The organism is Pseudomonas sp. B3G-3, assembly GCF_028640915.1.
Lineage (GTDB): Bacteria > Pseudomonadota > Gammaproteobacteria > Pseudomonadales > Pseudomonadaceae > Aquipseudomonas > Aquipseudomonas chlororaphis_I.
Genome location: NZ_JAQZAB010000118.1, coordinates 54,942 through 110,529, shown reverse-complemented (window position 1 = coordinate 110,529; position 55,588 = coordinate 54,942). Strand labels below are relative to the sequence as shown.

The window sequence follows — 55,588 nt, the reverse complement described above, 5'->3', positions numbered from 1 at the left end:
CCCCCTTCCCAAGGCCGTTGCGAAGCCTAGAATAGCGGCCTTGCTGCCCCCCTCATCAACCTCCTCCCCTTTGAATACGCCCATGTCCGAAGCCAGTCCGTGTCTGAATTGCGGTGCCTGCTGTTCACACTTTCGTGTGTCTTTTTTCTGGGGTGAATGCGCCTCTTCCGGCGGTACGGTCCCCGACGATCTGGTGGCGTCCATCAGCCCCAGCCGGGTCGCCATGCTCGGCACCGATTGCAAGCCGACCCGCTGCACCGCGCTGACCGGCGAGGTCGGCAAGGAAGTCAGCTGTTCGATCTACCACCAGCGCTCCAGCACCTGCCGCGAATTCGAGGCGTCCTGGGAAAATGGCCAACAGAACGTCGATTGCGACGCCGCGCGCGCGGCATTCGGGCTCGCGCCCCTGGAGCCGGCGCTGTACTTCGAACAGAGTGCTTAGCTCGATTGGCTATGAGCTGAATTCCAAAATCATTTAAGTCAATTTGCCACCATCGTTCCCGGCCTCGACTCGGCTTCCTATACTCAGTCCCATTGGCCAGCCACCCAGGGCTGGCCCTGGATGACTCAAGAAACGGGGCATGCGATGGAATGGCTTGGTCTGCATTTTTTTACCGAGCTCCCCGAAGGCGGGCAGGTATTACTCACCTGCAACCACAACCCCGTGCTGGTGATCCTCGCCTATCTGGTGGCCTGCGCCGGCAGCTTCGCCACCCTGGACATGGCCGAACGGGTGCGCCACGTCGACCTGGCAGCGGCCCAGCAACGCTGGCGCTGGGTCGGCGCCTTCTGCCTGGCCGGCGGCATCTGGGCCATGCACTTCATCGGCATGCTGGCATTGCAGATCCCCATCGAAACCCATTACGACCTGCCGATGACCCTGCTGTCGCTGCTGATCGCGGTGATTGCATCCTGGCTGGCGATGAAGACCCTCAGCCATCCCCAGTTGCAGCTATGGCGCTACCTGCTGGCGTCGATCTGGATCGGCCTGGGCATCTGCACCATGCACTATGTCGGCATGGCGGCCATGCGCTCGCCAGCCACGGCCTACTACCAGCCCGACCTGTTCGGCCTGTCGATTGCCATCGCCATCAGCGCGAGCCTGGTCGCCCTGCTCTTGTCCCGCTACCTGAGCAACGGCAGCGGCGTGCTCCACCAGTTGCTCAAATACGCGGCCAGCCTGCTGCTGGGGGGCGGCATAGTCGCCATGCATTTCACCGGCATGTGGGCGTTGAAACTGGTGCTGCCGGCGACGGGCACACCCTCCATCGCGGTGGACGACAACCCCTTGCAACTGGGCCTGACCATCGCCGTCATCGCCCTGTTGATCATTGGCAGCAGCATCAGCGCGGCCCTGGCGGACAAGAAACTCCAGCACAAGGAACAGGACCTGCGCCGGGTCAACACCCTGCTGAGCCAACTGGACCAGGCCCGGGTGGCGCTGCAACAGGTGGCGCACTACGACGCCCTGACCAACCTGATCAATCGTCGCGGCTTCAACCAGCTGTTCGCCGAAAAGCTCATTGAAAAGACCGTGCAGGGTGGCATGCTCGCGGTGATGTTCCTCGACATCGATCACTTCAAGCGGATCAACGACAGCCTCGGCCACGATGCCGGCGACGAACTGTTGAAGGTGATTGCCGGCCATATCAAAAGCTCCACCCGCAGCCATCAAGACGTAGTGGCGCGTTTCGGCGGAGACGAGTTCTGCATCCTCATGAGCTTGAGCGACCGCGACGAAGCCCAGCACATGGCACAACGCATCATGAGCAGGATGAAGGAACCCATCGAGCTGGCAGGAAGGCGCATGGTGATGACCACCAGCATCGGCATCAGCGTCTTTCCCGACGACGGCAAGACCAGCGAAGAGCTGCTCAAGCATGCCGACCTGGCGCTCTATCAATCCAAGGGCAGCGGTCGCAACAGCCTGCATTTCTTCAGCACCAACCTGAAGACCAAGGCGAGCCTGGAACTGCAACTGGAGGAAGAACTGCGCAATGCCCTGCGCAACGAAGCCGGCTTGACCCTGTATTACCAGCCCATCTACGACCTGGGCAGCCGCAAGGTCAGCAAGCTTGAAGCGCTGGTGCGCTGGCGGCATCCGTTGCACGGGCTGCTGGCCCCGGATCGCTTCATCGGGATCGCCGAAGCCAACGGGCTGATTGCCGAACTGGACAACTGGGTCTTGCGCAAGGCCTGCGAGGACCTCGCCGCCCTGTCCCGCCACGGCTTTGCCGAGCTGAAAATCGCGGTGAACTGCTCGGCCCTGAACCTGGCCCGGGAGGAGTTGGCCGAAGAGATCGCCAACGCCCTGGGCAGCGCCGGTGTCGCGCCCCAGCGCCTGGAACTGGAAGTCACGGAAAACGCCCTGATGGGCAACATCGACAGCACCGTGGCCCTGTTGCGGCAGATCCGCAATCTCGGGGTGTCGCTGTCGATCGATGACTTCGGCACCGGTTACTCGTCCCTCGCCTACCTCAAGCGCCTGCCGCTCAACACCCTGAAGATCGACCGTTCGTTCATCCAGGACGTGCCCCAGTCGACCCAGGACAAAGAGATCGTCCAGGCGATCATCGTCATGGCCCATACCCTGCACTTGCAGGTGGTGACCGAAGGCGTCGAGAGCGTGCAGCAGTACGAGTTCCTCGCCCAATACGGCTGCGACTTCATCCAGGGTTACCTGCTCAGCCGCGCAATACCCCTGGAAGAGTTGCCCGGGGTGATCGACGAGATCGAGCAGCGCATGCGGCCTGCCGTCGCCGCGGTCAGCCCTCTGGCGCCGGTTCGCGATACAGGCGGACCAGGGTCGCGGGATCCTGCTCCAGATAGCCCTGGCCGCCATGCAGGCGCATCAGTTGTGCAGCCAATCCGCTGATCGGCGTGGCCGAGCCCTGTTCACGGGAGAACTTCACCGCACCGTCCAGATCCTTGAGCAGGGTGCGTACATGCCATTTGATCGGTTCGAAGCGGCTCTCGGCCATCTGCGGGGCGAGGATCTGCAGCGGCCTGGAATCGGCGAAACCACCGGCCAGCGCCTCGGCCAGCAATGACGCATCGACCCCGGAACGCTCGGCCAGCGCCACCACTTCGGCGATCACCAGCGCATTGCAGGCGACGATCATCTGGTTGCAGGCCTTGGTCACCTGGCCGGCGCCGACACCGCCCATATGAGTCACCCGTTGCCCCAGGTTGAGCAGGACCGGGCGTACCCTTTCGATATCCGCCGCCTCGCCACCGACCATGATCGCCAGGCTGCCAGCCTCGGCACCGGGCGTGCCGCCGGACACCGGGGCATCGACCCAGCCCATGCCGGTCGTGCTCGCCAGCTGCGTGGCCATTTCCCGGGTGGCGGTCGGCTCCAGGCTGGAGAGGTCCACCAGCAACTGGCCAGCCCGGGCTCCCTGGGCAATGCCCTCGGCACCGAATACCACCTCGCGCACCACCTCGGTGTTGGCCAGGCACAGCAGCACCAGGTCCGCCGCCTCGCACAACCGGGCCGGGGTCTCGGCCAGTCGCGCGCCAGCCTCCAGCAGCGGCGCGCATTTTTCCCGGTTGCGATTCCACACCACCAGGGGATAACCCGCCGCCAGCAGACGGCGACACATGGGCAAGCCCATCAGGCCAATACCGGCAAACCCGAGGGTGGGTAACGTTGCCATCATCTTGCCTCCTTTTGATTAAAGATCACCGAAAACTGGCCGATTTATCTGAACTTAGGAAAGGATTCCCCCTAGCGGCCATCAGACTTATCCCTATCGCTGGGGCCAATATCGCACTGTAAAGTCGCGAGATCCCACTTGATGGCTCTTTGATATCTTGTCACCGAGCCGACCAGTCCAAGCACACGGCGCACAATGACTTCTAAAAACAATTCTGCCAACGCAGTATCCGAACTGACGCTGACCCCGGGCAGCCAGAGCTTTTCAGAGTCGAAGCCATTGTCCAGCTCGCGCCCACAGGCGCCCCAGCAATACCTCTACTTCACCGAAACCAACACCGACCGCATCCTCGACAACCTCGACGGCCTGCGCGACTCGGTATTCCCGCGCCCGCCGCACCTGGAAGACGAGCTCGAAGCGCGCCGCGAGCAGGAGTTCCCCTCGGTCTGCCTGATCGGCCTGGGCCGCTGCGGGTCGAACATCGCCCTGGATGTGGCGGAGCTGGTGTACAACGCCCGCAAGTTCTACCTCAACGAATTCAACAACGACGACAAGGCCTATGCCGACAAGGGCTACAGCCCCGCCCAGTGGATCCGCCACAACCTGCGCCTGGGCCAGAACAAGGCAAGCAAACCGGTGTTCCTGGTCGAGCCGCTGGTGATGCTGGGCGACCTGGACAAGGACATCGCCGGGCGCATCCGCTTCTCGCGCAAGGGCGAAAAAAGCGGCTTCATCCGCGACTACAGCAAGATGAAGATCATGGACCTCTCGGAAGTCCACGCCGGTGGCGCCGGTAACGCGCCGATCCTCGGCCAGTACCTGGCCAAGATCATCCTCAACAAGGACACCCAGCGTTTCTCCAGCCCCGACTGGAAAATGATCCACTCGTACCTGATCGACTCCTGCGGCATCAAGGCCAACCAGTCGCGCCTGTACTTCTCGATCTTCAGCGCCGGCGGCGGTACCGGTTCGGGCATGGCCTCAGAGTTCGGCCTGGCCCAACAGTACTCGTACATGAACAAGACGTTCGACACCAAGCCGATCGACGAGCACGACAGCAAGAGCGGCCACTCCTTCGTCTTCGAGCCGATCTTCACCAGCGGTATCTGCGTACTGCCGAATATCTCCGATCACCGCAGCGAAATGTCCGAAGCCTTGCACATCAACGCCGGACGCCTGCTGTGCAAATACCTGTCGGAAGAATGGGACTTCTCCTACAACTTCGATAACGAAGACAGCAGCGAAGCCAGCGTCATGGGGCGTATCCGCCCATGGAACGCGATGATGCTGATTTCCAACGACATCATGCGTTATGCCGAAGAGAGCGATGACGGCAACATCCAGAACATCGACGTCAACGCCATGGAGAAGCACGCCAACCAGTACATCTCCCAGCAGATTTTCAACATCCTCACCGCCCAGGCGGTGACCACCGACTACGACCAGAACTACTTCCGCCGCGCCGGCATCGACATCGGCGAGACCATCCGCCTGGATGCCAACGACCTGTTCATGAGCCTGGCCGGCCCGGTGGCGATCGCCTATGCCGAGTCCGTGGTCCCGGAAACCCCGGTGCCGACCGGCGACAAGTTCAAGGTGTTCGAGAAAGAGCCGCAGCGCCTGAACATCGACGACCTGTTCTTCCGCTCCATCGACCTGCCGCACTTCAACAAGGTGACCCAGGCCATCGAGGGCATCAGCCTGCTGCCGATCGAGTCCAAGCGTTATCGCGCGGCGCTGGAGCAATACAAGGCTTCCGGTTATGACGCGGCCGCGCTGCACGACCTGCACTTCTTCAAGAACTGCTCGTCGGTGGTGTCGATCGTCTCCCTGCCGAAGGACTACAAGCTGTCGTACATGGACCTGAACCGGCTCAAGACCCACCTCAACAGCCTGTTCCCCAACACCACCCTCAAGCGTTACGCGCTGGTGATCGGCGCCTCGGCCAACCTCTCGCTGACCACCCTGATCGCCAAGAGCCCGTGCCTGTCGGACGACTTCCTGACCCTGATCGTGGCCTTTATCAAGCGTTGCTTCGCCCGCAACCCGTACCGCTTCGACGAGACCCTGGACAACTCGATCCTCGATTTCATCGTCAGCGAACAGTTCGATGAAAGCCGCATCGACGAGCTGCTCAACGAGTTCGAGAACCCGGCGAAGATCCTCGATACCAACTGGTACGCGATCAAGCCGATGTACGAGAAGAAGTACCGCGAGCTGATCAACGACAAGGACAAGTTCGTCTCGATCAACGACATCCGCCTGTCCCGCGATTGCGTGAAGAAAGCCATCAAGTACCTGCGCGAGATCTATCGTCACCGCATCGGCAAGACCAAGGTCATCTCGCTGAACAACCACACGGGCAGGACAGCGTACTAACAGCTGCCCGTTCTCTTCTGTAGGAGCAGCCGGTCGACGCTCGATTGCTCGCGATCAGCGCCATCAAGCTCAAGCGATGTCGACTGGTAGGACGCCATCGCGAGCAAGCTTCGCTCCTACAGGGGAAATGGCGTTTTACAGGGAAGTGGCGTTAATACCCGGAAACAATCAGGCCGCCCTTAGGCGGCCTTGAAAACTGTTCCCATTCCGCTTACGTCACCGTCAGCCTGAAACGGGTGGGGCCTTTCTCCACGGGCAACTTGCCATCACCGTGATCGCGGTTACTCGGCTACACACTTCCAGCCGGAAAAACCAGGCACCCTTTTGGTGCTCAACCTTCGGCCGGCGCCCTTTCCTGGACCAGAATCCACGGCGAAACCACCACTGCCCACAGCAGTGGATCACGCTCCACCAGATCCAGCGCCCGCGTCGCAGACACCTTGCCCACCTTCTCGGCGGCCAGCCAGGCAGAGACTTTCTCGGCCTGGTTCTCGGCCATGGCCTCGGCTGCCTCGATCAAATCCAGGCCGGCGTCGACCCACAATAGGGCACCCTTGGCGAAGAACGGCTCCAGCTCCTTCCAGGTAATAGATGCGGTTTCACCAAGCAGCTTGGCATAGAGGGTGCTAGGTTCTTGAGTCATGGGCCTGTCCCGAAAAGAAATCGGCGCAATGATAACGTCGGTGCTCTGGCAGACAAACCCGGTTGCAATTGCGTCAACGATAGAGAAGTGCAGGAGAGCCAAGGATTGCTCGCTGAATACGGTCAAAACCCCGCCGCGATTCTGTCTTTTTCTTTCAATAAAGCGACACCCCCTGATTTTGCCCCCTGGCGCCAGCTTCCCAGGCTAACAATCGGCGCTCTACACTGTACCGGTACAGTTGCCGGGGGCATTTTCCGGGGATATCCAAGAGATATCTGACCCGGTTCTGCTGCTACGGCGCCAGGACTATAAAAATTACAACAGTAAGAGTGGAGCACTATGAATAAGGCTACTAAGCAGATTTCCAAACTGTTTGCCGCTATGGTTCTGGCCGGAGTCGCCAGCCATTCGTTCGCAGCTGACACCATCAAGATCGGCATCGCCGGCCCCAAGACCGGCCCTGTAGCCCAGTACGGCGACATGCAGTTCAGTGGCGCGAAAATGGCCATCGAACAAATCAACGCCAAGGGCGGCGTCGATGGCAAGCAGCTCCAGGCCGTCGAATACGATGATGCCTGCGATCCGAAACAAGCCGTCGCCGTAGCCAACAAAGTCGTCAACGACGGCGTCAAGTTCGTGATCGGTCACCTGTGCTCCAGCTCCACTCAACCGGCTTCGGACATTTACGAAGACGAAGGCGTGGTCATGATCACCCCCGCCGCCACCAGCCCGGACATCACCACCCGTGGCTACAAGATGGTGTTCCGCACCATCGGCCTGGACAGCGCCCAGGGCCCTGCCGCCGGCAACTACATCGCCGACCACGTGAAACCGAAAATCGTTGCCGTACTGCACGACAAGCAGCAATACGGTGAAGGCATCGCCACCGCCGTTAAACAGACCCTCGAGAAGAAAGGCACCAAGGTTGCCGTGTTCGAAGGCATCAACGCCGGCGACAAAGACTTCTCCTCGATGATCGCCAAGCTCAAGCAAGCCAACGTCGACTTCGTCTACTACGGCGGCTACCACCCGGAGCTGGGCCTGATCCTGCGCCAGGCCCAGGAAAAAGGCCTGAAGGCCAAGTTCATGGGCCCGGAAGGCGTGGGTAACGACTCCATTTCGCAGATCGCCAAGGATGCTTCCGAAGGCCTGCTGGTGACCCTGCCGAAATCCTTCGACCAGGATCCGGCCAACGTGGCCCTGGCGGATGCGTTCAAGGCCAAGAAAGAAGACCCGAGCGGTCCGTTCGTGTTCCCTTCCTACTCCGCGGTTGAAGTCATTGCCGGCGGTATCACCGCCGCCAAGAGCGAAGACCCGACCAAAGTGGCCGAAGCCATCCACGCCGGTACCTTCAAGACCCCGACTGGCGACCTGAGCTTCGACGCCAAGGGCGACCTGAAAGACTTCAAGTTCGTGGTCTACCAGTGGCACTTCGGCAAACCTAAAACCGAAGTCTCGCCTCAATAAGGCCCTGTCTGACTGACTGCCAATAAAGCCCACGGCGTGCCGTGGGCTTTGTTTTACGAACGTATTGGGCCTGTTTTCCGTGATCCGGAAGCCCGCCCACCTGAAAATCTCAAAACCGTCATCAGCGGTTCGCTGGCAAAACCTGACCCGAAGTGGATGCAGATCCACGGGGCGCAGGCGGGAAAATGACTCCACCAGTGAAATGCGTATCAGGTTTTTAGGAGCGCTGTAATGCCTGACCTCTATCACTTTTTCCAACAGCTGGTTAACGGTCTCACCGTTGGCAGCACGTATGCCCTGATCGCCATCGGCTATACGATGGTTTACGGCATCATTGGAATGATCAACTTCGCCCACGGCGAGGTGTACATGATCGGTTCCTATGTGGCGTTCATCGCCATCGCGGGCCTGACCATGATGGGACTCGACAGTGTCCCGCTGTTGATGACCGCGGCCTTCATCGCGACCATCGTCGTTACCAGTGCCTACGGCTACAGCATCGAACGGATCGCCTACCGCCCCCTGCGCGGCAGCAACCGTCTGATCCCGCTGATCTCGGCCATCGGCATGTCGATCTTCCTGCAGAACACGGTTCTGCTGGCGCAGGACTCCAAGGACAAATCCATCCCCAACCTGATCCCGGGCAACTTCTCCATCGGGCCAGGTGGCGCACATGAAGTGCTGATCTCCTACATGCAAATCGTGGTGTTCGTGGTGACCCTGATCGCCATGCTCGGCCTGACCCTGTTCATCTCCCGTTCCCGCCTGGGCCGCGCCTGCCGTGCCTGCGCCGAGGACATCAAGATGGCCAACCTGCTGGGTATCAACACCAACAACATCATCGCCCTGACCTTCGTGATCGGTGCCGCGCTGGCGGCGATCGCGGCCGTGCTGCTTAGCATGCAATACGGCGTGATCAACCCCAACGCCGGCTTCCTGGTCGGTCTCAAGGCCTTCACCGCCGCGGTACTGGGCGGCATCGGCAGCATTCCGGGCGCCATGCTGGGCGGCCTGGTACTTGGGGTGGCGGAAGCCTTCGGTGCCGATATCTTCGGCGACCAGTACAAGGACGTCGTGGCGTTCGGCCTGCTGGTTCTGGTGTTGTTGTTCCGGCCAACCGGCCTGCTGGGCCGTCCGGAGGTTGAGAAAGTATGACTAGGAATCTTCGACAGGCGTTCTTCAGCGCCTTGCTGGTGTGGGCTGTCGCCTACCCAATACTCGGTTTGAAACTGACCATCGTCGGCATCAACCTGGAAGTCCATGGCACCAGCCCCACCACGCTGACCATCATCGCCCTGTGTTCGGTACTGATGTTCCTGCGGGTGCTGTTCGACCATCAGATCAGCGCGGCCTGGAAGTCCTCGCCCAACATGCCGGTGATCCCGGCCAAGGCCAGTAACTTCCTGACCCTGCCGACCACCCAGCGCTGGATCATCATTGCGCTGATCATCGGTGCGTTTATCTGGCCGTTCTTCGGCTCGCGCGGCGCGGTGGACATCGCCACCCTGGTGCTGATCTACGTGATGCTCGGCCTGGGCCTGAACATCGTGGTCGGCCTGGCCGGCCTGCTGGACCTGGGGTACGTCGGCTTCTACGCCGTGGGCGCCTACAGCTACGCGCTGCTGTCGCACTACTACGGGTTGAGCTTCTGGATCTGCCTGCCTATCGCCGGCCTGATGGCGGCCACCTTCGGCTTCCTGCTGGGCTTCCCGGTATTGCGCCTGCGCGGTGACTACCTGGCGATCGTGACCCTGGGCTTCGGTGAAATCATCCGCCTGTTCCTGCGCAACCTGACCGACCTCACCGGTGGTCCGAACGGTATCAGCAACATCGATAAACCGACGTTCTTCGGCCTGTCCTTCGAACGCCGGGCCGCCGAGGGCCTGCAGACCTTCCACGAGTACTTCGGCATCGAATACAACTCGATCAACAAGGTGATCTTCCTTTACCTGGTCGCGCTGTTGCTGGCGCTGTTTGCCCTGTTCGTCATCAACCGCTTGCTGCGCATGCCCCTGGGGCGTGCCTGGGAAGCCCTGCGTGAAGACGAAATCGCCTGCCGCGCACTGGGCCTGAACCCGACCGTGATCAAGCTGTCGGCCTTCACCCTGGGTGCCTGCTTCGCCGGTTTCGCCGGCAGCTTCTTCGCCGCGCGCCAGGGCCTGGTGACGCCGGAGTCCTTCACCTTCATCGAGTCCGCGACCATCCTCGCCATCGTGGTATTGGGCGGCATGGGCTCGCAATTGGGCGTGGTCCTCGCGGCCACCGTGATGATCCTGCTGCCTGAACTGATGCGTGAATTCAGCGAATACCGCATGTTGATGTTCGGCGCCATGATGGTGCTGATGATGATCTGGCGTCCTCAAGGACTGCTGCCCATGCAACGTCCCGTCCTGCAACTGAAAGCGGAGCCGCGCAAATGAGCCGTGAGATCCTCAAAGTAACGGGCTTGAGCATGCGCTTTGGCGGCCTGCTGGCGGTCAACGGCGTAGCTCTTACCGTCAAAGAAAAACAAGTGGTGTCGATGATCGGCCCGAACGGCGCCGGCAAGACCACGGTGTTCAACTGCCTGACCGGTTTCTACCAGCCCACCGCCGGCAGCATCCTGCTGGACGGCGAGCCGATCCAGGGGCTGCCCGGCCACAAGATCGCCCTCAAGGGTGTGGTACGCACCTTCCAGAACGTGCGGCTGTTCAAGGACATGACCGCGGTCGAGAACCTGTTGATCGCCCAGCACCGTCACCTGAACACCAACTTCCTGGCCGGCCTGTTCAAGACCCCGGGGTTCCGCAAGAGCGAGCGCGAGGCCATGGAATACGCCGAGTACTGGCTGGAAAAGGTCAACCTCAAGGAGTTCGCCAACCGTCCCGCCGGCACCCTGGCCTACGGTCAGCAACGCCGCCTGGAAATCGCCCGCTGCATGATGACCCGTCCGCGGATCCTCATGCTCGACGAACCGGCCGCCGGCCTCAACCCGCGGGAAACCGAGGACCTCAAGGCGCTGATCGGCGTGCTGCGCGAAGAGCACAACGCCACGGTGCTGCTGATCGAACACGACATGAAGCTGGTCATGAGCATTTCCGACCACATCGTCGTGATCAACCAGGGCACGCCCCTGGCCGACGGCACGCCGGAACAGATCCGCGACAATCCCGAAGTGATCAAAGCCTACCTGGGGGAAGCGTAAATGCTGCAGTTCGAAAACGTTTCCACCTTCTACGGCAAGATCCAGGCGCTGCACAGCGTCAACGTCGAGATCCGCCAGGGCGAGATCGTCACCTTGATCGGCGCCAACGGCGCCGGCAAATCCACCCTGCTGATGACCCTCTGCGGTTCGCCGCAGGCCCAGAGCGGCAGCATCCGTTACCTAGGTGAAGAGCTGGTGGGGCAGACCTCCGCGCAGATCATGCGCAAGAGCATTGCCGTGGTGCCGGAAGGTCGTCGGGTATTCGCCCGCCTGACCGTGGAGGAGAACCTCGCCATGGGCGGGTTCTTCACCGACAAGGGCGATTACCAGGAGCAGATGGACAAGGTCCTGGGCCTGTTCCCGCGCCTCAAGGAACGCTTCAACCAGCGCGGCGGCACCATGTCCGGCGGCGAACAGCAGATGCTCGCCATCGGCCGCGCGCTGATGAGCAAGCCCAAGCTGTTGCTGCTCGACGAACCGTCCCTGGGCCTGGCGCCGATCATCATCCAGCAGATCTTCGACATCATCGAACAGCTGCGCCGTGACGGCGTGACAGTGTTCCTGGTGGAGCAGAACGCCAACCAGGCGCTGAAGATCGCCGACCGTGCCTATGTCCTGGAAAACGGCCGGGTGGTGATGCAAGGCACCGGCGAAGCCCTGCTGACCGACCCCAAGGTGCGCGAAGCCTATCTGGGCGGCTGAGCACCTGCTGCAACAAAGAACGGCCCTTCGGGGCCGTTTTTTTTCGCCTGGAAATCGCCCCTCCTGTAGCCGCTGCCGCAGGCTGCGATCGGGGCAACGCCCCGCAGAGGCTGGCCACTCGGAAGGCCAGGTACACCGCGCGGCCAGTGATTGCGCCGGCTTCGCCGTCGATCGCAGCCTGCGGCAGCGGCTACAACTGGATTTTTTTCACCTGGGCTGTAACAAACCCCATCGACCTTTCTCTAGAGGGGTAAGCAGGCACACATGCCTGCCTTCCCAAATACCTTTTCTGGAGAAACACCATGACCGCTACCACTCGCACCCTGTCCGCCGCCGCCCTGGCCCTGGCCCTCGGTTCTGCCTTGAGCATGGCCGCGCTGCCGACCACCGCCCAGGCCGCCGACGACATGGAGAAATGCTTTGGCGTCGCCATGAAAGGCAAGAACGATTGCGCCGCAGGCGCGGGCACCACCTGTGCCGGCACCGCCAAAGTCGACCACCAGGCCAACGCCTGGAAACTGGTTCCTAAAGGCACCTGCGAGAAAACCGCCAGCAGCACCTCGCCTACCGGTTTCGGCCAGCTCCAGGCCTACAAAGCCAAGTCGTAATCCACCGTCTGCCTGAGTGTCGATGATGAACATGGCCGTACCACTCCCCCTCCATCCCGCCACTCAGGCGACCGCCTCCAGCCTGCCGCAACGCGCCGGGCTGGGGCTCAAGACCGAGCATTTTCGCCAGGTCCTGAGGGAACAGCCCGATATCGGTTTCTTTGAAGTCCATGCGGAAAACTACATGGTCGCCGGTGGGCCGTTCCATCACTACCTGGGGCTGATCCGCGAGCAGTATCCGCTGTCGCTGCACGGCGTCGGCCTGTCGATCGGCGCCGAAGGTCCGCTGGACCAACAGCACCTCAAACGCCTGGCCGTGCTGATCGAGCGTTATCAACCCCAGTCCTTTTCCGAACACCTGGCCTGGTCCAGCCATGGCCCGGTGTTTCTCAATGACCTGCTGCCCCTGGCCTATGACCGCCCGACCCTGGACCGCGTCTGCGAACACATCGACCAGTTACATAACACATTGCGCCGCCCCATGCTGCTGGAGAACCCGGCGACCTATCTGGAGTTTCGTCAGTCGAGCATGGACGAGGCCGAATTCATCCGCGAGGTGATAGGCCGCACCGGCTGCGGCCTGTTGCTGGACGTGAACAATGTCTACGTGTCGTGCATCAACCACCGGCGCGACCCGTTGGCCTATATCGATGCCCTGCCGTTGCACGCGGTGGGTGAGATCCACCTCGCCGGCTTTGCCGAAGACACTGACAGCCTGGGCGACCGCTTGTTGATCGACGATCACGGCGCGCCGATCGATAACGCCGTGTGGGCGCTGTACCTGCGGCTGCTGGAACGGATCGGGCCGACCGCGACCCTGATCGAGCGCGACAATCAGGTGCCGGCGTTTTCCGTGCTGCATGCCGAGGTGCGCCAGGCGGATGAGCTGCTGCAATGCGCCAGGAGGCTGCCGTGAACACGCAAGCCAGCTTCGCCAGCGCCCTGCTCGACCCCGACCAGCCCTGGCCCGCGGGCCTGTACTGCGGCAACGGCGCCGACCCGGCCAGCCGCTTCGCGGTGTACCGCAACAATGTGCAGAGTTCGCTGATCAACGCCCTGGCCGATGCCTATCCGGTGGTGGCGCAACTGGTGGGCGATGAGTTCTTCCGGGCCATGGCCGCGCTCTACGTCAGGCGCTTTCCGCCCACCAGCGCCGTGCTCAGCGACTATGGCCATGACTTCGCCGACTTCATCGGCGGTTTCCCTCCCGCCACCAGCCTGCCTTACCTGGCGGATGTCGCGCGCCTGGAACGCCTGCGGGTCACCGCCTATCACGCCGCCGACGCCTGCCCGGTACAACCGCAGCAGATCGCCGCAGCCATGGCCGAGCCTGCAAGCCTGGGGCAATTGCGCCTGGAGCTGCACCCTTCGCTCGGCCTGCTGGAATCAGCGCACCCGGTGGTCGCCTTATGGGCCGCCCACCAGGGCGATGGCGACTGGCAGGCGATCGACTTGCAGCAAGGACAAAACGCCCTGGTACTGCGTCACGACCTGGAGGTCGAAGTGTTCGCCATCGACGCCGGAGTCGCCTGCTTCATCCACAGCCTGCGCCACTCACAGCCGCTGCAGGTCGCTGTGGCCAATGCCTTGGCGGCCGATCCGGCCTTCGAGCCGAGCCAGGCCCTGGCGCTGTTGATCGGCCGCGGCGCCATCACTCGCCTGCCCCCCCATTCCGAGGTTTGAACATGCACACCCACTGCACCAAACACCACCCGCTCAGCCACGGGGTGAACCGACTCATCCAGTTGCTGGAGCGTATTCCCTACAGCCTGATCGCCTTTATCGCGCGCTTCTCGATTGCCGCGGTGTTCTGGAAATCCGGCCAGACCAAGGTCGAGGGCCTGGCCATCGATCTGTTCTCCGGGACGTTCGAGCTCGGCATGCCACGCCTGGCCGATTCGACCATTCCCTTGTTCCAGAGCGAGTACCGGGTACCGCTGCTCTCCCCCGAACTGGCCGCGCACCTGGCGGCATTCGCCGAGCATCTGTTCCCGCTGCTGCTCCTGGTCGGTTTCGCCACGCGCTTCTCGGCCCTGGCGCTGCTGGGCATGACCTTGACCATCCAGCTGTTCGTCTACCCCGATGCCTACCCGACCCACGGCACCTGGGCGGCGGTCCTGCTGTACCTGATGGCCCGCGGCCCCGGCAAGCTCTCCATCGACCACCTGATCGCCCGCCGCTACCAACGACCTTGACCCTCTGTCCCTGTAGGAGCGCAGCTTGCTCGCGATGAACGATAACGCGGTTTTTCAGACAGTCCGTGGCGCGGCCATCGCGAGCAAGCTGCGCTCCTACAGATTTGATCGCCCACCGCTGTAGCTGCGGCAGCGGCTACAAGGTCCATCGCAGCATCAAGTCAGAGGCGATCCAGCGCTTCGCCGCTGCGCTTGAACCAGCCGATCAGGTAATCGGCCAGGACCTGGGTGCGCCTGGGCAGCCCGCCCTGATACGGGTGCACCAGGTACATCGGCATGCTGCGGGTCTGGTAGTCGCGCAGCAGCCCGCGCAAACGCCCATCGGCCAGTTCCGCCTGCAACAGGTAGGACGGCAGTCGGGCGATCCCGGCGCCCACCAGCGCGGCCTTTTTCAGCAGGTTGTAGTGATTGCTGGCGAAGGGCCCCGACACCCGCACCCGCAACAGCTCGTGCTGCTGGTGATAGAGCCACTCCTCACGACCGCTGTAATGACTGTTGAGCAGGCAGCGATGCTCGGCCAGGTCCCTGGGCGTCTGCGGCTCGCCATATTGCTCCAGGTAGGCCGGGCTGGCGCAGGTCATCTCGTGCCAGGCCAGCAGCGGCCTGGCCACCAGCCGCTGGTCGTTGGCCACCTCCGAGCGGATCGCCAGGTCGAAGCCGTCCCGGGTCAGGTCGCGGTAGTTGTTGTTCAGCTCCAGCTCGATCTGCACCTCGGGATACTGCCGGGAAAACTCCAGCAACAGGCCCTCGAAAAAGGTCTCCCCCAGGGACACCGGCACCGTCAGCCGCACCGGCCCGGCCATGTCGTCCTTGAGCCGCGCCAGCGCCTGGCGCGCCCGCTCGACCTGGACCAGCAGCGCCTGGGCCTGGGGCAACAAGGCGGCGCCCGCCGCGGTCAGGCTCAAGCGGCGCGTGGTGCGCTGCAACAGCACGACCGAGAACTGCGCCTCCAGGGCGCTGATGCGCTTGGACAATTGCCCCTTGCTGCAACCCAATTGCTGGGCGGCCAGGGTGAAACTGCCGGCCTCGATCAGCACGGCGAACGCCGCCAGGTCATCCATCTCGCTCACGGATTGTTTCCATTTGAAAACCAAAGGTTGCCTATTAGTGCGCTAATCAACGGGAAAAACCAGCACTAGACTGCAACCTCGTTCAACCCACGCGAGGAACAGCCCCATGAAAATTCTTCTGATCGGCGCCAACGGCACCATAGGTTCAGCGGTCGACAAAGAGCTGTCGCAACGTCATGAAATCATCCGCATTGGCCGTACCAGCGGTGATTTCCAAGTGGATATCAGCAACAGCGCCTCGATCCGCGCGCTCTTCGAGCAAACCGGCACATTCGACGCGCTGATCTGCGCCGCCGGCAATGTCACCTTCGCGCCACTGGGCGAGATGAGCGAACAGCACTTCGCCCTGGGCCTGCAGGACAAGCTGATGGGCCAGGTCAACCTGCTGCTGATCGGTCGCGAGTTCGCCAACGACGGCGCCTCGTTCACCTTCACCTCCGGCATCCTCAACCGCGACCCGATCCGCAGCGGCGCCTCGGCAGCCCTGGTCAACGGCGCCATCGACGGTTTCGTCCGCGCCGCCGCCATCGAGTTGCCGCGCGGCCTGCGGGTGAACTCGGTAAGCCCGACCGTGCTGGTGGAGGCCATGGACAGTTACGCCCCGTACTTCCGTGGCTATAAGCCGGTTCCCGGCGCCGACGTGGCGCTGGCCTACGCCAAGAGCGTGGAAGGCCTGCAGACCGGCCAGACCTATATCGTCGGCTGACCACATGCCTGTGTAGGAGCGAAGCTTGCTCGCGATAGCGCTGCACCAGACACACCGCAGCGCCTGCATCGCCGGCAAGCCTCGCTCCTACAGAAACGCGATTGGATCCGGGGTTGTGATGAACGGTCAGGCTGCGTAACGTGGCGGCACTTGATTGGAGACCCGACGATGCGTGCCGCCCGTTCCCTTGTTTGTATTGCCCTGCTCCCCCTGTTTGCCGGTTGCCAGATGCTGTCGGTGTTCGATGGCCAGCCCCGGACGCAGTCCCAGGCCGGCCAGACCCGCATGCAGGGCACGCTGACCGCCGCCGACGGCCAGTTGCTGTTCAAGCCTTGCGTCGGCGAGCAGCGTTATGTGGTCAAGGACAACGGCGGCACCAGCATCCTCCAGGAAGCGGCCAGCCTGGCCGACCAGAAGGGCACGCTGTTCGCCGACCTGCGCGGGCACTTTTCCCCGAGCAAGGCCGGCGGCGCCGACAGTGAAGTGGCGCTGAGCCAGTTGTATCGCGTCGAACGCTCGAACGATGCCTGCGGTGATCCCGACTTCCCGCGCCTGATCCTGCGGGCCAGTGGCAAGGCTCCAGACTGGAACGTCGATGTCAGCGCCAAGGGCATGCGCATCGAACGCGCCGGCCAGCCGGCACTGGCGCTGCCCTACCTGGAAGAGCAACTGGGCGACGGCCGCTTCAACCTCAGCAGCGAAGCCAACAACCGCCATGTCGAACTCTGGGTCGCGCCGCAGCGCTGCGTGGACAGCAAGACCGGCAGCGTGCAGCACCTGACCGCGGAACTGCGGGTCGATGGCCAGGTCCAGCGCGGTTGCGCCTATTTCGGTGGCTCGCGCAGCGACTGAGGCGACGGGCAACCGTTTTAACCTCACGGGGTCCAGGCTTTGCGGCTTATAATCGCCGGTTTGTAAAACCGCCCTGACGCATTGGTGCGTCCCGCGAACCGGACCCTGTCATGTTACGAATCACCGAACTCAAGCTGCCGATCGACCATCCCGATGAAGACCTGCGCCCTGCCATCCTGCAGCGCCTGGGCATCGCCAGCGAAGACCTGCTCGACTTCACCCTGTTCAAGCGCAGCTACGACGCGCGCAAGAAGTCGTCCGAGCTGTGCTTCATCTACACCCTCGATCTGAACGTGCGTGACGAGGCCAAGCTGCTGCACAAGTTCGCCGACGACCGTAACGTCAACCCGGCGCCGGATGTCAGCTACAAGGTCGTCGGCCAGGCGCCCGCCGACCTGGCGCAGCGCCCGATCGTGGTGGGTTTCGGCCCCTGCGGGATTTTCGCCGGCCTGCTGCTGGCGCAGATGGGCTTCAAGCCGATCATCCTCGAGCGCGGTAAGGAAGTGCGCCAGCGCACCAAGGACACCTGGGGCCTGTGGCGCAAAAGCGTGCTCAACCCGGAATCCAACGTGCAGTTCGGCGAAGGCGGCGCGGGGACCTTCTCCGACGGCAAGCTTTACAGCCAGATCAAGGACCCGAAACACCACGGCCGCAAAGTCCTGCACGAGTTCGTCAAGGCCGGCGCGCCGGAAGAGATCCTCTACGTCAGCAAGCCGCACATCGGTACCTTCCGCCTGACCGGCGTGGTCGAGAACATGCGCCAGCAGATCATCGCCCTGGGCGGTGAAGTGCGCTTCGAGCAACGGGTCACCGACGTGCTGATCGAAGACGGCCAGCTGGTCGGCGTCGAGCTCAACAGCGGCGAACAGATTCACTCGAAACACGTGATCCTGGCCCTCGGCCACAGCGCCCGCGACACCTTCCGCATGCTCCACGGCCGTGGCGTGTACATGGAGGCCAAGCCGTTCTCCGTGGGTTTCCGCATCGAACACCCACAGTCACTGATCGACAGCGCGCGCCTGGGCAAGTACGCCGGTCACCCGAAGCTCGGCGCCGCCGACTACAAGCTGGTGCACCACGCGAAGAACGGCCGTTCGGTCTACAGCTTCTGCATGTGCCCGGGCGGCACCGTGGTGGCGGCGACTTCCGAGCCGAACCGCGTGGTCACCAACGGCATGAGCCAGTACTCGCGTAACGAGCGCAATGCCAACTCCGGCATCGTGGTCGGCATCACCCCGGAAGTGGATTACCCGGGCGGCCCGCTGGCCGGCATCGAGCTGCAGGAGCGCCTGGAGTCCCACGCCTTCGTGCTCGGCGGCAGCAACTACGAGGCCCCGGCGCAACTGGTCGGCGACTTTATCGCCGGCAAGCCGTCCACCGCCCTGGGTAGCGTCGAGCCGTCCTACAAGCCGGGGGTCGCCCTGGGCGACCTGGCGCTGGCCCTGCCGGACTTCGCCATCGAGGCGATCCGCGAAGCGCTGCCGGCCTTCGAGCGGCAGATCAAGGGTTACTCCCTGCACGACGCAGTACTGACCGGGATCGAGACCCGCACCTCGTCGCCGCTGCGCATTACCCGCGACGAATCGATGCAGAGCCTGAACGTGAAGGGCCTGTACCCGGCCGGTGAAGGCGCCGGTTATGCCGGCGGCATCCTGTCGGCCGGGGTCGATGGGATCCGCATCGCCGAAGCGGTGGCGCGCAACATCCTCGGCATCGAGGCGTAAAAAAGGCCTATGCCAGGGGGAGATGCCCCCCTGTAGGAGCGAGCTTGCTCGCGATGGAGGCCAACGATAACGCGGGGCATCTGAAACACCGCGTTGTCTTGATGTTTTTCGCGAGCAAGCTCGCTCCTACAAGGGCGGGCTTGCAGCCTCAGATGCCAGCGCGCAATACGCTGGCCGGCAACGCCTCGCCACGCTCCACACTCGCTGCCACCGCCTCGATCAAGGCCGTCAACTGGTAACCCTGGGCGGTCAGCCAGTCCTGATCGTAATAGGTGGTCGCATAACGCTCGCCACCGTCACACAGGATGGCGACAATCGAACCACTCTCGCCGGCCTGTTTCATCTGCTGCGCCGCCATCAGCGCGCCGATCAGGTTGGTCCCACTGGAACCGCCCACCCGCCGCCCCAGGCGCTGCGCCAGGTAATGCATGGCCGCCAGCGACAGGGCATCCGGCACCTTGACCATCGCATCGATCACCTTGGGCAGGAACGACGCCTCGACCCGTGGCCGGCCGATCCCTTCGATGCGCGAACCGCAATCCAGGCGCAGGCTGGCGTCACCGCTCTGGTAGTAATCGAAGAACACCGAACGCTCGGCGTCGGCGCAGAGTACCCGGGTGCAATGCTGGCGATAGCGCACATAACGCCCCAGGGTGGCGGTGGTACCGCCGGTGCCCGGACTGGAGATCAGCCATTTGGGCTCCGGGTAACGTTCGAAGCGCAGTTGCTGGAAGATCGACTCGGCGATGTTGTTGTTCGCCCGCCAGTCGGTGGCGCGCTCGGCGTAAGTGAACTGGTCCATGAAATGCCCGCCGCTCTCCCGGGCCAGGCGCTCCGATTCGGCGTAGATCTGCGTCGGGTCCTGCACCAGGTGGCTCTTGCCGCCGTAGAAGGCGATCTGCGCGATCTTTTCCTGGGACGTGGTGGCCGGCATCACCGCAATGAACGGCAAGCCCAGCAGACGCGCGAAATAGGCTTCGGAAATCGCCGTCGAACCGCTGGACGCCTCGATCACCGGTGCCCCGGGCTTGAGCCAGCCGTTACACAGCGCATAAAGGAACAACGAACGCGCCAGGCGATGCTTGAGGCTGCCGGTGGGATGGCTGGACTCGTCCTTGAAATACAGCTCGATGCCCGGCAGCCCCGGCAGGGGCAAGGGGATCAGGTGGGTATCGGCGCTGCGCTGGAAATCGGCTTCGATGATCCGGATGGCCTCGCGGGCCCACTGACGGTTGTCGCTCATGGTGTTTTCTCGTTGGCTCGAACGCCACACAGGACGCAAAAAGATGATGTGCACCCAGCATAGGTGATCCAGGCACAAGGAAAATCAGGTGCTGCAACAGGCAAAAGTCCCCGGCCCGTCGGGCTGGGGCCGGACATGTTAAGAAACATCCCCGGTCGCTCACAGGTACAGTTTTGAATCAATTGGATACACAACTGCTAGGCTGGTTTTCCAGCGGGCCGCTGCTCTGCTGCATATAACAAAAAAGAATATAACTTTTGTTTTAACAACTAACAGTACGGGTTAGGGTGTGCCACCTTTTTAGTTTTCTGATGGAGAGCGACCTTGCCTCTGCGTAGCACTTTCACGCGTTTCTTTCAGTTGGAAGCTGCCAGCGGTCTGTTATTGATTGCCGCTGCCGTGCTTGCCCTGATCATCAACAACTCACCGCTGTCCTGGCTGTACAACGGCCTGCTGGACACTCCCGTGGTCGCCCAGATCGGCGCCCTGAAAATCGCCAAGCCCCTGCTGCTGTGGATCAACGACGGCCTGATGGCCATGTTCTTCCTGCTGATCGGCCTGGAGGTCAAGCGCGAGGTCCTCGACGGCCACCTGTCCAAGCCTTCGCAGATCGTCCTGCCAGGCGCCGCCGCCATCGGCGGCATGGTGGTGCCGGCGCTGATCTACTGGTTCCTCAACAAGGACAACCCGCCGGCGCTCAGCGGCTGGGCGATTCCCATGGCCACCGACATCGCCTTCGCCCTCGGCGTGCTGGCCCTGCTGGGCAAGCGGGTGCCGGTGTCGCTGAAACTGTTTTTGATGACGCTGGCGATCATCGATGACCTGGGGGCCATCATCGTCATCGCGATTTTCTACTCCGGCGCCCTGTCGACCCTGTCGCTGATGCTCGCCGCGGCCTGCCTGGTGGCGCTGGTGGCGATGAACCGTTTGGGGGTGGTCAAGCTCGGGCCGTACATGATCATCGGCCTGATCCTCTGGGTCTGCGTGCTCAAGAGTGGCGTCCACGCGACCCTGGCCGGCGTGACCCTGGCGTTCTGCATCCCGCTGCGTACCCGCAATGCCGAGCCTTCGCCGCTGCTGAGCCTGGAGCATGCGCTGCATCCATGGGTGGCATACGGCATCCTGCCGCTGTTCGCCTTCGCCAATGCCGGCCTGTCGCTGCAGGGCATTACCGTGGAAAGCTTCACCCATTACGTGCCCATGGGCATCGCCATCGGCCTGCTGCTGGGCAAGACCGTCGGCGTGTTCGGCCTGACCTGGCTGGCGGTGAAGATGGGCCTGGCCGCCCTCCCCGGCGGTGCCAACTGGGGCCAGGTGCTGGGCGTGGCGATTCTCTGCGGGATCGGCTTCACCATGAGCCTGTTTGTCGGCTCCCTGGCCTTCGTGCCCGGCAGCAGCGAATACGCTGGCATGGACCGCATGGGCATCCTCACCGGCTCGCTCTTCGCCGCCCTGATCGGCTACGCCGTAACGGCCGCGGCCAGCCGCAAGAACCCACAATTGCCGGCATAACCACCGGCGTTGCCAGGGCTGAAAACACAAACCCCCGACCAGTTGCCTGGCCGGGGGTTTGTTTTGTCGCGGTTAACCCTTAGTGGGCAACACGGCTGGTGCCGTTGACACTCATGATGCGCACGCGCTCGCCAACGCGGAACACTTCGTTTTGTTCAACTTGTTGTACATAGGCACGCATGCTGCCGTCGTCTTCACGCACGGTGATTTCCACGCCCTGGGTACGGGTCAGGCCTTCCTCGGTGGCGGAACCGATCAGGCCGCCAGCCACCGCACCGATGACCGCCGCCACGATGCTGCCTTTGCCGCCGCCGATGGCGCTGCCGCCAACGCCGCCGACCGCTGCACCGGCGAGGCCGCCGATCGGGGTCTTGGTGCCTTCGATTTTCACCGGACGCAGGGATTCGATGGTGCCCATGCGAACGGTCTGTACGCGACGCGCCTCGTCACGGGAGTAAGAGTCACCGGACAGGTTGGATTGGCAACCGGTGAGCAACATGGCCATCGTGGAAAAGGAAGCAACCAGCAAAACAGACTTACGCATAGGATCAACTCCAAAGGACAGATAATCATTAAACTCCGCAGCTTGACGCCTGTCACGGCATCGCCCGGATAAAATTGGTTCCATTCAGCAGCAGTACAGACTGCATGCATATAAAAACTCTTCACACGGTAGCGCTTATTTCCCGAGTTGCGCCACCGACCAAAGGATTTTCCATGGATTACTTCATCATCGTCGTGACCACCGTTGCCGGCCTGTACTTCCATTGGTGGCTGTCTGTACGGATCAAGCGCTGGATGGACCGGGACCTGGCGCTGTCGCTGGCCGGCGGGGACGAGAAGAAAAAATCCTTCATGCTGCAACAGCTGGCGAATGCCCATCGCCAGAAAGTAAAACGCCGGGACCTGCCACAGTGGCTTGAAGCCGCCGCGGCCGGTTATCCCGGCGAATGAGCTGATTCGGGTTCAGGGGGCCAGGCGCTCACGCACCCAGTCGGCACCTTGCAGGCGGTAGTTCAGGCGATCGTGCAAACGGCTGGCACGCCCCTGCCAGAACTCGATGCGCTCCGGTAACAGGCGATAACCTCCCCAGTGCTCGGGGCAATGGGGCTGGGTATCGCTGAAGCGCTCCTCGGTGTTCTTGAGCAAGGCTTCCAGTTCCTGGCGATCGGCGATCACCTGGCTCTGCGGCGATGCCCAGGCGCCCAGGCGGCTGCCCAGCGGGCGGACCTGGAAGTAGGCATCGGACTCCTCGGCGGTGACCTTGACCACCCGCCCCTCGATACGCACTTGGCGCTCCAGGGCCGGCCAGAAGAAAGTCATGGCGGCAAAAGGCCGTACGGCCAATTGCTGCCCCTTGGCGCTGTCGTAGTTGGTGAAGAAGGTGAAGCCCTGCGCATCCAGCCCCTTGAGCAGCAGGATGCGGCAATGAGGGCGCCCCTCTTCGTCAACGGTCGCCAGGGTCATGGCGTTGGCCTCGACAGGCGGCTGCTCGGTTTTCACCGCCTGTGCGAACCACTGGTGGAACAGCGTGAAGGGCTCGACCGGAGCCTGGGCTTCGGTCAGTCCGTCACGGGTGTAGTCGCGGCGCATGTCCGCCAGTCCCTGGGTCATTGCTGGTTCCTTTTGCCCGATGCCTGATGAATCAGTTCTTCGCCTGTTCGGTCGCTGCCTTGGCCGGAGCCTTGGCAGTGGTGGTTTTCTTGGCGACGGCTTTCTTCGCCACAGGCTTCTTGGCTGGGGCTTTTTTCGCCGGAGCGGCTTTCTTCGCGGCGACGGCTTTCTTCGAGGAAGCAGCAGGAACGACCGACTTCACATCCTGTACGGCAACCAGTTCAGCCTCGGACGGGGTCGGCTGGTTGTACTTGCTCAGCAGGGCCAGCATGGTGCTGCGCTGGGTGACGATGATTTCCACACGACGGTTCAGCGCACGACCTTCGGCGCTGTCGTTGGCCGCGCGAGGCATGACCGAACCCATGCCACGCAGCATCAGGCGATCACGCTTGAGGCCAGTGAGGCTGAAAATCGCGGCAACGGACTGCGCACGATCACGGCTCAGCTTCTGGTTGGCCGCTGCGGCACCAGTGGTGTCGGCATGGCCCAGGACCAGCACGGAAGTCTTGGCATCGGTACCCACGGCCTTGGCCACGCGAGTGAACGGGCTCAGGGTGACCGGCAGCAACATGGCCGGGCGATCCGGGTTGAACGAACCGTCGACCGGAGCGGTCACCACCAGGGTGTTCTCGCGACGCTCCAGTTGCAGGCGGCTGTCCTTGATGGCTTCACGCAGGCGCGGCTCGTAGTCGTCCAGCCAGGCCTGGGTGATTTTTGGATCCGGCATAGGGATGTCTTTCACGTCTGCCTTGGTCGGAGACGTGGGCTGCTGGTTGAAAGGCCACCACCAGTTGCCGGTCTCGGTCTTGGCGACCTTTGGCGCCGCGGTCGCGGCGTCCGCCTTGGCCTTGGCGTCGGCTAGCGGCTCTTTGACTGCGTCTTTGCTCGCGTCCTTGGAAGGGAACGGCCACCACCAGTTGGTGGTCTCGGCCTTGGCGGCCGGAGCAGCGGCGGAAGCGGTTGCGGTTTCGACCTTGGCTGCGGCAGGAGCGGTCGCGGACTTGGCGGTGGAGGTGGCGGCGGACTTGGCCGCGGAAACTTCGTTGGCAGCTGCTTTTGCTACCGGTTGCACCGCTTCCTTGCTGGAGGTCTTATCGGAACCGAAAGACCACCAGTGCCCTCCTTCTGCGTCATTTTGTGGAGTTTGTGCACAACCGGTGACAGTGAGGCAAAGAGCCAAGGCTAAAGACTTGTTCGACGACATGGGATATCCACAAAATGAGATCAAAAATTACGGTCTCTACGAACCGTACAAACAGACGCTTTGAAAGTATAAAAGCCACAGGGTTCCTTTCTGATGCCTTTACTCATGTTTAGGCAAAAAAAATCCTGACAGCAACCTTTTTACAGACAATCCGACAGAACCCTCACCAACTTCTGCGCCCTTGGATCCATCAGCACGTATGGCCCCAGGGTATTGGTGACAAAACCGAAGGCCACATCGTACTCAGGATCGGCAAAACCGATGGAGCCACCCGCTCCCGGATGACCAAACGCACGAGGGCCGAGACCGAAGGTCGCGTTGGCCACCTGCGGCTGGTCAAGCATGCAACCCAGGCCGAAACGGGTCTGGGTCAACAGGGTCTTGTCCATGCCGACGCTGTGTTCGCGGGTCAGCTCTTCGAGCATGTCCGCTTCCAGCAGGCTGCCATCGAGCAGGCCGCTGTAGAACCCGGCCAGGCTGCGGGCATTGCCATGGCCATTGGCCGCTGGCTGTTGCATGCGCCGCCATTCCGGCTTGTTGGTACTGGTCATGATCGACGGCGGGTTGGTGAACGCTCGGGTGGTCATGGCCGTGGGTTCGCGCATGGTCACTTGCAGCAGGCGCTGTGCGGCCGCGTCGCCGACATTGCCCTTGCCCCGGGCGATATGCGCCACCCGGTAAAACTCCTCGTCGGGCAGGCCAACGAAAAAGTCCAGCCCCAGCGGCCTGGCGACCCGCGCCACGATGGACTCGCCGGGACCGCGCCCGTCAGCCCGACGCAGCAACTCGCCCACCAGCCAGCCGTAGGTGATGGCCGCATAACCGTGGCCTTCGCCCGGCGTCCACCAAGGGGCTTGCGCCGCGAGGGCATCGACCATGGTTTGCCAGTCGTAGAGCGCTTCCGGCGCCAGTAGCTCACGCAAGGCCGGCAGCCCGGCCTGATGGCAGAGCAACTGACGCAGGGTGATCGCTTCCTTGCCGGCCGCGGCGAATTCAGGCCAGTACCGGGCAACCGGCGCGTCCAGCTGCAACTTGCCTTCGGCCACCAGTTGCAGGGCGGTGACCGCGGTGAAGGTCTTGGTGCAGGAAAACAGGTTGGCGATGGTATCGCAGTGCCAGGCCTCGCTGCCGTCCTTGTCGGCGGTGCCGGCCCAGAGGTCGATCACGGTTTCCCCGCCGATCTGAATGCACAACGCCGCACCGCGTTCCTGGGGATCCTCGAAGAGGGCCGCGAAGGCTTCGCGCACCGCTTCGAACTTAAGCTCGTAATGACCCTGAATCTGCACCCGTAACTCCCCGGACCATGCTCTACAAAGTGGTGCGCATTGTTCCAGCCCTTGAGGGTTTTGGGAACAGAAGCGAGCCCGGCGGCGATCCACCGGAAGAATTGTTCAGAAATCGACGGACATTGAACGCGGCGCGGGCCGGCCAGCCCCTACGAGTGAGTGTAGAGGCGGACCGGCCCACGCGGGGAAGCCGTACCCTAAAGGCCTGGCTCAGCGATCAATGGCCATTCGCCGAATGACCACCCGCATGGCCGCCGCCCTGCCCTGCGCCCTTGCCATCATGGCCCGGCTTGCCGCCGTCGGCGGCATGACCCGCGACCTTGTCGGCCTCTGCCTTGGCCTTCCCGGCTTCCTTGCCCAACTGGTCGAGGGCTTGCAGGTTGCTCTTGCGCACACTGTCGACAAAACCCTGGAACGGCACATCGGTGATGCCCACCAGGCCGAAATGGCCGTTCTCGCCATCCAGCAGGCGACCGGTGACCGGCTGATCGAGGTACTGGAACCAGTGCACGCCGACAATCGACGGCTCGCTCAGCGCCTGCTTGAGGAACTGGGCATAGGCCGGGCCGCGATCCTCCTCCCGCACCAGCTCGGTCACGCCCCCCCAGAACGGGCCGCGATCCCTGGAACCGAAGTTGAACTCGGTGATCAGGACCGGCTTGTCCAGCGTGTTCAGCCGGGCAAAGTCGTAACCGTCCTGCGGCTTGAGGGTGTACATGTTGAAGCTCAGCACATCGCAGTACTGGGCACAGGACGCCACCGCCTCGGGGGTACTGATGGCGAAGCGTCCGCCCAGCAGCAGGTGATTCGGCGCGTGCCATTTCAGCGAATCGGAAATGGTCTTGAAGTACGTGTCGGCAAAGACCTTCTGGAAGTATTTGAAGTCGGCTTCGATCTCCGGATGCTCCGGGCTAGGCAAAGGCGGCTCGAACCCCGGATCTTCCATCAGCTCCCAGGCGGTCAGGTTGATGCCCCAGGCCTTCGACAGGCCCTCCTGGTTGCGGTACTTGTCGCGCAGTTGCTTGAGGAACGCGCGCTTGGCCGGCACGTCGGTGGTCATGCGCAATGTGCCGTAGGCCAGGGCATAACGCGCCTTGGGGTCATCGCCGGGGCCGGCCCAGGCCAGTTCGTTGTCGGCGAAGTAGCCGATCAACCATGGATCGTCACGGTGATCGCGGGCGGCAATGGCCACGGCGCGCTCGGTGGCCATGGCGAAACGCGGATCGAACGGATCGGGCATGCCGCCCCACCAGTCGGTGCCGGTGCTGATGCTTGCATAGTCGCCGACGATCGACAGTGGCAAGGTGTAGGGCACACGGTCGTTCAGGCCCAGCGCCGGCGCGCTCCAGTTGCCGATGGTGTTGAAACCCCAGGCTTGCAGGCGATCCAGGGTGTGGCTGGCCCAGCGCTTCTGGTCCAGGGCCGCGACAGGGCAAGGTGCCGCGGCTGGCGGTTCGCTGCCCTGCCCAGCCTGGGCCTCCTCGGCGTCGGCCTTGGCGGCGTCCGCCACACCGGCCTTGGTTTCGCTGCCCGGGGTGCAAGGCACACCGTAGGTGCGTTGCAGGTTGGCGCCATAGAAGTCGTACCAGCGACCGGCGTTATAGGCGCGGCCCCGGTCGGCGCCATTGCCGCCGCGGTTGTCGCCTTCGCCGTAATAACCGGCCAGCGGTTCGCCGACGTTGGGCAGTGTCGAGAACATCCATTCACGGCCGGCGATATAAGTCTGGCTGTCGTCCGCCGTGACCGCATTGACCCCCAAGGAATAGAACGGATGCCCCTGGGGCGTCACCAGATACCAGCGGCCATCGCGTTTCTCGGTACGGAAGAAGCCACTGGCCTTGAAGGCTGGCCCGTTGCTCCAGCCGCCGAAGGTGTCCAGGGAGGAACGCTCGCGCTCGGCCAGCCAGGTTTTCAGCTGCTGCTGTTCCTTGGTCGCGGCGGCCTTGAGTTGCTCGTCGCTGGCGACCTTTTCCGGCCACCTGGCCCGGGTCGACTGGCCATAGGCATCCACCAGGCCACCGTAGGCCGCCTTGACCACCGCCTCGCCGTCCTGCACGCCAAAACGTTCGAGCAGGATGCTCTGGGCGGCTTTCGGCTGATCCATCGACAAGGTCACCGACACCACCTGGCTGCGGTCCAGCTCGCCTTCGCTGCTGGCCAGCAAGACGCGCTGGCCTTCGAAGGTCATCGGCATCGGCGGGCCGGCCTTCATGCCCTGGCTCAGCGGCGAGCTGGCAACCAGCGGCACCAGCAGGGTCTGCGCCGGGCCGGCCGGCAAGTCGATGCGGCTGAGCAGGGTCTTGCCGTCATTGCTCTGGATCTTCACGTACAGGGTCAGGGCCCAGTTCATCGCGCTCTGGATCCGCAGGCTCATGGCCCCGGACTGCGACCAGTCCCAGGCGCCCGTCTGCGGGGTCAGGCGCAGGCTTGGCTGAATCGCCGGGTTGAACGTCACCCGGCGCAGCACTTCGCCCTCGGCTGTCTGCTCCGCGTTGGCTTGCGGCAGGCTGGCATCCTGTGTCGCTACCTGCACCACGTCGGCAGGCCGGACAAAGTTGAACAGCGTCTGTTGCCCTGCCGGCGCGGCAAGCAGCGGCGTAGCGAACAACAGCGCAAGGACAGCGGGTAACGAACGGCGAATCATAGGGACCTGGTGCTCCTTAACGACCGATGAACGGCCTGTGTGCAATCAGTGACTGCAATAGACAACGCGACCGGCCCACAGGCCGGCCGCGCTCAGGAAATTTCCCGGCGGAACGGCGGCAACGCATTGAGGATAGCCTTGCCATAACGCTGGGTGACCAGGCGCCGGTCCAGCAGGGTGATGGTGCCGCGGTCCTGCTCGGTACGCAGCAGGCGGCCGCAGGCCTGGACCAGCTTGAGCGAGGCGTCCGGCACCGAGATTTCCATGAACGGGTTGCCGCCCCTGGCTTCGATCCACTCGGCCAGCGCGGCCTCCACCGGATCGTCCGGCACCGAGAACGGGATCTTGGCGATCACCACGTGCTCGCAGTAGGCACCAGGCAAATCCACGCCCTCGGCGAAGCTGGCCAGGCCGAACAGCACGCTGGAATCACCGCCATCGACCCGCGCCTTGTGCTTGTTCAGGGTTTCCTGCTTCGACAGGTTGCCTTGAATGAACACCTGCTTGCGCCAGTCGCGGTCGAGGCCGTCGAACACGTCCTGCATCTGCTTGCGCGACGAGAACAGCACCAGGGTGCCCCGCGAGCCCTCCACCAGCTCCGGCAGGTCGCGGATGATCGCCGCGGTGTGGGCCGGCGCATCCCGTGGGTCGGCGCGCAGGTCGGGGACCCGCAGCACCCCGGCGTCGGCATGATGGAAGGGGCTGGGCACCACCGCGGTCACGGCCTTTTTCGGCAGCCCGGCACGCATGCGGAAGCGATCGAAGGTACCCAGGGCGGTCAGCGTCGCGGAGGTCACGAGCGCGCCATAAGCCACGTTCCACAGGTTCCGACGAAGCATCTCCGCAGCGAGGATCGGGCTGGCATTGACCTCGATGTCGAACAGCGAGCCGCTTTCCGCCAGGGTCAGCCAGCGCGCCATCGGTGGGTTGTCTTCCGGGTCTTCGGTGGTGAAGGCGGTCCACAGCTCCCAGTTGCCCGAGGCGCGGGACAACAGGCTGCCGAACAGCGGGTACCACTCCTCGGCCTGGTTGCTGGCGATGCCGATGTTGACCTCGCCGTCCATGCCTTCCTTGAGCAGGTCGGTCAGGCGGGTGAACAGGTCGGTCAGGCGCGAGAAGCCTTTCTTCAGCTCGATGCCCATTTCCCGCATATGGTCGGGGATCAGCCCGCCGACGAAACGATGGCGCGGCCGCTCGCGGCCTTCCATATCTTCGCCGGTCTTGAAGTCGGCCAGTTGCTCGCAGGCGGTGAACATGAACTGCTGCTGGGTCTTGATCTCCCGCGCCAGCTCCGGCACCTGTTCGATCAGCTTGCCCAGGTCGCCCGGCAGCGGGTGCTGGGCCAGCAGCTTGGTGAGGTTCTTGGCGGTCTGCTCCAGCCAGTCGGCGGTGGAACGCAGGCGGGTGTAGTGGGCGAAGTGGCCGATGGCCTTGTCCGGCAGGTGGTGGCCTTCGTCGAACACATAGAGGGTGTCGCGCGGGTCCGGCAATACGGCACCACCACCCAGGGCCAGGTCGGCCAGGACCATGTCGTGGTTGGTGACGATCACGTCGACCTTGCCCATGCCTTCGCGGGCCTTGTAGAAGGCGCACTGGCCGAAGTTCGGGCAATGGCGGTTGGTGCACTGGCTGTGATCGGTGGTCAGGCGCGCCCAGTCAGAGTCTTCCAGGGCGGTGGGCCAGCTGTCGCGGTCGCCGTCCCATTTATTGCCGGCGAGCTTCTCGATCATGCTGGTGAACAGCTTCTGGCTGGCCTCGTCGACCTCGATCTTGAAGCCTTCTTCTTCGAACAGCTGGGCGGTGGCGGTTTGCGCGTGACCTTCCTGCAGCAGCATGTCGAGCTTGGACAGGCACATGTAGCGACCACGGCCCTTGGCCAGGGAGAAGGTGAAGTTCAGCCCGCTGTTGCGCATCAGGTCGGGCAGATCCTTGTAGACGATCTGCTCCTGCAGGGCGACGGTGGCGGTGGCGATCACCAGGCGCTTGCCGGCGGCCTTGGCGGTCGGGATCGCCGCCAGGCTGTAGGCCACGGTCTTGCCGGTACCGGTACCGGCTTCCACGGCCACCACGGCCGGGTCGCCGGAACGCCGGCCTTCGTCGTCGGTGTCGACATCGCCCAGGACCTTGGCCACTTCGGCGATCATCAGGCGCTGGCCGTAACGCGGTTTCAGGCTCTTGGCTTCGAGAAAACGCGAGTAGGCGCCCTGGATCGTGGTTTTGAGTTCGTTGCTGATCATGATTCTTCGGGCGCAAGAAACGCTGGATAAATTTTCAGTGGTTCGGATCGGCCGCTATCATACCCCGCTAATTCATCCCGCGCAGAACGGAGTACCCGAATGACAGCCTTTGCCCTTGCCTACACCCTGCATGTCCTGGCCGCCCTGGTCTGGGTCGGCGGCATGTTTTTCGCCTGGATGGTGTTGCGTCCCGCGGCGGTGGCCGCCCTTGAGGGGGCGGCGCGGTTGAAGCTGTGGGCAGAAGTGTTCCCACGGTTTTTCGTCTGGGTCTGGGTCGCGGTGGTGCTGTTGCCGATCAGTGGTGTCGGCCTGATCCACCTGCGGTTCAGCGGCTTCGAGACCGCACCGCGCTATGTGCAGGTGATGATGGGCCTGTATGTGGTGATGACCGCGCTGTTTATCCGGATCCAGTCGTTGCAGCTGCCAGCGCTGCGCCAGGCGGTGGCGGCCGAGGACTGGCCGGCGGGGGCCACAACCCTGGGCAATATTCGGAAATTGGTGGGGATCAATCTGATCATTGGCTTGTTGCTGGTGGCCGTGGCGGCGGCCCGGCCGATGTTCTAAAGGCGGATAGCGGGAGAAGCATCGCGGGCAAGCCTCGCTCCTGCAGGGTTGTGTTGTCTGCTGGAGCGAGCGGGCGGCGATCCGACTTGCCCGCGATGGCGCTGGAATCAGCGCCGCCTATTTAAGGACTGTTTACAGGCGCTGTACCGTGACCGAACCCGCGGGGCCTGCCGGCCCTGGATGGCCTTCGGCGCCAGGACGGCCGCTCTTGCCACCGTCGGCGCGATAGACGAAGCAGCCCTTGGACTTGCCGCCGGCCCCGGGTTTGCCGCCCGCACCGGCCACACCGCCGGCCCCGCCATCGACCCAGACCTTGATCTGCTCTGCCGGGTAATCGCGCGGCAGCTCGACCCGCACCTGGGCACCCGCCGCCCCCGGCTGACCGTCACCGCCGTTGTCGCCATCGGCGCCACGCCCGGCCTGGCCCCAGGTGCACCCCGGCTCTTCGCCGTTGGCGCCATCGAGGCCGACATAACCCGGCGCGCCAGTGCCGCCGCGTGCATCCACCGAGAGTTCCCCGGCCTGCAGCGAGGCGATACGCAGATTCAGGTTGCGCCCGGGTTTGGCCGCCTTCTGGTAAGTCCCCGGAGCCCCGCGGGAGGTGATCTGGCTGCCGGCCTCCAGGTCGGCATGGGCGACGTTCAACTGCAGGCTTTGTTCGCCCGGAACGATAGTGATCCGCGCTTCACGCCCCAGGCGCAACTCGCCGACCTTAACCTCGGTGACATTGGAGGGGATCAGCAAGGTGCCGTAGTCGGCCACTTCCAGGCGCTCCAGTTGCAGGCTGCTGGTGGTGTTGGGCAGGCGCATCAGGGAGTTGGTCTCGACCGTCACCACCTGGGCCTGGACCAGTGGGCTGCATAGCACGGCGAGCAGGCAGAGCTTACGCATGGCCGACCTCCACGGGCTTCGCCGCCTTGAAGGTCTGCAGATGGAAAATGCCGGTCAGGAGGATCTGCAGGCGATCTCGCCAAGGGTGGGCACGGCCCTTGAGGCTGCCGTTGAACAGCAGCAGCTCCATCAGGTGGGTCAGCAGCAACAGGCTGCCTGCCAGATTGATCAACAGATGAATCGGATTGATCAGCGGGATGACCAGATTGACCAGCACCAGCAACCAGAACAGCAGCGTCAACAACTTGCCCAGCCCCCAAAACACCTTCATATGCCCCCCTTTGCGAGTTTTTCTTTGCGCGCACAGTAACGACTTCGGCGAGGCATAAGCCAGAGGGCGGCGAAAATTCTCCCGCCGCTCCCTGCCAAGCCGCCCTGGCGCCTGGTGATCAACGCTGAATATGCAGCTCCACCCGACGGTTCTGCGCCCGCCCTTCTTCGGTGGCGTTGTCGGCGACCGGCTCGCTCTCGCCCTTGCCCTGGCTGGTCAGTTTGTCCGGTGCCAGGCCCTGGCTCAGGAGGAATGCGACGACGCTGCTGGCGCGGCGTTCGGACAGTTTCTGGTTGTATTCATCCGTCCCTTGGCTGTCGGTGTGGCCGACCACCTTGATGCTCTGCACGTCGGCACCCTGAAGCTTGGCCAGCAGCCCCTGCAGCTGGTTTTGCGCTTCGGGTGTCAGTTCCGTCGAGTCGAAGGCAAACAGCACATCGCCCTGATCGCTGAGGGTGATCACCTCGGATTGCGCCGCCGGCTCGGCTGCGGGTGCGGCCGGGTATTGCGGCAACGGGCAGCCACGATTGTCGACCGGGGTATTGGCCGGGGTATCCGGGCAACGGTCACGGCGGTCGAACACGCCGTCATCGTCCTTGTCGCCATCCTGGGCGTAGCAGATCAAGCCACCGGTCACCAGGCCGAGCGCCGCGCCACCCGCGGCCCAGCCACCGCTTTCAATGGCGCCCAGGCCACCGCCCACCAGGCCGCCGAGCAGGCTGCAGATTGGCCACGTACGCTGGTTGAGGGGGGCAGTGCCGTCACTGTGGGTAGCGCAGCCTGTGAGCAGGCTGCCGAGCAGTAGAACCGGCAAGGCGGCTCGCGCGAGAAGACTCATCATGAATGCTCCTGTGTCACCGGCCCATACCGGTCACACAGGAGTAAAGACCCGCATGGGCGGCTGCACAAGCCGCCCATGCCAGGCAATCACGCCTGGCAATCAGCGGTTGATTTTGATTTCCGTGCGCCGGTTCATCGCCCGGCCGTCGGCGGTCTTGTTATCCGCGACCGGTTGGCTCTCGCCGGCACCGACTACCGAAACGAAACTGCTGCGGGGTACGCCCGCGCTGATCAGGTACTCGGTCACCGAACGCGCGCGTTTTTCCGAGAGGCGCTGGTTGTAGGCATCGCTGCCCACGCTGTCGGTGTGCCCGGTCACGCGCAACTGCGCACTCGGGGCTTCCTGTTTCAGGCGCGTGGCGATGGTGTCGAGCTTGGCTTTGTCGGCGGCCGTCAATTTGGCCGAGTCGAATTCGAAGTGCACGTCACGGATGACAATGGTCTCTTCCTTGACCACCACCACTTCCTCGACCACGGCTACAGGTTCTGGCGGGCAACCGTTGGCGTCCACCTGCACGCCTTTAGGCGTGCCAGGGCACTTGTCGCGGCTGTCCGGCACGCCATCGCCGTCTTCGTCGCCATCTCCATGCACCCAGCAATAACCGGCCGCGACGCCGGCGCCCAGCAAGGCGCCGTATCCCGCCCAGGACGAGCTTTCAATCGCGCCCAACGCAGCCCCACCGACACCCCCGACAGCAGCGCAGGTCGGCCAATCGGTTTTCTGCAAACCTGCGCAACCAGTCAACACACTGGTTAGCAGAACCAAGGGTAATGCTGTCCGAACTATGCTCATCTAGTTATCTCCTGAGGGAATCGGCTTAGAACCGATTGGGGGAGTAAAGACCTGGCTTTAAATCTCCGCCAGCATCAGGCTGGCGGGCTTTGCCCCTGGATTTGCCCAGGAACGGCTGTCATTTCAGACAAAACGGCTCTAGGCCCGCGGGTCCGGGCAGGCTAGTCTTTGCCACTCAAAGATTGAGGAACTTCGATGACCGCAGGTATTTCTTCGCGCACGCCCCAGCAGGCCCTGGCCGCCCTGCTCGACCGCTACGCCCCACGACAGCTGCTGTTGATCGGCGCCAGCGGGTTTCCAGCCCTGGAGGCTTTTCGCCAGGCTCGCCCCGAAACCGTCATCGCCCAGACCGCGCCCGGCCCGTTGCCGGCGGAACTGGCGGCGCGCCGTTTCGACCTGGCGCTGGCGGTCGACTGCCTGGAGCATCTGCCCAAGCGCGACGGCCTGAACCTGCTCGGCGGGATCCGCAATCTCAACGCCAGCCGCATCGCGGTACTGGCCGACCTGAATGCCTGCGGCTGGAAGGAGACCGACTTTTTCTCCCTGGCCCTGCAGGCCAGCGAACGTTTCCAGCGCGACGAACAGGTCCTGACCCTGTTCACCTACGATCTGCTTGAATACAAACAAGTGCCCGACTGGCTCAACTCCAGGTTCTGGGCGAATCCGGAAAACTTCGGAAAGTACTGGTGGTAATGCGATGAGTACCTCTATTTGTCCCTGCGGCAGCGGCAACCTGCTGGACGCCTGCTGCGGCCACTACCATGCCGGCCACCCCGCGCCCTGCGCCGAGGCCCTGATGCGCTCGCGCTACAGTGCCTACGTGCTGGGCCTGGTGGATTACCTGGTGGCCACCACGCTGCCGGCACAACAGAGCGGCCTGGACCGCCAGTCCATCAGCGACTGGAGCGCGCAGAGCACCTGGCTGGGCCTGGAAGTCGAAAGCTCGGAAGTCTTCGGCGGCCAGCCGGAACACGCCTTCGTCACCTTCACCGCACGCTGGCACGACAACACTGGCGAACACAGCCATCGCGAACGCTCATCCTTCGTGCAGAACAGCGGGCACTGGTATTTCATCGACCCGACCGTGCAACTCAAGGCCGGCCGCAACGATGCCTGCCCCTGCGCCAGCGGGCAGAAATTCAAGAAGTGCTGCGCCAGCTATTTCGCCAGCTGAATCCCCGCCCCTGAGCCTGTCCTCGCGTGCGCTCCGCGGTTGCTAGACTGGGAGTTCAAACGGAGTAACGCCATGGTCGTTCAGCTGCGCGCACTACGGACCTTCGGACTGCTCACGGTGCTGGCGCTTTCAGGCTGTGCCTCGTGGTTCGTCGACAACACCCTCGACCCGCAGGTGCACCTGGTCAAGGTCGAGGTGATCAAGGCGAATTTGCTGGAGCAGCGTTTGCGCCTGCACTTTCGCGTCGACAACCCCAACGATGCCGACCTGACCGTCCGCGCCCTGGAATACCGGATTCATCTCGGCGACGTGTTGCTGGCGGAGGGGGAACATGAACACTGGTTCACCATCGGCCCCAAGCACAGCGCCTACTTCCAGGTCCCCGTGCGCACCAACCTGTGGCCGCAGATACGCCAGGTGGTGAAATGGCTGAAGGAACCGCAGCAACCGATCCCCTATCGCCTGGACGGTTTGCTGGAAACCGGATTATTCATCGGCCATGACGTGCACCTGGCGCGCAAAGGCGAGATAATTCCCGCCGATTTTATTCCGGAGCAACCTCGATGACCCAGCAACCCCATGTCCATGGCCCTGACTGCAACCACGATCATGACCACCACGATCACGACCACGGCCATGTTCACGGTCCGCATTGCAACCACGCTCACCAGGAGCCGGTGCGCAACGCCTTGAAAGATGTCGGCCGCAACGACCCTTGCCCATGCGGCAGCAGCAAGAAATTCAAGAAGTGTCACGGCGCCTGATGCCGTAATGCTGTGTCTTTGTCCTGCTTCTATGTAGGAGCAAGGGGGCGCCTAGCTCTTGCTCGCGATGAGATCAACTCGATTAACCGAGTCGCCTGCATCGCGAGCAAGCTTCGCTCCTACAGATCACGTCGCAGGATCTGTCTCGAATCGATCACCGTCGCATACTCGCCATGCAGGTTGCCCAGCGACATGGCATGCACCTCCTCGGCGCTGTGGGCCTGGCCGAAAAAGTCGACCTTGTCGAAGGTGTAGCAGGCGTCTTCCACCACCCAGGTATCGAACCCCAGATTGCCGGCGGTCCGCGCCGTCGATTCCACCGAGTTGTGGGTCGCCACACCGACAATCACCAGCTGGCCGATCCCGGCCTTGCGTAAATCGGCCTCCAGGGTCGTGGCGCAGAAGGCGTCCGGCACCTGCTTCTGGATCACCGCATCAGCGCCCTGCGGCAAAAACCGCTGCTGAAACTCCACCCCCGACTGCCCCGGCCAGAACACCGACTGCTCGCTGCGCGACAGGTGCTGCACATGGATCAGCGGCCGCGTGGTCTGGCGCCAGTAAGCCAGCAACTCGGCGATGCGCTCCTCGGCCTCGGGGTTGTTACGCCGCCCAAGCCTGGGGTGCAGGATGCCCTGTTGCTGATCGATCAGGATCAGCGCTGCATTGGTCTGAAGCTCCATGCTGACTTTTCTCGTGTCGGGTCATTGAATTCCACGCACTTCAACATCACCTCTCCAGACAGGCAAGCCGTCGAACGTAGACCGGACCACCGAATACCACTGTTGGCTATCCGTAACAGAATGTCCTTCGTTTACCTGGAGAGTCCCATGATCGACCTGTATTACTGGACCACCCCCAACGGCCACAAGATTTCCCTGTTCCTCGAGGAAACCGGCCTGCCCTACAGCGTGCACCCGGTCAACATTGGCCAGGGCGAGCAGTTCAAGCCCGAGTTCCTGAAGATCGCGCCGAACAACCGGATCCCCGCCATCGTCGATCATCAGCCTGCCGATGGCGGTGCGCCGCTGTCGCTGTTCGAGTCCGGGGCGATTCTGCTGTACCTGGCGGAAAAGACCGGGCAGTTCCTGCCCAAGGACCTGCGTGGACGCCAGGAAGCCTTGCAGTGGCTGTTCTGGCAGATGGGCGGCCTGGGACCGATGGCCGGGCAGAACCACCATTTCAGCCAGTTCGCCCCGGAGAAAATCCCTTACGCGATCAAACGCTACGTCGATGAAACCGCGCGCTTGTACGGGGTGCTGGACCGACGCCTGGCGGACCGCGATTTCGTCGCCGGCAGCGAATACAGCATCGCCGACATGGCGATCTATCCGTGGATCGTCTCCCACAAGTGGCAAAGCCAGAACCTGGAAGACTTCCCCAACCTGCACCGCTGGTTCAACCGCATCCTCGATCGCCCCGCGACCGCGCGCGCCTATGCCATCGCCGCCCGGATCAACCCACCCAAATCCTGAGGCCCGATAGTCCACTGCCGGCCGGCAAACAGCAGTGGCTGCTCTGTTCCGGGCAACTACCGAACGGCCGGCGCGGGCTATTTATCCGGCAACGCAGAAATACTCTCAGCCCCCGCTTGCGCGGCACTCGCCTGCTCACTAACGTAGCGCCTTTATCGACGCTACCCCCCCGCAGGAGCTTTGCCATGGCCTCGCCAGCCTTCTCACATTTTCTTCCCCGGTTCGGCGTTGCCGCGGCAGTGGCCGGCGTTCTCAGCCTGGCCGGTTGCCAGTCATGGAACACCCAGGACAGCCTGCCGCCGACCTCCGGCGTGCAACCGCTCAAGGGCCTGGCCCAGAACGTTTCGGTCCGGCGCAATGCCATGGGCATGCCGCTGATCGAAAGCAGCACCTTCCACGATGCGCTGTTCGCCCTGGGTTACGTGCACGCCAGCGACCGGATCAACCAGATGGTGACCCTGCGCCTGCTGGCCCAGGGCCGGCTGGCCGAGATGTCCGGTGCCGACGTGCTGGACGTCGACCGCTACATGCGCGCGGTCAACCTGAAGAACAGTGCCGGCGAGCTGTACAAAGCCTCGTCCCCGAGGATCAAGCGCTTCTTCGAGGTCTACGCCCGCGGGGTCAACGCCTACCTGTTCCGCTACCGCGACAAGCTGCCGCCAGACCTGGCCGCCACCGGCTACAAGCCCGAATACTGGAAACCGGAAGATTCGGCGCTGATCTTTTGCCTGCTGAACTTCAGCCAGTCGGCCAACCTGCCGGAAGAAATCAACGCCCTGGTGCTGGCGCAGAAAGTTGGCGCCGACAAGCTCGCCTGGCTGACCCCGAGCTACCCGGACGAAGCGCTGCCGCTGGCCGAGAGCGACAAGCTCAAGGGCCTCAATCTGAATGTCCCGGGTTTGAGCGAAATCAGTGCCGCCGCCGGCAAGCTTGGCGAACTCAACCCGCTGAGCGTCGCCGGCGCCAGCAACTGGGCCATCGCTCCCCAGCGCAGCCGCAGCGGCAAAAGCCTGCTGGCCGCCGACAGCCACTCGCCGGCATGGAACCTGGTGCAGATCCGCGCGCCCAAGTACCAGGCCGCGGGCGCCTCGATCGCCGGCCTGCCGATGATCATCCAGGGCTTCAACGGCAAGGTGGCCTGGAGCATGACCTCGGTCGCGGGCGACAACCAGGACCTGTTCCTGGAAAAACTCAAGCGCCAGGGCAATGCGCTGTATTACGAAGCCAACGGCAAATGGCTGCCGGCCGTGGTGCGCAACGAAACCTACTTCGTCAAAGGCCAGCGGCCGATTCGCGAGGTGGTCTATGAAACCCGTCACGGCGCCCTGCTCAACAGCGCCAGCAACCTGAGCGGCGGCTACGGCCTGGCCCTGCAACAGCCGGACCTCAAGGACGACAAGAGCCTGGACGCGTTTTTCGACCTGTCGCGGGCGCAGAACGTGGAGCGAGCCTCCGACGCCAGCCGCGAGATCCGCGCTATCGGCCTGAACATGCTGTTCGCCGATGCCAGCCATATCGGCTGGCAGGTCACCGGCCGCTTCCCCAACCGCCGTGAAGGCGAAGGCCTGCTGCCGTCGCCGGGCTGGGAAGGCCGTTACGACTGGGACGGCTATGCCGACCCGATGCTCCACCCCTATGACCAGGACCCGGCCCAGGGCTGGCTGGGCACCGCCAACCAGCGGATCATCCCCCACGGCTATGGCATGCAGCTGTCCAACTCCTGGTACTACCCCGAGCGTGGCGAACGCCTGGCCGAGTTGGCCGGCAGCGGCAAGCACGACGGCCGCAGCATGATCGCCATGCAGTACGACCAGACCACCCCCTTCGCCGCCAAGCTGAAGAAGATGTTCGAAGCCCCCGGCATGGCGCAGCCCCTGAAGAAAGCCATCGACGCCCTGCCCGAAGCCGAGCGCAGCAAGGCCCGCGAGGCCTACAGCCGCCTGATGGCGTTCGACGGCAAACTCAGCCCGGTATCGGCCGATGCGGCGATCTATGAGCTGTTCCTGCAGGAAAGCGCCCGGCAGATCTTCCTCGACAAACTGGGTTCGGAATCCAGCCCGGCCTGGAAGGCCCTGGTGGCCAACGGCGCGCTGTCCTACTCGGCCCAGGCCGACCATTTGCTGGGCCAGGAAGACAGCCCGTTCTGGGATGACAGCCGTACCCCACAGAAAGAAGACAAGCCGGCGATCCTCGCCCGCAGCCTGGCCGCCGCCATCAGCGCCGGTGAAAGCCAGCTGGGTGGCGACCGCAGGGCCTGGCAATGGGGCAAGCTGCACAGCTACCACTGGAAGAACGCCAATGGCCAGGTCGTTCGCGGGCCGCTGCAGGCCGGTGGCGATCACAGCACCCTGAACAGCTCGCCGTACCGCTGGGGCCAGGACTTCACGGTGACCGAGGCGCCGGCGCTACGGTTGATCGTCGATTTCGGCCAGAGCGAACCGCTGAGCGTCATCAACAGCAGCGGCCAGTCGGGCAACCCGGCCAGCCCGAACTACCTGAACGGCATCGACGCCTGGCTCAAGGGCCAGTACCTGAGCTTGCCGCTGCAACCGCAGAACTTCGACCGCCTCTACGGCAAGACCCGCCTGACCCTGGCGCCAGGCAAGTAACACCGGCCAGCCCGCCCCTCTCCACAAGGGGCGGGCTTGAGCCCGGTAACGCTTCACTCCCCTCGCCGATCCGGCCCTGCCACGCTCCCGGCAGCCGCGCCCTTTCCTGCGCGAAATCGCCCACGCGCCCTATTGATGCAAGGCTTCCCACACGCTCTTTTTTGGGGCGCGGCCGACGCACGGCAGGCTCTCGCACCACCTTTTAAAACAGTTGTTCGGGACTCTGGTTCGGAAATTGCTACTTTCATTAAGTCTGACGCGTTGCAGTAACAGTACTAATGCGCCACAAGCGCTCATATTGGTTTTTAGGGATTTAATAATGAAAAAAGCATTGCTGACCCTTTCTGCACTGGCTCTCTGCATGGCCGCCGGTTCCGCGCTGGCCAAGGAATACAAGGAACTGCGCTTCGGCGTTGACCCGTCCTACGCACCTTTTGAATCCAAGGCCGCCGATGGCAGCCTGGTCGGCTTCGACATCGATCTGGGCAATGCCATCTGTGCCGAACTGAAGGTCAAGTGCAAATGGGTCGAAAGCGACTTCGACGGCATGATCCCGGGCCTCAAAGCCAATAAATTCGACGGCGTGATCTCGTCCATGACCGTCACTCCGGCCCGCGAGAAAGTCATCGACTTCTCCAACGAACTGTTCTCCGGCCCGACTTCCTTCGTGTTCAAGAAAGGTTCCGGCCTGACCGAAGACACCGCATCGCTCAAGGGCAAAACCGTCGGCTACGAGCAGGGCACTATCCAGGAAGCCTACGCCAAGGCCGTGCTGGACAAGGCCGGGGTGAAGACCCAGGCCTACCAGAACCAGGACCAGGTGTATGCCGACCTGATTTCCGGGCGCCTCGATGCGTCGATCCAGGACATGCTGCAAGCCGAACTGGGCTTCCTGAAGTCGCCACAGGGCGCCGACTACGAGGTGAGCAAACCGGTGGACAGCCCGCTGCTGCCGTCCAAGACAGCTATCGGTATCTCCAAAGGTAACAAAGAGCTCAAGGCCCTTCTGGATAAAGGTATCAAAGCGTTACACGACGATGGCACCTACGCCACCATTCAGAAAAAGCACTTTGGCGATCTGAATCTCTACAGCGGTAAATAAGGTCCTGGCGCCCATCCTCGATGGGCGCCTTTTTTATCGCCACAGGTCTCTGATTTATGTTCGAAGAACTTCTGCAAACCCTTGGGCTTTCCGCCTTCAGCCTCAAGGGGTTCGGTCCGTTGTTGCTGGAAGGCACCTGGATGACCATCAAACTCTCGGTATTGTCGCTGTTACTCAGCGTCCTGCTCGGCCTGCTCGGCGCCAGCGCCAAACTCTCGCAGCTGGGCCTGCTGCGCCTGCCCGCCCAGCTCTACACCACGCTGATCCGCGGCGTACCGGACCTGGTGCTGATGCTGCTGATTTTCTACAGCCTGCAAACCTGGCTGACCACCTTCACCAACTTCATGGAATGGGAATACATCGAGATCGACCCGTTCAGCGCCGGGGTCATCACCCTGGGCTTCATTTATGGGGCGTACTTCACCGAAACCTTCCGTGGCGCCATCCTCGCCGTGCCGCGCGGGCAGATCGAAGCCGCCACCGCCTACGGCCTCAAGCGTGGCCAGCGTTTTCGCTTCGTGGTGTTTCCGCAGATGATGCGTTTTGCCCTGCCGGGTATCGGCAATAACTGGATGGTGATGCTCAAGGCCACCGCGCTGGTGTCGATCATCGGCCTCGCCGACCTGGTCAAGGCGGCCCAGGATGCCGGCAAGAGCACCTATCAGCTGTTCTACTTCCTGGTCCTGGCGGCCTTGATCTACCTGGTCATCACCAGCGCCTCCAACATCGTCCTGCGCTGGCTCGAACGCCGTTATGCCGCGGGCTCGCGGGAGGCGGTGCGATGATTGAGCTCCTGCAGGAATACTGGAGACCCTTCCTCTACAGCGACGGCTACAACGTCACCGGCCTGGCGATGACCATGTGGCTGCTCAGCGCCTCGATCTTCATCGGTTTCCTGGTGTCGATCCCGCTGTCCATCGCCCGGGTCTCGCCCAAGCTCTACCTACGCTGGCCGGTGCAGTTCTATACCTATCTGTTTCGCGGCACGCCGCTCTATATCCAGCTGCTGATCTGCTACACCGGGATCTACAGCATCGCCGCGGTCCGCGCCCAGCCCATGCTCGATGCGTTCTTTCGCGACGCGATGAACTGCACCATCCTCGCCTTCGCCCTGAACACCTGCGCCTACACCACGGAGATTTTCGCCGGGGCGATCCGCAGCATGGCCCACGGCGAGGTCGAGGCGGCCAAGGCCTACGGCCTCAGCGGCTGGAAACTGTACGCCTACGTGATCATGCCCTCGGCCCTGCGCCGCTCGTTGCCCTACTACAGCAACGAAGTGATCCTGATGCTGCACTCGACCACCGTGGCCTTCACCGCGACCATCCCGGATGTGCTGAAAGTCGCCCGCGACGCCAACTCGGCAACCTTCATGACCTTCGAGTCCTTCGGCATCGCCGCGCTGATCTACCTCACCGTGACCTTCGCGCTGGTCGGCCTGTTCCGTCTCGCCGAACGCCGCTGGCTGGCCTTCCTCGGGCCGACCCACTAGAACAAGGCAAATCATCATCCATGCGCCAACAGACTCATGATCTGCTCGCCCCGGTGCCGGGGACCTCGCGCCAGATCCACAGCTTTCACTTCGGCCCCGAGCGGGCCGAAGGCAAGATCTACATCCAGTCATCGCTGCACGCCGATGAACTGCCGGGCATGCTCGTGGCCTGGCACCTCAAGGCGCGCCTGGCGGAACTGGAGGCCCAGGGCCGCCTGCGCAGCGAAATCGTCCTGGTGCCGGTGGCCAACCCGGCCGGCCTGGAACAGGTGTTGATGGACGTGCCGCTGGGCCGCTACGAGCTGGAAAGCGGGCAGAACTTCAACCGCTGGTTCCTCGACCTCGGCGAAGAAGTCGGCAACGACATCGAAGGCCAACTGGGCGACGACCCACGGCACAACCGCGAAATCATCCGCGCCAGCCTGCGCGACGCCCTGGCCCGGCAGACCGCCGGCACTCAGTTGCAGTCCCAGCGCCTGGCCTTGCAGCGCCTGGCCTGCGACGCGGACATGGTGCTGGACCTGCACTGCGATTTCGAAGCCGTAACCCATCTGTACACCACGCCCGAGGCCTGGCCGCAGGTCGAGCCGCTGGCCCGCTACATCGGCTCGCAAGCCAGCCTGCTGGCCACCGACTCCGGCGGCCAGTCGTTCGACGAATGCTTCACCCTGCTCTGGTGGCAATTGCAGCAGCGTTTCGGCGAGCGCTTCGCCATTCCCCTGGGCAGCTTCTCGGTCACCGTCGAGCTGCGCGGCCAGGGCGACGTCAACCACAACCTGGCCAGCCGGGATTGCCAGGCCATACTGGATTACCTGGGCCATTTCGGCGCCATCGCCGGCGAGGCTCCGCCCCTGCCCGATCTGCCCTACTCGGCCACGCCGCTGGCCGGCGTGGAGCCGGTGGCCACGCCCGTGGGCGGCCTGCTGGTGTTCACCGCCCTGCCCGGGGAGTACCTGGAAGCCGGGCAACAGGTGGCCGAAGTCATCGACCCGATCAACGATCGCGTCACCCCCGTTCATTGCAGCTGCGCCGGCCTGCTCTACGCCCGCTCGCTGCGCCGCATGGCCACGGCCGGCATGGTGATCGCCCATGTCGCCGGCCGCGAAGCCTATCGCAGCGGCTACCTACTTTCGCCTTGAGGATGCATGCCCCATGTACAAACTGACCATTGAAGGCCTGCATAAATGCTACGGCGACAATGAAGTGCTCAAAGGTGTTTCGCTCAAGGCGAAGACCGGCGACGTGATCAGCCTGATCGGCGCCAGCGGCTCGGGTAAAAGTACCTTTCTGCGCTGCATCAACTTCCTGGAAACCCCGGACGACGGCGCCATGAGCCTGGACGGCCAGCCGATCCGCATGGTCAAGGACCGCCACGGCATGCACGTGGCCGACGCCGACGAACTGCAGCGGATTCGCACGCGCCTGGCCATGGTGTTCCAGCATTTCAACCTGTGGAGCCACATGACGGTGCTGGAGAACATCACCATGGCCCCGCGCCGGGTGCTGGGCGTCAGCAAGAAGGACGCCGAGGAGCGCGCCCGGCGCTACCTGGACAAGGTCGGCCTGCTCCCCCGGGTAGCCGACCAGTACCCGGCCTTTCTCTCCGGTGGCCAGCAACAGCGGGTGGCGATTGCCCGGGCGTTGGCGATGGAGCCGGAAGTGATGCTGTTCGACGAACCCACCTCGGCCCTCGACCCGGAGCTGGTGGGCGAAGTGCTCAAGGTGATCCAGGGCCTGGCCGAGGAAGGCCGGACCATGATCATGGTCACCCATGAAATGAGTTTCGCCCGCAAGGTGTCGAGCCAGGTGCTGTTCCTGCACAAGGGCCTGGTGGAAGAGGAAGGCGCGCCGGAAGAGGTGCTGGGCAATCCGAAGAGCGAGCGCTTGCAGCAGTTCCTCAGCGGTAACCTGAAGTAAGCCCTATGGATAAAGGCCAGCCCGCCGGGACCTCGATGAGGTTCGGCGGGCTGGCCTTTTTCTGGGGGGTAGCGTCAATCAGGCGACAGGAGCGGGAGGAGGCTCGTCCGGCAAGGTCGGCTCGCCTGGTTCGGTCGGCTCGGCGGGTTGCGGGGTATCCGGGTCGGGCTGACCGGGAATGCCGCCTGCCACACTGGGGTGCGCCAGCAGTGACCAGGCCAGGACGCCGACCTGATTGGGCTCAAGTCTGGCAAGTGTGGCGCTTATAAGCGGATCGATCTTCATGGGGCACTCCTGAGCTAAGCACGGTCCGCTGTGCGCAAACCGGGGCAGTCCTCTGGTTAGAGTATCTGCCCGCTGAGGAATTCCCGCTATTCGTCAGACGACGGAGTCAGGTACGCGGCAGGGTCACGCCACGCTGGCCCTGGTACTTGCCGCCACGGTCCTTGTAGGACACTTCGCACTCTTCGTCGGACTCCAGGAACAGCATCTGCGCCACGCCTTCGTTGGCGTAGATCTTCGCCGGCAAGGTGGTGGTGTTGGAGAATTCCAGGGTCACATGGCCTTCCCACTCAGGCTCGAGAGGGGTGACGTTGACGATGATGCCGCAACGGGCGTAGGTGCTTTTACCCAGGCAGATGGTCAGCACGTTGCGCGGAATGCGGAAGTACTCGACTGTGCGGGCCAGGGCGAAGGAGTTGGGTGGAATGATGCACACGTCGCTCTTGATGTCGACGAAGCTGCCGGCGTCGAAGTTTTTCGGATCGACGGTGGCCGAATTGATGTTGGTGAACACCTTGAACTCATCGGCGCAACGCACATCGTAGCCGTAGCTCGAGACACCGAAGGAAATCAGCCGATCCGAGCCTTCGCCACGCATCTGGCGCTCCACGAAAGGTTCGATCATGCCGTGCTCTTGCGCCATGCGGCGAATCCACTTGTCCGATTTGATGCTCATGGCGGGTGTCCTGAAATAGCGAGGTGGAAAAAATCTGTCCGGCATCTTACCGGGGTGCGCCTGCGGGTTCAAAGTCTGCACCGCTTTTCTCGCTGAAAGCCGCAATACTTGCGGGCTGGAGGCTATGTACGGCACCGCCAGTCACTAAAAGCGCGAATCCTTGGCAAAGAACATTGGCAGGTTCCGGAAAAAGGGTTAAGGTGGCGCCACTGTGCTGCTTGTGTCACTGAGAATCTCTACACGATGTTGAATTTCGATCCAACCATCTCCAAGAATTTTTCCTGCTCTTTGCACTCAGTCTCGGCCAGGGCTTTTCCTGAGTCGCAGTTAACTTTGTCCAAGGAGATACACCATGTCTAATCGCCAAACCGGTACCGTTAAGTGGTTCAACGATGAAAAAGGCTTCGGCTTCATCACTCCACAATCCGGTGACGACCTGTTCGTACACTTCAAAGCTATCCAATCCGACGGCTTCAAAAGCCTGAAAGAAGGCCAACAGGTTTCTTTCATCGCTACCCGCGGTCAGAAAGGCATGCAAGCTGAAGAAGTTCAAGTTATCTAACTTGTACTGAAACAGTAAAAAGCCCCGCCCTCAAAGCGGGGCTTTTTTGTGCCCGGATGTTTTTGCTTAATGGCACCCACGCTATATGATCCGCCCCCTCGGACAATCATATGGAAATAGCAGGATGCCGTTCAGACACTGGAAGTTGTTGAGCGCAGCGGTGCTCACACTCGCCCTCCCTCTCGCACTCAACGCCACACCTCGCCCCGACCATCCAACGGTCATCGTCGGCATGGACAGCAACGCCAGCTACATTGCCAAGGACTCGACACAACAACCCGAGTTGCGGCGCGCAGTGCTGCTGGAGCTTTCCAGCGCCCATCGTTGCGGCAGCAACGAGGTTTACCTCACGCCGGAATCCTCAGGCATCCCCGCGGAGTCGTTCGGCCAGGTCCTGGAAGAAATCCAGCAGCTGATCGATGATCAGACCCCACTTTTGCTGACACTTTCAGACTGCGACGGAAAACGAGCCTTTTTCGAAAAAGTGCGGCCCTGCACCGCCCAGGAGTGCGCTGAACTGACAGCCTCCCTGGTCGACGGCAAGCTCTACCTCGACGAACACTATGCGCCGACAGGCCAAGGCCAGGCCTCGTATTTCCTGACGATGCCGATGAGCTACGACGACCGGCAAAAGGCCTGGAACGCAAAAATCTTCTACGTCGAGTCAGGCACCCTGCGCCGGGACTATTTCGTCAGCGCCGAGGACTTCGTTTCGGGCCAGGCTGTTCACGCCTCGAAAACCTACTACCCGGACGGACAGGTCCGCCACAGCGTTGGTTATGACCTCAATGGCAAACGCCAGGGCGAGGCGCTGACCTACTCCGAGAGCGGTGTCGTGGTTAAACGCTCGAACTATCGGGACGGTCTCCTCGAGGGCTGGCAGAGCACTTATCACGACAATGGCAAAGTCGCCGACTCCTACAACTGGCGCCAGGGCAAACGCGTCGACGGCGAATACCTGGAGTACGACGAGAACGGCAAGCGGGTCGGGCGCATCAGCTACCGTGCAGATCTGCCGGACGGCCCAGCTATCAGCTACTACCCGGATGGCCAGATCAAAGACAGCGGACAGTTCGTTGCCGGCAAGAAAGTCGGCCCGAGCCTGTCCTACTACCCTGACGGCACCCTGGAAAGCACAGTCGATTTCGTCGACAACCAGCCCGTGGGCTGGCAAATCCAGTACCACCCCAACGGCAAGGTAAAGCAGAAACAATTCAACGACGAACACGGCACCCAGCGCAGTTATGCCCTCTGGAACGAACAGGGCGCGCAAACCCTCCAGTGGCAATGGGATGAACAGCACCGCGAGCAGGGCGACTTCAAGGCGTGGTACGACAACGGCCAGCTCAAGGATCACAAGATCTACAAGGACGCGAAACTCGAAGGCCCTGCCGTTACCTGGTACGAAAACGGTCAGATGGAATCATCTACGGATTACCTGGATGGCAAAGAGCATGGCTGGATGCGCCTCTGGAACCAGGACGGCAGCCTGCAGAGCGAATGCCAGTACCAGACAGGCGCCCGTCAAGGCGCATGCAGTTGAGCCGGGCATGACACAGCGCTATTGAGACAGCACTTGCGCTGCCAAACAAAAAAGTCCCGCCGGTGCAAACCGCGGGACTTCTTCATTTCAGGGCCTGTGAGCTTACCAGGCGACGCCAAACCCCGCGGTGTAACGGGTCTTGTTGAGATCGCTCTCCTTGGTGCCACTGATGATGTCCCGTTCGGCCTTGAGGTTGAGCGACGCCCACTCCGTGACCTTGTAGCGCAGGCCGATTTCGGCATCCAGGGCGTAATCGGCAATATTGGACAGCGGCCTGCCCACCTCGCCATTGGTAAACAGCTCGACCCGCTTGCCAATCAGGTAACGGTTGTAGTCCCACTTCATGGCCAGGGAATAGAAGTTGTCTTTGCCGCCATCCTTGTACTCGTAGTCGGTGCGGTTGAGCAGCGAACCCAGGGAGAACGCCCCCAGTTCGTTATCCCAGAACTGGTAACCCGGGCCGGTACCCACCACACGCTGGCGGGCCAGATCCTCGACCTTGTCACGCTTGTAGTTCAGCCGCCCTTGCCAGAACCACTTATCGGTGAGGAAGCGGTCCAGTGCGTATTCGGCGCGCCAGTTGTCGGTGGTGACGACATCGTTCTGGAATTCGCGGTTGTACTCGCCTTCCGCCGTGTGTCGCCATTTGCCGTGGCGCGCCGAGGTCTTGAAGTCGATGTCGTAGTCGTCGGTGTCCTTTTCCGCCCGCTGATAGTCCAGCGCCATGTCGACATTGCCCTTCCACACCAGATCCTCGACCACTGGCTTGGGCTTCATGATCTGCTGGATGCTCGCCAGTTCAACGGTCTTCGGCGTATCTCCATTGGCCAGGGTGACCTTGCCGTCTTCCGCCGCGTGCAGGGACTTGGCCTTCTCGCCGGTGTAGGCGTCCTGCTTGACCAGCAGCTCCTGATCGCTCTCCAGCGTCTTGACCTGCTTCCAGTCGATCGGGATGGCCCCGGCATACTCGGTCTGGATCAGTAACTTGCCACCATCGAACACGTTGATCTTGCCGGTCAGACGGTCACCGTTCTTCAACCAGACGGTATCGGCGAGTAAAGGTGTGGAGGTACTGAAAACGGCAAGGCACAACAGGGTTCTGGACAACATAAACAGATACAGGACTCGAGTTTGCGAAAAAAACCGGCATTATCCACATGAATAAAACCTCAGGTAGGGACTGACTCGACTATCTATAGTGAGTTCAATCCTCAACGGTTAATAAACCCTTTGTCCTACAGACGGTTTACAGGCCTGCATCAGGAAACCCGAACGTGATCGAACCGCTCGACGCCGACCAAAGCCCCGCCGAAATCCGACGCACGGCGCTCTATCTGACCCTGGCCCAGGTCCCGGAAGGCAAGGTAGTCAGCTATGGACAACTGGCGGAAATGGCGGGCCTGGGTCGCGCCGCACGCTGGGTGGGACGTACCCTCAGCCGGTTGCCCGCCGACACTACCCTGCCCTGGCACCGTGTACTGGGCGCGGGCGGGCGCATCAGCCTGCCCGTGGGCAGTGCATCGGGCGACGAACAGCGCGCGCGACTGCGTATGGAAGGTGTCTCGATCCTGAACAATCGTGTGGATATTCGGCGCCATGGCTGGCGTCCGGTAGAGCACAGCGGTTAGAGTGCGCGCTTTGTTTCCGTAATTCTTGAGGCAGACTCCAGCCCATGCCCCGTAAAACCTGGCGCGCCGCGCTCGCCGCCTATGCCAGCCCCTCGACGCTCGTGCTGTTGCTGCTTGGTTTCGCCGCCGGCCTGCCCTACATGCTGGTGTTTTCGACACTTTCAGTCTGGTTGCGCGAAGCCGGTGTGGCCCGCGAGACCATTGGCTACGCCAGCCTGATCGGCCTGGCCTACGCCTTCAAATGGGTCTGGTCGCCCTTGCTCGACCAATGGCGCCTGCCCCTGCTGGGCAAACTCGGCCGCCGCCGCTCCTGGCTGGTCCTGTCGCAATCGCTGGTGCTACTCGGGCTGATCGGCATGGGTTTCTGCGATCCGCAAAAGCACCTGTCCTGGCTGATCGCCATTGCCGTTATCGTCGCCTTTGCCTCGGCCACCCAGGACATCGCGGTGGACGCCTACCGCCTGGAAATCGCCGAAGACAGCCGCCAGGCTGCCCTGGCCGCCGCCTATATGTCCGGCTACCGCGTCGCCGCCCTGCTGGCCACCGCTGGCGCCCTGTTCTTTGCCGAAGGTTTCGGCTCCACCGGTTTCAGCTACAAGCACTCGGCCTGGACCGGCACCTATGTGCTGTTCGGCGTGCTGATGATCCCGGCCCTGCTGACCACCCTGTTCATGCGCGAACCGCCGGTGCCGCTGCGCACCCAGCTGTCGGCCGGGCGCTACAGCTTCTTGCACCAGTTGGTGTCGGTATTCGTGCTGATCGTGCTGCTGGTGTCCGTGCCGGCGATGTTCACCCAGCTGTACAACACCGACTTCGCCAGCGTGCTGTTCGAAGGTGTCAGCCTGCTGGACCTGCTGCTGGAAGACCGGGCGTTCCTGCGCGCCATTCTCTACACCATTCTGACCGCGCTGTGCCTGTCGGCCATGGGTCGCCGCGGCCTGGCCCCGGTGCTGACGCCGGTCAACGACTTCATCCTGCGCTACCGCTGGCAAGCCCTGCTGCTGCTGGGCCTGATCGCTACCTACCGGATGTCGGACACAGTGATGGGCGTGATGGCCAACGTGTTCTACATCGACCAGGGCTTCACCAAGGACCAGATCGCTAGCGTCAGCAAGATTTTCGGCCTGATCATGACCCTGGTCGGCGCCGGCATGGGCGGCCTGCTGATCGTGCGCTTCGGCATCCTGCCGATCCTGTTCATCGGCGGCGCCGCCTCGGCCGCGACCAACCTGCTGTTCCTGATGCTGGCCGACATGGGCCCCAACCTGCAGATGCTGGTGGTGACCATTTCCCTGGACAACTTCAGCTCGGGCCTGGCCACCTCGGCCTTCGTCGCCTACCTGTCGAGCCTGACCAACCTGAAGTTCTCGGCGACCCAGTACGCCCTGCTCAGCTCGATCATGCTGCTGTTGCCGCGCCTGATCGGCGGTTATTCGGGGGTCATGGTGGAAAAGTTCGGCTATCACGACTTCTTCCTGATCACCGCTCTGCTCGGCGTGCCGACCCTGATCCTGATCGCCCTGCACTGGTTCCAGGAAAGCCGCCGCGCCGAACCGCCGCAAGCGCCCGAAGCCACGCCACCCGCGCCTCCACCCGCTACTGCGATCAGCGAAGAACCCTAGGAAACCCCGGGGCATACCGGCATTCATCCGGCGCCCCGACCTCCCCCGGCCGCAATCCTGTACGCCAACGGTTCTCGCCCGTACAATGCTTCGTCATTTCTAGTCTTCAGCAACCGACAACGGCCTACCATGCGCACCAGTCAATTTTTGCTCGCCACACAGAAAGAAACGCCTTCCGATGCGGTCGTAATCAGCCATCAGCTGATGCTTCGCGCCGGCATGATCCGCAAACTGGCCTCGGGCCTGTACACCTGGCTCCCGATGGGCCTGCGGGTGATGCGCAAGGTCGAAGCCATCGTTCGTGAAGAAATGAACGCCGCCGGCTCGCTTGAAGTGTTGATGCCGAGCACCCAGCCGGCTGAACTGTGGCAGGAATCCGGTCGCTGGGAGGAGTACGGCCCTGAACTGCTGCGCTTCAAGGATCGCCACGGTCGCGACTTCTGCGCCGGCCCGACCCACGAAGAAGTGATCACCGATCTGGCCCGCAACGAGCTGAGCAGCTACAAGCAGCTGCCGATCAACCTGTACCAGATCCAGACCAAATTCCGCGATGAAATCCGTCCACGCTTCGGCCTGATGCGCGGTCGCGAGTTCATCATGAAGGACGCCTACTCCTTCCACGCCGACCAGGCATCGCTGCAGATCACCTATGACCGCATGCACCAGGCCTACTGCAACGTGTTCACCCGCCTGGGCCTGAAATTCCGTCCGGTCGAAGCCGACAACGGCTCCATCGGCGGCGCCGGCTCCCACGAATTCCACGTACTGGCCGAGTCCGGCGAAGACGACATCGTTTTCAGCAACGGCTCCGACTACGCGGCGAACATCGAGAAAGCCGAAGCCGTGCCACGGGAAACCTCGCGTCCGGCGCCGAGCGAAGAACTGCGCCTGGTCGACACCCCTGACGCGAAAACCATCGCGCAGCTGGTGGAAGGCTACAACCTGCCGATCGAAAAGACCGTCAAGACCCTGGTGGTGCACGCCGAGGAAGCCGGCAAGCTGATCGCCCTGATCATCCGTGGCGACCACGAGCTGAACGAAATCAAGGCCGCCAACCAGCCTGGCGTCGCCAGCCCGCTGGTCATGGCTTCGGAAGCCGAACTGCGTGACGCCATCGGCGCCGGCGCCGGCTCCCTGGGCCCGCTGAACCTGCCGCTGCCAATCATCGTCGACCGTTCCGTGGCCCTGATGAGCGACTTCGGTATCGGCGCGAACGTCGACGACAAGCACTATTTCGGCTTCAACTGGGAACGCGACATGCCGGTCCCAACCGTGGCCGACCTGCGCAACGTCGTCTCCGGCGACCCGAGCCCGGACGGCAAGGGCACCCTGGAAATCAAGCGCGGCATCGAAGTCGGGCACATCTTCCAGCTGGGCAACAAGTACAGCAAGGCGATGAAGTGCGAAGTGCTGGGCGAGAACGGCAAGCCGGTCACCCTGGAAATGGGCTGCTACGGCATCGGCGTGTCCCGCGTGGTGGCTGCGGCCATCGAGCAGAACAACGACGAGAACGGCATCATCTGGAGCGACGCCCTGGCCCCGTTCCAGATCGCCCTGGTACCGCTGCGCTATGAAACCGAGCAGGTTCGCGAAGCCACCGACAAGCTGTACGCGCAACTCACCGCCGCCGGCTTCGAAGTGCTGCTGGACGACCGCGACAAGAAGACCAGCCCGGGCATCAAGTTCGCGGACATGGAGCTGATCGGCATTCCACACCGGATCGTGGTCAGCGACCGCGGCCTCGCCGAAGGCAACCTGGAATACAAGAGCCGTACCGAAGCCGAGGCGCAAGCGCTGCCAGTGGCTGACGTGCTGTCCTTCCTCCAAGCCCGTATCCGTCGCTGAAACCAGATAGAGAAGTCATGTTCAAGCGAAACACCTTAAGCCTCGGTGGCGCCGCCTTGTGCGGCGCCCTGTTGCTCAGCGGCTGTGCCAACCAGATGTCGCAACGCAGCGAGCACGAGGAACGTGTCGAGCGCAAATTGCTCGATCACAGCCTGCAGATCGATGTCGGTGAGCCTAAGGTGCTTGAGCTGCCGCAACGCCGGGTGCGCATCCACGAGCAGAAGACCTTCGAAGTCACCGAGTTCGAAGTCACGCGCCGCTACGATCGCTACACGCCCTATCAACCCTGGCGGGAGCTCTACGAGATCCCACTGGGCGCGGTAGCCGTGGTCGCCGGTATCGGCGCCAACGTGGTCAATGTGTTTACCCTGGGCAACCTGCCGGACAGCGTCACCAAGGACTGGATCAGCTACGGCGTGGCCGGGCTCAACCCGTTCATGAACGTGCAGTCCCACGGTCGGGCGCAGCAGAACCTGGCGGGGATCGATGAAGTCCAGCGCGACAAGCGCGTGGAGTATTCGAGCCTGCCCTGGAGCGAACGCCCGGTGCAGGTCAAGGCCGGCAAGGAAACCCATGAGCTGAGCACCGACCGCAACGGCATACTGCGCCTGAACCTGTTGGACAGCCCGTTTTCCGAGCAGGACCTGAACCACATCGGCCAGCTGCAGATCAGCGTCGCGGATGCCCAGGACGACGTGCATTCCGACTCGTCGCTGGCCATCAGCAACACCCTGCGCGGCAAGCTACTGGAAGCGCACAACCTGATCTTCGACGACCTCGAGGATGACGAAGTGAGCCAGTGGGTGCACCGGGTCAAGCGTCTCTCCGAACTGGGTCTGGAAGAGGAAGCCAGCGAACTGGAGCAGAGCCTGATCGAGCTGACCCGCAACGATCCGGAGCTGCAAAGCGAGTTTCTCAAGTCGCTGACCAAGAACGCCGGCCGCCTGGTCGCCGATCCTGGCGCCCATTGACTTGGAACGGCTACAGGCTGGCACACCACACCTGTAGCCGCTGCCGAGCTTGCGAGGCTGCGATCGGCCAACGGCCGTAAACCGGGCAACCTGTTCTTCCTGGTAAACCGCGCGCTCAGGCTCTGCGAGGACTGCGTCGGAATGCCGCCCACCTCGATCGCAGCCTCGGGGCTCGGCAGCGGCTACAGGGTGTTTGGGCTTTCAGGAAAGGCTGAACAACTCCAGCTGCTCATGCCCGCCACGCAAATCCTGCAAACGCACACCAATCCCCAATAGCCGCACCGGCCTGTCCCCGCGCTTGAACGCCTGGGTCAAAAGCTGCCGATAACTCTCCAGGTCCCGCCCTGCCCCCGCCTGTTCGAGCGTGGTCTGGGTAAAATCGTGAAACTTCACTTTGACGAACGGCTTGCCCGGACGGTAGCTGCTGTCGATTCGTTCGATCCGCCCGGCCAGGGTCTGCATCAGCTCCGGGAGTTTATCCAGGCAGCTCTGCAGATCGGGCAGATCGACGTCGTAGGTGTTTTCCACACTGATGGACTGCCGACGGCTGTCGTTCTGCACCGGCCGCTCATCGATGCCCCGGGCCAGGTTCCACAGGCGCTCGCCAAAACTGCCGAACTCGCGCACCAGCGCCAGCTTGCTCCATTCGCGCAACGTCTCGCAGTTGACGATGCCCAGGCGTCCCAACTTGTCGGCGGTGACCTTGCCCACGCCATGCAGCTTGTTCACCGGCAAGGCCGAAACAAAGTCCTCGACCTGGTCCGGGGTGATCACGAACAGGCCGTTGGGTTTTTTCCAGTCGCTGGCGATCTTGGCCAGGAATTTGTTCGGCGCCACCCCGGCCGACACCGTGATATGCAGCTGATTGGAGACCCGGCGGCGAATGTCCTGGGCGATACGGGTGGCGCTGCCGGCAAAGTTGGGGCTGTCGGAGACGTCCAGGTAGGCCTCATCCAGGGATAAAGGCTCGATGAGGTCGGTGTAGTCGCGAAAGATCGTATGAATCTCTTTCGACGCCTCCCGGTAGGCCTCCATGCGCGGCTTGACGATCAGCAGGTCGGGGCACAGCGTCAGCGCATGCCGCGAGGACATGGCCGAACGCACCCCAAAGGCACGGGCTTCATAGTTGCAGGTGGCGATCACCCCGCGTCGCTCCGCCGAGCCGCCCACCGCCATCGGCCTGCCGGCCAATTGCGGATCGTCGCGCATTTCGATGGCGGCGTAGAAGCAATCGCAGTCGATGTGGATGATTTTGCGCTGCGTCATATAAAGGCAGAGTTCATGGAAGCAAGAGGTCGATCACGAAACAGGGCGACAGTATCTCACCGAGAACTGTATATAGCACCAGTAGTTTGATTTCTCCTGCCCGGCGCCAGAAAAATCGGAAGATGAATTTATTTCCTCAATCGGCCAGAGCCCTTCAATAGAGCTGAAAGCCTTGTGCAGCATGCCCCCGAGGCTGATTCAAAGGCTGCTTTTTCAAGCTAAGCGATTGAACGAGAACAGTTTTTTTCGCCTGATCGGTTGACAGACCGGCGATCCTCTGTAGAATGCCGCCACACAGACGCGGGATGGAGCAGTCTGGTAGCTCGTCGGGCTCATAACCCGAAGGTCGTCGGTTCAAATCCGGCTCCCGCAACC

At 62.8% G+C, this 55,588-nt stretch carries 54 protein-coding genes and 1 tRNA gene; 36 read left to right on the top strand and 19 right to left on the bottom strand.

The features are described from left to right. Positions 1–82: 82 nt before the first annotated feature. Both PVZ80_RS22960 and PVZ80_RS22955 read left to right on the top strand, forming a co-directional pair. A complete protein-coding gene (locus PVZ80_RS22960) occupies positions 83–442 on the top strand; it encodes a YkgJ family cysteine cluster protein (RefSeq protein ID WP_016702058.1) in 360 nt (119 codons plus the stop codon). Positions 443–586: 144 nt separating this feature from the next. After that, a complete protein-coding gene (locus PVZ80_RS22955) occupies positions 587–2,875 on the top strand; it encodes a putative bifunctional diguanylate cyclase/phosphodiesterase (protein WP_273864596.1) in 2,289 nt (762 codons plus the stop codon). Here the strand turns inward: PVZ80_RS22955 and PVZ80_RS22950 are convergent. Next, positions 2,766–3,662 carry an NAD(P)-dependent oxidoreductase gene (locus PVZ80_RS22950; protein WP_016702056.1) on the bottom strand — a complete coding sequence of 299 codons (897 nt, stop codon included), beginning with the start codon at positions 3,660–3,662 and terminating at the stop codon, positions 2,766–2,768. The two genes, PVZ80_RS22955 and PVZ80_RS22950, sit on opposite strands and share 110 nt — an antisense overlap. A 192-nt stretch (positions 3,663–3,854) precedes the next feature. On the opposite strand from PVZ80_RS22950, the gene PVZ80_RS22945 reads away from it, so the two are divergent. After that, positions 3,855–6,038: a hypothetical protein gene (locus tag PVZ80_RS22945; RefSeq protein WP_009047389.1), complete on the top strand. Its 2,184-nt coding sequence runs from the start codon at positions 3,855–3,857 to the stop codon at positions 6,036–6,038. Between the two features lie 331 nt (positions 6,039–6,369). Here PVZ80_RS22945 and PVZ80_RS22940 read toward each other — a convergent pair whose 3' ends face one another. Then, positions 6,370–6,681, bottom strand: a complete 312-nt coding sequence (locus tag PVZ80_RS22940) for a DUF2288 domain-containing protein (RefSeq protein ID WP_009047388.1) — start codon at positions 6,679–6,681, stop codon at positions 6,370–6,372. A 339-nt stretch (positions 6,682–7,020) separates the two neighbouring features. Between PVZ80_RS22940 and PVZ80_RS22935 the strand changes: the two genes are divergently transcribed. From PVZ80_RS22935 to PVZ80_RS22895, 9 genes are all read left to right on the top strand, one after another. Further along, positions 7,021–8,148 (top strand): branched-chain amino acid ABC transporter substrate-binding protein, encoded by a 1,128-nt coding sequence (locus tag PVZ80_RS22935; RefSeq protein ID WP_009047387.1) that lies wholly within the window; start codon positions 7,021–7,023, stop codon positions 8,146–8,148. A 231-nt stretch (positions 8,149–8,379) separates the two neighbouring features. Beyond that, on the top strand, positions 8,380–9,303 hold the full coding sequence (gene livH, locus PVZ80_RS22930) for a high-affinity branched-chain amino acid ABC transporter permease LivH (protein WP_007926616.1): 924 nt from the start codon (positions 8,380–8,382) through the stop codon (positions 9,301–9,303). Further along, positions 9,300–10,568 (top strand): high-affinity branched-chain amino acid ABC transporter permease LivM, encoded by a 1,269-nt coding sequence (locus PVZ80_RS22925; RefSeq protein WP_009047386.1) that lies wholly within the window; start codon positions 9,300–9,302, stop codon positions 10,566–10,568. The genes livH and PVZ80_RS22925 overlap by 4 nt, the downstream gene beginning before the upstream one ends. After that, a complete protein-coding gene (gene livG, locus PVZ80_RS22920) occupies positions 10,565–11,332 on the top strand; it encodes a high-affinity branched-chain amino acid ABC transporter ATP-binding protein LivG (protein ID WP_009047385.1) in 768 nt (255 codons plus the stop codon). The genes PVZ80_RS22925 and livG overlap by 4 nt, the downstream gene beginning before the upstream one ends. Continuing rightward, positions 11,333–12,034 carry an ABC transporter ATP-binding protein gene (locus PVZ80_RS22915; RefSeq protein ID WP_028681804.1) on the top strand — a complete coding sequence of 234 codons (702 nt, stop codon included), beginning with the start codon at positions 11,333–11,335 and terminating at the stop codon, positions 12,032–12,034. It begins immediately after the preceding gene. 302 nt (positions 12,035–12,336) lie between these two features. Then, entirely contained in the window at positions 12,337–12,642 is a 306-nt protein-coding gene (locus PVZ80_RS22910; RefSeq protein WP_009047384.1) for a BufA1 family periplasmic bufferin-type metallophore, read from the top strand. A gap of 31 nt (positions 12,643–12,673) precedes the next feature. Next, entirely contained in the window at positions 12,674–13,558 is an 885-nt protein-coding gene (gene bufB, locus PVZ80_RS22905; protein ID WP_273864595.1) for an MNIO family bufferin maturase, read from the top strand. Continuing rightward, positions 13,555–14,325, top strand: coding sequence for an HvfC/BufC N-terminal domain-containing protein (locus PVZ80_RS22900; RefSeq protein WP_273864594.1), 771 nt, complete (start codon positions 13,555–13,557; stop codon positions 14,323–14,325). Before bufB ends, PVZ80_RS22900 begins: the two co-directional genes overlap by 4 nt. Positions 14,326–14,327: 2 nt before the next feature. After that, positions 14,328–14,837 carry a DoxX family protein gene (locus tag PVZ80_RS22895; RefSeq protein WP_273864593.1) on the top strand — a complete coding sequence of 170 codons (510 nt, stop codon included), beginning with the start codon at positions 14,328–14,330 and terminating at the stop codon, positions 14,835–14,837. 161 nt (positions 14,838–14,998) lie between these two features. Here the strand turns inward: PVZ80_RS22895 and PVZ80_RS22890 are convergent, their stop codons facing one another. Further along, the gene (locus PVZ80_RS22890; RefSeq protein ID WP_028681807.1) at positions 14,999–15,907 is read right to left on the bottom strand and encodes a LysR family transcriptional regulator; all 909 of its coding nucleotides are present in this window, start codon (positions 15,905–15,907) and stop codon (positions 14,999–15,001) included. Between the two features lie 106 nt (positions 15,908–16,013). On the opposite strand from PVZ80_RS22890, the gene PVZ80_RS22885 reads away from it, so the two are divergent. From PVZ80_RS22885 to PVZ80_RS22875, 3 genes are all read left to right on the top strand, one after another. Then, positions 16,014–16,613, top strand: a complete 600-nt coding sequence (locus PVZ80_RS22885; protein WP_273864592.1) for a short chain dehydrogenase — start codon at positions 16,014–16,016, stop codon at positions 16,611–16,613. A 168-nt stretch (positions 16,614–16,781) separates the two neighbouring features. Continuing rightward, positions 16,782–17,465 carry a COG3650 family protein gene (locus PVZ80_RS22880; protein WP_273864591.1) on the top strand — a complete coding sequence of 228 codons (684 nt, stop codon included), beginning with the start codon at positions 16,782–16,784 and terminating at the stop codon, positions 17,463–17,465. A gap of 110 nt (positions 17,466–17,575) precedes the next feature. Further along, positions 17,576–19,189: an NAD(P)/FAD-dependent oxidoreductase gene (locus tag PVZ80_RS22875; protein WP_016702048.1), complete on the top strand. Its 1,614-nt coding sequence runs from the start codon at positions 17,576–17,578 to the stop codon at positions 19,187–19,189. A 148-nt stretch (positions 19,190–19,337) separates the two neighbouring features. On the opposite strand, the gene PVZ80_RS22870 is transcribed toward PVZ80_RS22875, so the two are convergent. After that, a complete protein-coding gene (locus PVZ80_RS22870) occupies positions 19,338–20,432 on the bottom strand; it encodes a PLP-dependent cysteine synthase family protein (RefSeq protein WP_009047376.1) in 1,095 nt (364 codons plus the stop codon). 324 nt (positions 20,433–20,756) lie between these two features. Here PVZ80_RS22870 and nhaA point away from each other — a divergent pair, with 324 nt between their 5' ends. Further along, the gene (gene nhaA / locus PVZ80_RS22865) at positions 20,757–21,944 is read left to right on the top strand and encodes a Na+/H+ antiporter NhaA (RefSeq protein ID WP_009047375.1); all 1,188 of its coding nucleotides are present in this window, start codon (positions 20,757–20,759) and stop codon (positions 21,942–21,944) included. A gap of 79 nt (positions 21,945–22,023) precedes the next feature. Here nhaA and PVZ80_RS22860 read toward each other — a convergent pair whose 3' ends face one another. Next, positions 22,024–22,488 carry a glycine zipper 2TM domain-containing protein gene (locus PVZ80_RS22860; RefSeq protein ID WP_007923357.1) on the bottom strand — a complete coding sequence of 155 codons (465 nt, stop codon included), beginning with the start codon at positions 22,486–22,488 and terminating at the stop codon, positions 22,024–22,026. Positions 22,489–22,661: 173 nt separating this feature from the next. On the opposite strand from PVZ80_RS22860, the gene PVZ80_RS22855 reads away from it, so the two are divergent. Then, positions 22,662–22,898, top strand: a complete 237-nt coding sequence (locus PVZ80_RS22855) for a hypothetical protein (RefSeq protein ID WP_110176262.1) — start codon at positions 22,662–22,664, stop codon at positions 22,896–22,898. Positions 22,899–22,910: 12 nt separating this feature from the next. Here the strand turns inward: PVZ80_RS22855 and pdxH are convergent, their stop codons facing one another. The 5 genes from pdxH to dinG all read right to left on the bottom strand — a co-directional run bounded on the left by pdxH (position 22,911) and on the right by dinG (position 30,929). Beyond that, positions 22,911–23,558 carry a pyridoxamine 5'-phosphate oxidase gene (pdxH, locus tag PVZ80_RS22850; RefSeq protein ID WP_038630777.1) on the bottom strand — a complete coding sequence of 216 codons (648 nt, stop codon included), beginning with the start codon at positions 23,556–23,558 and terminating at the stop codon, positions 22,911–22,913. 31 nt (positions 23,559–23,589) lie between these two features. Then, on the bottom strand, positions 23,590–24,762 hold the full coding sequence (locus PVZ80_RS22845; RefSeq protein ID WP_273864590.1) for an OmpA family protein: 1,173 nt from the start codon (positions 24,760–24,762) through the stop codon (positions 23,590–23,592). 140 nt (positions 24,763–24,902) lie between these two features. Continuing rightward, positions 24,903–26,048, bottom strand: coding sequence for an EstA family serine hydrolase (locus tag PVZ80_RS22840; RefSeq protein ID WP_028681810.1), 1,146 nt, complete (start codon positions 26,046–26,048; stop codon positions 24,903–24,905). Positions 26,049–26,265: 217 nt separating this feature from the next. After that, the gene (locus tag PVZ80_RS22835; RefSeq protein ID WP_273864589.1) at positions 26,266–28,692 is read right to left on the bottom strand and encodes a beta-galactosidase; all 2,427 of its coding nucleotides are present in this window, start codon (positions 28,690–28,692) and stop codon (positions 26,266–26,268) included. Positions 28,693–28,784: 92 nt separating this feature from the next. After that, a complete protein-coding gene (dinG, locus tag PVZ80_RS22830; protein ID WP_016702043.1) occupies positions 28,785–30,929 on the bottom strand; it encodes an ATP-dependent DNA helicase DinG in 2,145 nt (714 codons plus the stop codon). 99 nt (positions 30,930–31,028) lie between these two features. Here dinG and PVZ80_RS22825 point away from each other — a divergent pair, with 99 nt between their 5' ends. Beyond that, on the top strand, positions 31,029–31,493 hold the full coding sequence (locus PVZ80_RS22825) for a CopD family protein (RefSeq protein WP_053268372.1): 465 nt from the start codon (positions 31,029–31,031) through the stop codon (positions 31,491–31,493). Positions 31,494–31,625: 132 nt separating this feature from the next. On the opposite strand, the gene PVZ80_RS22820 is transcribed toward PVZ80_RS22825, so the two are convergent. The 4 genes from PVZ80_RS22820 to PVZ80_RS22805 all read right to left on the bottom strand — a co-directional run bounded on the left by PVZ80_RS22820 (position 31,626) and on the right by PVZ80_RS22805 (position 34,288). Further along, complete coding sequence (locus PVZ80_RS22820) at positions 31,626–32,384, bottom strand: hypothetical protein (protein WP_041988917.1); 759 nt, start codon at positions 32,382–32,384, stop codon at positions 31,626–31,628. Beyond that, complete coding sequence (locus PVZ80_RS22815; RefSeq protein ID WP_041988919.1) at positions 32,377–32,655, bottom strand: DUF1145 domain-containing protein; 279 nt, start codon at positions 32,653–32,655, stop codon at positions 32,377–32,379. Before PVZ80_RS22815 ends, PVZ80_RS22820 begins: the two co-directional genes overlap by 8 nt. A gap of 118 nt (positions 32,656–32,773) precedes the next feature. Next, a complete protein-coding gene (locus PVZ80_RS22810; protein WP_009047365.1) occupies positions 32,774–33,493 on the bottom strand; it encodes an OmpA family protein in 720 nt (239 codons plus the stop codon). 102 nt (positions 33,494–33,595) lie between these two features. Beyond that, positions 33,596–34,288, bottom strand: coding sequence for an OmpA family protein (locus PVZ80_RS22805; RefSeq protein WP_124307791.1), 693 nt, complete (start codon positions 34,286–34,288; stop codon positions 33,596–33,598). A 195-nt stretch (positions 34,289–34,483) separates the two neighbouring features. Between PVZ80_RS22805 and PVZ80_RS22800 the strand changes: the two genes are divergently transcribed. The 4 genes from PVZ80_RS22800 (at position 34,484) to PVZ80_RS22785 (ending at position 36,226) form a co-directional block, all read left to right on the top strand. Next, on the top strand, positions 34,484–34,981 hold the full coding sequence (locus PVZ80_RS22800) for a DUF6231 family protein (RefSeq protein ID WP_273864588.1): 498 nt from the start codon (positions 34,484–34,486) through the stop codon (positions 34,979–34,981). Positions 34,982–34,985: 4 nt separating this feature from the next. Next, positions 34,986–35,462 carry a YchJ family protein gene (locus PVZ80_RS22795; RefSeq protein WP_124307790.1) on the top strand — a complete coding sequence of 159 codons (477 nt, stop codon included), beginning with the start codon at positions 34,986–34,988 and terminating at the stop codon, positions 35,460–35,462. Positions 35,463–35,534: 72 nt separating this feature from the next. Beyond that, positions 35,535–36,029: an LEA type 2 family protein gene (locus PVZ80_RS22790; RefSeq protein ID WP_009047361.1), complete on the top strand. Its 495-nt coding sequence runs from the start codon at positions 35,535–35,537 to the stop codon at positions 36,027–36,029. Next, positions 36,026–36,226, top strand: coding sequence for an SEC-C metal-binding domain-containing protein (locus tag PVZ80_RS22785; protein ID WP_007923047.1), 201 nt, complete (start codon positions 36,026–36,028; stop codon positions 36,224–36,226). Before PVZ80_RS22790 ends, PVZ80_RS22785 begins: the two co-directional genes overlap by 4 nt. A 119-nt stretch (positions 36,227–36,345) precedes the next feature. Here the strand turns inward: PVZ80_RS22785 and PVZ80_RS22780 are convergent, their stop codons facing one another. Further along, entirely contained in the window at positions 36,346–36,906 is a 561-nt protein-coding gene (locus PVZ80_RS22780) for a cysteine hydrolase family protein (protein WP_273864587.1), read from the bottom strand. A 147-nt stretch (positions 36,907–37,053) separates the two neighbouring features. On the opposite strand from PVZ80_RS22780, the gene PVZ80_RS22775 reads away from it, so the two are divergent. The 7 genes from PVZ80_RS22775 to PVZ80_RS22745 all read left to right on the top strand — a co-directional run bounded on the left by PVZ80_RS22775 (position 37,054) and on the right by PVZ80_RS22745 (position 44,818). Continuing rightward, the gene (locus PVZ80_RS22775; RefSeq protein WP_009047359.1) at positions 37,054–37,698 is read left to right on the top strand and encodes a glutathione binding-like protein; all 645 of its coding nucleotides are present in this window, start codon (positions 37,054–37,056) and stop codon (positions 37,696–37,698) included. A gap of 185 nt (positions 37,699–37,883) precedes the next feature. Beyond that, on the top strand, positions 37,884–40,307 hold the full coding sequence (locus tag PVZ80_RS22770) for a penicillin acylase family protein (protein ID WP_273864586.1): 2,424 nt from the start codon (positions 37,884–37,886) through the stop codon (positions 40,305–40,307). 319 nt (positions 40,308–40,626) lie between these two features. After that, complete coding sequence (locus PVZ80_RS22765) at positions 40,627–41,409, top strand: transporter substrate-binding domain-containing protein (RefSeq protein WP_009047357.1); 783 nt, start codon at positions 40,627–40,629, stop codon at positions 41,407–41,409. Positions 41,410–41,465: 56 nt separating this feature from the next. Continuing rightward, complete coding sequence (locus PVZ80_RS22760; protein ID WP_009047356.1) at positions 41,466–42,194, top strand: ABC transporter permease; 729 nt, start codon at positions 41,466–41,468, stop codon at positions 42,192–42,194. Further along, positions 42,191–42,901, top strand: coding sequence for an ABC transporter permease (locus tag PVZ80_RS22755; RefSeq protein WP_009047355.1), 711 nt, complete (start codon positions 42,191–42,193; stop codon positions 42,899–42,901). Before PVZ80_RS22760 ends, PVZ80_RS22755 begins: the two co-directional genes overlap by 4 nt. A gap of 20 nt (positions 42,902–42,921) precedes the next feature. After that, positions 42,922–44,040: a succinylglutamate desuccinylase/aspartoacylase family protein gene (locus PVZ80_RS22750; RefSeq protein WP_273864585.1), complete on the top strand. Its 1,119-nt coding sequence runs from the start codon at positions 42,922–42,924 to the stop codon at positions 44,038–44,040. A 13-nt stretch (positions 44,041–44,053) separates the two neighbouring features. Further along, positions 44,054–44,818: an ABC transporter ATP-binding protein gene (locus tag PVZ80_RS22745; RefSeq protein ID WP_009047353.1), complete on the top strand. Its 765-nt coding sequence runs from the start codon at positions 44,054–44,056 to the stop codon at positions 44,816–44,818. Between the two features lie 78 nt (positions 44,819–44,896). On the opposite strand, the gene PVZ80_RS22740 is transcribed toward PVZ80_RS22745, so the two are convergent. Both PVZ80_RS22740 and dcd read right to left on the bottom strand, forming a co-directional pair. Next, positions 44,897–45,103, bottom strand: a complete 207-nt coding sequence (locus PVZ80_RS22740; protein ID WP_016702032.1) for a hypothetical protein — start codon at positions 45,101–45,103, stop codon at positions 44,897–44,899. 106 nt (positions 45,104–45,209) lie between these two features. Continuing rightward, the gene (gene dcd, locus PVZ80_RS22735) at positions 45,210–45,776 is read right to left on the bottom strand and encodes a dCTP deaminase (RefSeq protein WP_009047351.1); all 567 of its coding nucleotides are present in this window, start codon (positions 45,774–45,776) and stop codon (positions 45,210–45,212) included. Between the two features lie 352 nt (positions 45,777–46,128). Between dcd and PVZ80_RS22730 the strand changes: the two genes are divergently transcribed. Together PVZ80_RS22730 and PVZ80_RS22725 are read left to right on the top strand one after the other, a co-directional pair. Further along, positions 46,129–46,338, top strand: a complete 210-nt coding sequence (locus tag PVZ80_RS22730; protein WP_002554837.1) for a cold-shock protein — start codon at positions 46,129–46,131, stop codon at positions 46,336–46,338. 124 nt (positions 46,339–46,462) lie between these two features. After that, positions 46,463–47,881, top strand: coding sequence for a toxin-antitoxin system YwqK family antitoxin (locus PVZ80_RS22725; protein ID WP_273864584.1), 1,419 nt, complete (start codon positions 46,463–46,465; stop codon positions 47,879–47,881). 102 nt (positions 47,882–47,983) lie between these two features. Here the strand turns inward: PVZ80_RS22725 and PVZ80_RS22720 are convergent, their stop codons facing one another. Beyond that, positions 47,984–48,991: a DUF481 domain-containing protein gene (locus PVZ80_RS22720; protein ID WP_257374681.1), complete on the bottom strand. Its 1,008-nt coding sequence runs from the start codon at positions 48,989–48,991 to the stop codon at positions 47,984–47,986. A gap of 164 nt (positions 48,992–49,155) precedes the next feature. Here PVZ80_RS22720 and PVZ80_RS22715 point away from each other — a divergent pair, with 164 nt between their 5' ends. The 4 genes from PVZ80_RS22715 (at position 49,156) to PVZ80_RS22700 (ending at position 53,947) form a co-directional block, all read left to right on the top strand. After that, positions 49,156–49,509, top strand: coding sequence for an MGMT family protein (locus tag PVZ80_RS22715; RefSeq protein ID WP_009047348.1), 354 nt, complete (start codon positions 49,156–49,158; stop codon positions 49,507–49,509). A 44-nt stretch (positions 49,510–49,553) separates the two neighbouring features. After that, positions 49,554–51,131 carry an AmpG family muropeptide MFS transporter gene (locus PVZ80_RS22710; RefSeq protein WP_028681821.1) on the top strand — a complete coding sequence of 526 codons (1,578 nt, stop codon included), beginning with the start codon at positions 49,554–49,556 and terminating at the stop codon, positions 51,129–51,131. Positions 51,132–51,260: 129 nt separating this feature from the next. Further along, positions 51,261–52,976: a proline--tRNA ligase gene (locus PVZ80_RS22705; RefSeq protein ID WP_009047346.1), complete on the top strand. Its 1,716-nt coding sequence runs from the start codon at positions 51,261–51,263 to the stop codon at positions 52,974–52,976. A gap of 17 nt (positions 52,977–52,993) precedes the next feature. Next, on the top strand, positions 52,994–53,947 hold the full coding sequence (locus PVZ80_RS22700; RefSeq protein ID WP_009047345.1) for a hypothetical protein: 954 nt from the start codon (positions 52,994–52,996) through the stop codon (positions 53,945–53,947). A gap of 201 nt (positions 53,948–54,148) precedes the next feature. Here the strand turns inward: PVZ80_RS22700 and dinB are convergent, their stop codons facing one another. Then, a complete protein-coding gene (gene dinB, locus PVZ80_RS22695; RefSeq protein ID WP_009047344.1) occupies positions 54,149–55,213 on the bottom strand; it encodes a DNA polymerase IV in 1,065 nt (354 codons plus the stop codon). A 299-nt stretch (positions 55,214–55,512) separates the two neighbouring features. Here dinB and PVZ80_RS22690 point away from each other — a divergent pair. After that, a tRNA-Met gene (locus tag PVZ80_RS22690) sits at positions 55,513–55,586 on the top strand. Positions 55,587–55,588 lie beyond the last annotated feature (2 nt).

Excerpts from the sequence above, each read along its gene's own strand:
- PVZ80_RS22960 (WP_016702058.1), top strand. The coding sequence starts at position 83 with ATGTCCGAAGCCAGTCCGTGTCTGAATTGCGGTGCCTGCTGTTCACAC.
- PVZ80_RS22955 (WP_273864596.1), top strand. The coding sequence starts at position 587 with ATGGAATGGCTTGGTCTGCATTTTTTTACCGAGCTCCCCGAAGGCGGG.
- PVZ80_RS22950 (WP_016702056.1), bottom strand. The coding sequence starts at position 3,662 with ATGATGGCAACGTTACCCACCCTCGGGTTTGCCGGTATTGGCCTGATG.
- PVZ80_RS22945 (WP_009047389.1), top strand. The coding sequence starts at position 3,855 with ATGACTTCTAAAAACAATTCTGCCAACGCAGTATCCGAACTGACGCTG.
- PVZ80_RS22940 (WP_009047388.1), bottom strand. The coding sequence starts at position 6,681 with ATGACTCAAGAACCTAGCACCCTCTATGCCAAGCTGCTTGGTGAAACC.
- PVZ80_RS22935 (WP_009047387.1), top strand. The coding sequence starts at position 7,021 with ATGAATAAGGCTACTAAGCAGATTTCCAAACTGTTTGCCGCTATGGTT.
- livH (WP_007926616.1), top strand. The coding sequence starts at position 8,380 with ATGCCTGACCTCTATCACTTTTTCCAACAGCTGGTTAACGGTCTCACC.
- PVZ80_RS22925 (WP_009047386.1), top strand. The coding sequence starts at position 9,300 with ATGACTAGGAATCTTCGACAGGCGTTCTTCAGCGCCTTGCTGGTGTGG.
- livG (WP_009047385.1), top strand. The coding sequence starts at position 10,565 with ATGAGCCGTGAGATCCTCAAAGTAACGGGCTTGAGCATGCGCTTTGGC.
- PVZ80_RS22915 (WP_028681804.1), top strand. The coding sequence starts at position 11,333 with ATGCTGCAGTTCGAAAACGTTTCCACCTTCTACGGCAAGATCCAGGCG.
- PVZ80_RS22910 (WP_009047384.1), top strand. The coding sequence starts at position 12,337 with ATGACCGCTACCACTCGCACCCTGTCCGCCGCCGCCCTGGCCCTGGCC.
- bufB (WP_273864595.1), top strand. The coding sequence starts at position 12,674 with ATGGCCGTACCACTCCCCCTCCATCCCGCCACTCAGGCGACCGCCTCC.
- PVZ80_RS22895 (WP_273864593.1), top strand. The coding sequence starts at position 14,328 with ATGCACACCCACTGCACCAAACACCACCCGCTCAGCCACGGGGTGAAC.
- PVZ80_RS22885 (WP_273864592.1), top strand. The coding sequence starts at position 16,014 with ATGAAAATTCTTCTGATCGGCGCCAACGGCACCATAGGTTCAGCGGTC.
- PVZ80_RS22880 (WP_273864591.1), top strand. The coding sequence starts at position 16,782 with ATGCGTGCCGCCCGTTCCCTTGTTTGTATTGCCCTGCTCCCCCTGTTT.
- PVZ80_RS22875 (WP_016702048.1), top strand. The coding sequence starts at position 17,576 with ATGTTACGAATCACCGAACTCAAGCTGCCGATCGACCATCCCGATGAA.
- PVZ80_RS22870 (WP_009047376.1), bottom strand. The coding sequence starts at position 20,432 with ATGAGCGACAACCGTCAGTGGGCCCGCGAGGCCATCCGGATCATCGAA.
- PVZ80_RS22860 (WP_007923357.1), bottom strand. The coding sequence starts at position 22,488 with ATGCGTAAGTCTGTTTTGCTGGTTGCTTCCTTTTCCACGATGGCCATG.
- PVZ80_RS22855 (WP_110176262.1), top strand. The coding sequence starts at position 22,662 with ATGGATTACTTCATCATCGTCGTGACCACCGTTGCCGGCCTGTACTTC.
- pdxH (WP_038630777.1), bottom strand. The coding sequence starts at position 23,558 with ATGACCCAGGGACTGGCGGACATGCGCCGCGACTACACCCGTGACGGA.
- PVZ80_RS22845 (WP_273864590.1), bottom strand. The coding sequence starts at position 24,762 with ATGTCGTCGAACAAGTCTTTAGCCTTGGCTCTTTGCCTCACTGTCACC.
- PVZ80_RS22835 (WP_273864589.1), bottom strand. The coding sequence starts at position 28,692 with ATGATTCGCCGTTCGTTACCCGCTGTCCTTGCGCTGTTGTTCGCTACG.
- dinG (WP_016702043.1), bottom strand. The coding sequence starts at position 30,929 with ATGATCAGCAACGAACTCAAAACCACGATCCAGGGCGCCTACTCGCGT.
- PVZ80_RS22825 (WP_053268372.1), top strand. The coding sequence starts at position 31,029 with ATGACAGCCTTTGCCCTTGCCTACACCCTGCATGTCCTGGCCGCCCTG.
- PVZ80_RS22820 (WP_041988917.1), bottom strand. The coding sequence starts at position 32,384 with ATGCGTAAGCTCTGCCTGCTCGCCGTGCTATGCAGCCCACTGGTCCAG.
- PVZ80_RS22815 (WP_041988919.1), bottom strand. The coding sequence starts at position 32,655 with ATGAAGGTGTTTTGGGGGCTGGGCAAGTTGTTGACGCTGCTGTTCTGG.
- PVZ80_RS22810 (WP_009047365.1), bottom strand. The coding sequence starts at position 33,493 with ATGAGTCTTCTCGCGCGAGCCGCCTTGCCGGTTCTACTGCTCGGCAGC.
- PVZ80_RS22805 (WP_124307791.1), bottom strand. The coding sequence starts at position 34,288 with ATGAGCATAGTTCGGACAGCATTACCCTTGGTTCTGCTAACCAGTGTG.
- PVZ80_RS22800 (WP_273864588.1), top strand. The coding sequence starts at position 34,484 with ATGACCGCAGGTATTTCTTCGCGCACGCCCCAGCAGGCCCTGGCCGCC.
- PVZ80_RS22795 (WP_124307790.1), top strand. The coding sequence starts at position 34,986 with ATGAGTACCTCTATTTGTCCCTGCGGCAGCGGCAACCTGCTGGACGCC.
- PVZ80_RS22790 (WP_009047361.1), top strand. The coding sequence starts at position 35,535 with ATGGTCGTTCAGCTGCGCGCACTACGGACCTTCGGACTGCTCACGGTG.
- PVZ80_RS22785 (WP_007923047.1), top strand. The coding sequence starts at position 36,026 with ATGACCCAGCAACCCCATGTCCATGGCCCTGACTGCAACCACGATCAT.
- PVZ80_RS22780 (WP_273864587.1), bottom strand. The coding sequence starts at position 36,906 with ATGGAGCTTCAGACCAATGCAGCGCTGATCCTGATCGATCAGCAACAG.
- PVZ80_RS22775 (WP_009047359.1), top strand. The coding sequence starts at position 37,054 with ATGATCGACCTGTATTACTGGACCACCCCCAACGGCCACAAGATTTCC.
- PVZ80_RS22770 (WP_273864586.1), top strand. The coding sequence starts at position 37,884 with ATGGCCTCGCCAGCCTTCTCACATTTTCTTCCCCGGTTCGGCGTTGCC.
- PVZ80_RS22765 (WP_009047357.1), top strand. The coding sequence starts at position 40,627 with ATGAAAAAAGCATTGCTGACCCTTTCTGCACTGGCTCTCTGCATGGCC.
- PVZ80_RS22760 (WP_009047356.1), top strand. The coding sequence starts at position 41,466 with ATGTTCGAAGAACTTCTGCAAACCCTTGGGCTTTCCGCCTTCAGCCTC.
- PVZ80_RS22755 (WP_009047355.1), top strand. The coding sequence starts at position 42,191 with ATGATTGAGCTCCTGCAGGAATACTGGAGACCCTTCCTCTACAGCGAC.
- PVZ80_RS22750 (WP_273864585.1), top strand. The coding sequence starts at position 42,922 with ATGCGCCAACAGACTCATGATCTGCTCGCCCCGGTGCCGGGGACCTCG.
- PVZ80_RS22745 (WP_009047353.1), top strand. The coding sequence starts at position 44,054 with ATGTACAAACTGACCATTGAAGGCCTGCATAAATGCTACGGCGACAAT.
- PVZ80_RS22740 (WP_016702032.1), bottom strand. The coding sequence starts at position 45,103 with ATGAAGATCGATCCGCTTATAAGCGCCACACTTGCCAGACTTGAGCCC.
- dcd (WP_009047351.1), bottom strand. The coding sequence starts at position 45,776 with ATGAGCATCAAATCGGACAAGTGGATTCGCCGCATGGCGCAAGAGCAC.
- PVZ80_RS22730 (WP_002554837.1), top strand. The coding sequence starts at position 46,129 with ATGTCTAATCGCCAAACCGGTACCGTTAAGTGGTTCAACGATGAAAAA.
- PVZ80_RS22725 (WP_273864584.1), top strand. The coding sequence starts at position 46,463 with ATGCCGTTCAGACACTGGAAGTTGTTGAGCGCAGCGGTGCTCACACTC.
- PVZ80_RS22720 (WP_257374681.1), bottom strand. The coding sequence starts at position 48,991 with ATGTTGTCCAGAACCCTGTTGTGCCTTGCCGTTTTCAGTACCTCCACA.
- PVZ80_RS22710 (WP_028681821.1), top strand. The coding sequence starts at position 49,554 with ATGCCCCGTAAAACCTGGCGCGCCGCGCTCGCCGCCTATGCCAGCCCC.
- PVZ80_RS22705 (WP_009047346.1), top strand. The coding sequence starts at position 51,261 with ATGCGCACCAGTCAATTTTTGCTCGCCACACAGAAAGAAACGCCTTCC.
- PVZ80_RS22700 (WP_009047345.1), top strand. The coding sequence starts at position 52,994 with ATGTTCAAGCGAAACACCTTAAGCCTCGGTGGCGCCGCCTTGTGCGGC.
- dinB (WP_009047344.1), bottom strand. The coding sequence starts at position 55,213 with ATGACGCAGCGCAAAATCATCCACATCGACTGCGATTGCTTCTACGCC.